This window comes from Pseudomonas sp. Soil_N_39 (assembly GCF_057655955.1).
In genome coordinates this window covers 57,672-110,075 of record NZ_JBDGLI010000020.1, presented here as the reverse complement: position 1 = coordinate 110,075, position 52,404 = coordinate 57,672, and the positions used below count along the sequence as shown (strand labels likewise).

Here is a 52,404-nt window from a genome sequence, read left to right as displayed (position 1 = left end):
CTGGGTATCGCCCTCGGCGGATTCTGGAGCATGGCGGCAGCGGTGGCGATGCGCTTGGTACCGGGGGCGTTGTTGCCCCGAGCGCTCTCGATTATTTTCAGCGGCATTGCCGTCGGGACGGTGGTTGCGGTCCCGCTGGGCAGTTACCTGGGCGGCTTATATGGCTGGCGCAGCGCGTTCTTTGCAGCGGCGGCGGTCGGTGTGGTGACCCTGGCTTTCCAGTCGTTCACGCTGCCGCGCCTTGCGCCGCGCACGCCGGCACGCCTGCGCACCGTACTCGAAGTGTTGCGACGCCCGGGCATCGCCATGGGTATGTTCGGTTGTGTGCTGGTGCACAGCGGCCATTTCGCGATGTTCACCTACGTTCGGCCATTTCTCGAGGGCACTACCGGCATCGGCCCGCAAGGGCTGTCACTGATGCTGCTGGGTTTCGGTGTGGCGAACTTCGGCGGCACGCTGTTGGCCGGGTGGCTGCTTGAGCGTCACCCACTGGCCACCTTGGTGTTGATGCCCGCGCTGGTGGGCGTTGCCGCACTGGCGTTGGTTCTGTTGCCGGCCTCGGTGCCGGGGCAAGTGGTACTGCTGGCGGTCTGGGGACTGGCCTTTGGTGGTGTGCCGGTGGCGTGGTCGAACTGGGTCGCCAGCGCAATACCTGACCAGGCGGAAAGCGCCGGGGGGATGGTGGTGGCCTCTGTGCAGTCGGCCATCGCAACAGGCGCCGCCGCTGGCGGTGCGGTGTTCAGCCTCGGTGGCAGCGCAGGCGTATTCGTAGCGGCGGCCGTGCTGATGCTGCTGGCCGCGTTGCTGATTGCGTGGCGTGTCCGGGTTCCTTCTGCTGGTGGCGGTGCCCAGGTCAGGCCGGCGCTGCACATTTGATCCGGCTTTGTATATTCAGTAACGATTAGCTTTCCTTCAATCGGTGAATTGAATCGAAGATGCCATTCGGCGATATCTGAACACATCACACCTGAAGGGATACGAGGACGGATGTCTTCTGCGGCTTTATTGCCTGAAATAGGTCGCCAGCCAGATCCGACAAAGGAACCCTATGAAGAGGGCCTGGTCGCGTATGTTCGAAGCCTCGCAGAGTTATTCCAAAATCCGAAGTCTGAACACAATCAAAAACGGGCGATGGCGGTTTTCAGCCTTATGGCCGGCACGCTTCAAATTGCCAGGGCAGTAGCTGATCCACTGCTAGCTTGCTCCCCTGGCTCTGGTTGCAACGACGCTCGCTCGGTGAGGAGATGTTCCATGCGCTGCTACGACCGTTGATCGATGCGCCATATCCCCTGGTGTACGAACAGTCGGGAGGCGAATGGCAGAGGCGCCTTGTTCGTATTACTGTCTTGGGCGAGCAAATGCTGCGCGGACATATCAACTGGCTCGATTACGCGCCAGCAGAGCGTTGGGTCGGCGGGGTGCGTATTCTTGCTGATCAATCACCTTGGGTGGTGAGCGATGACGGACGGGTGTGGCGTCGCTGAGCAAGCCGGGTGCGTTCGTGTCCAGGCAAACCTTCATGCTTTTGGCCGAAACCGCCGCCTGATCAAACATTCGATCCGCATCTGAATCGATACCATTCACCTCACGATCACACCCCCACACCCATTACGACCAAGGAGCCCCCCAATGCCTACCGTCCATGTCTTCATCGCCACTAGCCTGGATGGCTTCATCGCCCGGCCCGACGGTGACATCGACTGGCTTCTACAGCGCGACGACCCCTCCGAGGACCACGGCTATTCAGCTTTCATTGCCGACAAGGACGTCATCGTGATGGGCCGCGGGAGCTATGAGAAGGTGCGGACTTTCGACACCTGGTTCTACGACCGGCCCGTGGTGGTGCTGTCCGAACAGTTGGCCGAATCGCCGGTGCCCGAGGCGTTGAAGGGCAAGTTGCGTTTTTCCAACCTGGCCCCCAAGGAATTGCTGACGGAGCTGGAGGGCCAAGGCGTGCAGCGTGTCTATGTAGATGGTGGGCGGGTGGTGCAGTCGTTCCTGCGCGAAGGGTTGGTCACCGATATGGTGCTCACTACCATCCCCGTGTTGATTGGCTCAGGGCGGCCATTGTTTGGCGGGCTTGAGCGGGATCTGGATTTGAAACTCGTATCCAGCCGCAGCTTTCCTTCGGGATTGGTGCAATCCACCTACCGAACCACCGGTGGGACTTGACAGCCCTGGGATACTGGACGCGTCGCCGCATCCATCGCGGTACATCCCATCACGACGAAAAGGAAGGTGCTCCATGCGCGATGAAGAACTCAAGGCCTTATTCGACCAGCAGGCAGCCGGCTACGATAAGCAATGGGCGGGGATGGCACCCATTCGTGACGCCCTGTACACCTTGCTTGATGCTCTCTTCGCTGAGTTACCGGAAAATGCCCGGATTCTCTGTGTCGGCGTGGGCACCGGTGCGGAACTGGCCCACCTGGCCAAGCGCTGCCCCGGTTGGCATTTCACTGCCGTCGACCCCTCGGGCACCATGCTCGATATCTGCCGGCAGAAAGCGGTACAAGGAGGCTTCCTTTCGCGTTGCAGCTTTCACCAAGGTTACCTCGACTCGCTGCCTGCCGAGCCTGGCCATGACGGTGCTACCTGCTTTCTGGTGTCTCAGTTTTTGCTCGAGCCACAAGCACGCATCGCGTTCTTCCACGAGATCGCCCGTCGGCTTAAGCCGGGCGGAGTACTGGCATCCGTCGATCTCGCCGCTGACATCGATTCACCGGCGTATGAGGCGTTGTTACGCAACTGGATGACATTGATGTCCTCTGCAGGCGTCGAGCCGCAAATGCTGGAGAGAGCCCGTGCTGCCTACGCCCGAGACGTGGCTATACTGCCGCCACAGCAGGTCACCGCCCTCATCGAGACGGCCGGGTTCGAGGCTCCGGTGCAGTTCTTCCAGGCGGGGCTGATGCATGGGTGGTTTTGCCCGCGCAAGGCAGACATGGTCTTGAGTTAGCCGTGACCTTCCGGCACAGCGGCCCAGCCCCTGCTTTTTTTTGGCTGGTGCAGTCCACCTGACTTTCAACGCACGCGATCACGGCTTTGCGCAGCCAAATCCAGGGCCTTTTGCATGTCCAGTCGCGCCGAGCGGCCGACGTCTTTGTCGTTGAGTTGGTAACGACGTTCCGACGGCAGGATGGGCGCGGTGAGGTCTTCGGCGTCCATCTGTTCGAAATCGTGGTTATCGCCGATGGTCATGGCGCTGCGGCGTAGCAGCATGCGCAACTGCTCGGGTTGCAGTTGCGGGTTGATGGACAGCATCGCCGCCAACAGGCCCGCGACCATGGGCGTGGCGTAGGACGTGCCGCAATGCACGGCGCTGTCCTGGCCGGCGTTGGTCGTCGAGGCGTGGGTGCACGCGGCGGCGGTGATGTCGACGCGCATGTCGATGTTCGAGGAGCTACGTTTGACCGCATAGGCCGGGTCGTCGACGGAGACGCCGGTGTGATCGCTGCGCTGGTGTCCGCCGACCACCAGCAATTGTTCGGTAATGAAGGAGGAGGGCAGGCGGTATTCATCGCTGCCCGAGAACGAAGATCCATTGCCGGCGGAATTCACCACTATGACGTCGGGATGTTCCTTGCGCAGCCAAAGGAAAAACTCTTCCAGCAGTTCTTCGTAGCCACCCATGGCGAGGCCCGAGCGTAGCAACGAGTCGACGTCATCGCCTTTGATATCCTTGGCGCCGACGCGGTGGATGCCCCAGCTCCAATTGAGCACGCGTACGCCATCTTCCACGAGGTTGACCGAGGCGGCGATGTTGGCGGTGATCCCGGCATCGGAATTGCGCTCGACGATGACCTCGAAGCCACCGCTGGCCTTGTCCAGGCCACGGAGAAAGCCGGTGTTGCCGCTGTCGTCCCAGCGTGCGGCAAGGATGCCGGCGACAGTCGTGCCGTGGTTGTCCGGTTTGCTTGCATCACGGGCGTAGACGCAGGTGCGCGGTGGCGAGCAGGCACCGAGGTAGTCCGCGAAATCCGTCGTGTCGAAATCCACATCGCGCTCGATCAGGCCGATGCGCACCGGTTGTGGCTGGATGGGCGGCTGTCGTCCGGGGATGCGTCGTTGGTAATAGTTCACCGCATCGAGAAAGCGGTTGGCCGCCCATTCGTCGGAGTCCAGGGCCGGTTTCTTCGGTTCTTCAGGCTGAGCAGGGGCCTGTTCGGTTTCTTCGGCCGAGGACTCCTCGGTGACCACGGCATCCACGCTGGTCTCGCTGCCCAAACGCAGCACCAAGGCGTCACGCTGCACCAGATCCTTGGCCGGCAAGCGAAGTTGGTACAGGTTCAGGGGCGCGATGCTGCCGACCACTTTCGCGCCGTACTTGTGGGCCAGGCGCTCGGCTTCCTGACGGCCATCTCGGTCTTCCTCGATCAGCACGCTGACCAGGTCGACGTAGGTGGTCAGGCCGTCCATGTTCTTCGCCACTTCGTCCGGCCCGGCGGCCAGCACGTGACTGTTGCGCAGGGTCAGCCAGGCGGCATTGCTGGTGCGTGGACCGTCCTCCAGCCAAAGCGGGCCGCTTTGGTAATCGGCGGTGTCCAGGCGCACGCGCAGGTTTTCCCCTTCGCGCTGGACCGTGTCTGCGGGTATCGCCTTTGCCCCTAGCTTCAGTTGCGGCGCTCCATCGCCCATTCCGCGCGCTGTCAGGCACCAGTCCTGGTGCTGGCTTTGCAGCAGGTCGCCGCAGCGTTTCAGACTTTCCAGGCGCAGCGGTTCCGGCGCCGCGGTCGCCGTGCCGACAGCCAAGGTGAACAACGCAGCGAGGGCAGTGGATCGTAGGAGCATGGCCAGGTTTCTTTGCCGAGGGTCTTGTTGCTCCGACTGTTACGTGGCTCGCTTCGTTCAGCGGGATAACGCTACTCAGCGAAGACCCGTTCCGGTTCAGAAGCTCTCGAGGCGCACTTCAACACCTGCCTGGCGTGCGAGTTCGATCATGGCTTCGACCTGGTCGGCATCGGCGATGAACCCGACGTATTCATCGCCACCGGAGTCCAGGTGCAGGTAGCGTTTGTCGAATGCCGCCAGCCATTGGTCGAAACTCGCCAGCGTCTCCGACATCGACAGAGTGCCCTCATAGCGGTAGGGATAAACTTCTTTTACCCCGCTGGCGCTGACCAGATAGGGCACCAGATACTCGAAACCATCAAAGCCTCTCCAGTCGACACCTAGCAAAGCCAGGTGTTCGAGCTTCTGGCCCCGGTCTGCATCCAGCAATCCTTCCACCAGCGCAGTAGCCGGCTCTTGGCCCGAACCGTATAGGCGCATCACACGCCTGACCAGCCTGGCGCGTTCGCCTTCTGGCATGCGGGCCAGCATGGTTTGAACAAGTGTCTTGAGTTCGGCGCGATAGGGATGCAGCTCCCGCATGATCGCCGCGTCGCTGACAGTTGTTTCCTCCGGTGGCGGCAGGGTAAAGCGGCCGCCGAACAAGCGATCAAGAATGCCCATTTCCTTTCCTTGGTTTGTCCATTTCCTTCAGCCTACCGTTATACGCATTCCACGTGAACGCGATACCTGATATCCCGATCAAAAGGATCTTCCGGGTTTTCGTAAGCTTCCAGTGTTTCCAAGAATCCCGTCCGCTCAAGGCTCACCAGATCCTCAAGGGTCCAATCAAAGGGGAAGTCGCTTGAAAAGCTTTCACCCTGGTATTCAATCCAATGAAAAACCGGGAAGGGCAGATAACCGAGCCACTCTGATCGATAGGTGATCTCGTCGGATTCGTTACTCGTCACCACGGCGCGGATCTTGTTCTTGATGGCTGCTTGGCGTTCATCCATGGTGTTTCGATCCCGGTTGATGATTGATTGCGTATCCTGTGTAGAATCCGTTTTTCCAGATTTCAAAGGATTGAGCCTGTGATCACTTGCCATGTCCGGTACGTTATTGACCCTTACCAGATCCCTGCTTTCGAAAGCTACTCGCGCCAATGGATTGAAGTGGTGACTCGAATGGGGGGAAACCATCATGGCTACTTTCTCCCCGCCGAGGGCGCCAACAATATCGCCTATTGCCTGTTCAGCTTTTCCAGCTTGGCCGAATATGAAAAATATCGACGGGAAGCTGAATTGGATCCGGCGTGCGTCGAATTGGTTCGCCAGGCGACGGAACAGCGATTCATTCTGAGCTATGAGCGTAGTTTCCTGCGCCCTGTCCTTGAGTGAGCGGTTGACGCTTGAGTTTCGCATCACCCTAAACGGACATCACAACGACAAGGAGTGTCACACCATGAAAACCATTGATCGTGCTTTGCTAGGCTGCGGAATATTGATTCCCTTCTGGCTGTTTTTGGGTGTCGCACTGACCGCGCGGGCCTACCCAGGCTATAGCCATCTGGATCAAGCCATGAGCCAACTAGGCGCTGTTGGAGCCCCAACCCACAGCTTCTCTGCCTGGGTGAACAATTTTCCACTGGGTGCGATGTTCGTGCTTTTCGCAATAGGCGTGGCGAGACGGTTCAAGGCTTCGCGGATGGCCTTGCTTAGCGCAGCCCTGATTTTCGTCCATGGGTTGGCAAGCTTCACGGCCGGCTATTTTCCCTGCGATCAAGGCTGTGCGCCGATTGAACCGTCGGTCTCGCAACAGAGCCACAACCTTGCGGGGCTGGTGATGTTCATCTCGCTTACCCTGGCGGGTGCGCTGTGGATGCGCCTGGGCAAGTCGCTGCTGTCGTCGTCCAAGTTTGCCATGTTCTCGGCGAGCTGCGTCATCCTGGCCATCGTGACGGTTATGCTGATGGTGACGGCACTGGCCGACGGTCATCTGTTCGGCTTGTACCAGCGGTTCAATTACGGGGTTTCGGTGGTCTGGATTGGGTCCTTGGCCGTCGTTGCCCTAAAGGATAAGGCTGATATGAAGGCCGCGCGCGTCCGATAAAGCATAAGGGAAATGTATATTCGTATTTCCATATTTATCGAGAACCGCAACTGGCTGACCATGCAAAATTCTGCCGATGGAAATCGTTATTCCTTATGGGAATGCCGGGCATAAAATTAATGAATTTTTATTATTCCCAAGCGAGGCGTAGCTTGATTCCAGAACACGGAGAACTGCGCTTTGAAATCATCCTCGTTTAATTCAGCGGAAAAATTTGATACTTCACGGGCTAATGAGTACGCCCGGCAGAGCCGCATTGCGCTCGCTGGGTACGACGCCTGTCAGGACCTGGCGGCGTGCATGCTGGCGGCGACCCTTGGAAACGTGAGCTCGGCGAAAATACTGGTGGTGGGTGCCGGCGGTACGGCGCAGGAGATCATTGCAATGGCCAAGCTTGAACCGGGCTGGCATTTCACTGCCGTCGATCCGTCCGGGCCTATGCTGGAGGCCGCGAAGCAGCAGTTAGTCGCAAACAACTTGCTTGAAAGAACCGCCATGCATCTTGGGCATGTGGAAGACTTGGTAGCAAACGGGTCGTACGATGCTGCTACCTTGATCGGTGTACTCCATCATCTCGATGGGGATGAAGCTAAGCTGAAAATATTACGGTCCATCCAGGTACATCTGAAGCCGGGCGCGCCGCTGATTGTCGCCGCAAACCAATATGCGTATGCCAGCCAGCCGTTACTCCTCGCGGCCTGGGGGCAACGGTGGCGACAGCATGGCGCCAGCCCGGAAGAAGTGACGGTCAAGCTTGGGAAAATTCTTCAAGGTGCCGATCCTCCACATTCCGAGGCCGCAGTTCAAAAACTGTTGAGTGATGCAGGATTCGGCAGTGCTACCCGGTTCTTCAGCAGTCTTTTCTGGAGCGCCTGGTTAACGTGTAAAACGGCCTGAGGATGGAGCTTAAGCGACGTGGATCAGCTTTCCGGGAGCGTGATGGGCGCGTCACTGGTTTCAGCCGCCAGTTTCAGTCGGTCGGCTTTACTGATGTACTGATTCTTGCTTTTGGGTGCCAGCTTGGCACTGGCCTTTTTGGCGTTAGCCTTCAATAACTGGTTTATTTTCTTGCGGCGATTCATGTCGTTCTGCTCAGCGTGTCAATGTTTGGATGGTATCAGCTTTCGGTTTTCTCAGGATTTTTCCTGATGTTGGCAACGGGCTTCACCCGGCGCTCGATGATGATCGAGTCATTTGGAATCTCCAACCGGATCGCCGTTTCTTCGGTGCGCATTTCAATGAGCGTCGAGTTGCCCACGCCTCGGAAAATCACCGTCGCATTTTCAAAGCGTTTGTAGTTTTCCAGCGGGGAATCCTTAGGGGCTGGCAACAGGTTGGCGTAAGGCGGTTTCACCAGAATCGTGGCCCTTTCTATGCGTATTTGCGCGAAGCGCATGGCCGCTTGCAGCAAGTCCGAGGTCACGCCACCCATGAGCAGGGGCGTCAGGAGGATGACACAGACAATCATCGCCCTGGTTTTTTTCAAGGGTTTCATTTCTGCGTGGGGCTTGTGCTCATGATGTTCCGAACCGCCGACCTCAAGCGCTGCTTTTATTTTCTTGTTCTGCTCCAGATAGGCTGAGTAAACGATGTACTGAAAAACGGGCAGAAGGATAAGCGGGATGTGTTCCAAGGGGCTTCTGCGGGTAAGGAGATAAATGGTCACTGCGCCGCATATTCCAAAAAACACCGAGAGGAATGTAATTTTCGGTCGTTTGAATTCCAGTATGGTTTTTTTACGGGTGACTTTTCCATGTAGCCAGGCGAAGCCTCTAAGCGCGGGAATGAAGAACGGGGAAAGCAACACCCCGGCCGCGGTGACGGAGACTGAAAAATAAACACACACCAGCCCAAAGCAAAACGCCGCGACCAGAAATAACATACTGTCTCCAATGGAGACGCCCTGTGGGTAATGGCCGTTGCCCAAGAGATAACTGACAATGCACGTGCCGCCAATCAGTAATCCGATTTTGGCGCAGAGGGAGAGCAGTTTTGTTGCAACATCGATCTGCTTTTCGAGTCCAGTGGTTGCTTCCTGCATCATCCCGTCTCCTTGATAGAACGCATCGGCTGGTCGTTCCTGACTCATCGCCCTGATGGGTAGCATAGTGATGATTTGGCGCCTTGTGGCGTGACGGCAGTCGAGGCTTGTTGTGGGAATGGATCAGTGGACTGGCCCCTGTTCTTCGGCCGCGCTATCCCACGTAATACTTATCCCAGAGCTTGTTCCGGAATCGCTTCTGCGGATCGAACCGTGCTTTGAGTGCGAACAATCGTTGTGCGCCGGGATAGGCCCGGGAGAACTGTTCTCGTGTTGCATGCAACTGATAGGGCAGGTAGTAGGTGCCCCCAAACGCCAGGGCAATATCGATCAGTTCGCGTGTCCATACGCCGACCTTCTCGCGGTCAGCCACGCCAACGTGTTGCCAGTAATAAAGTACGAATGAAAAAACTTCCTCCCGTGCCCAGGACAGGCACGAGTCAGGGGCAGGTGGCGCATGCCGGATGGAGACGTTGATGGCATCGACGTCATGGGCCTTGAGTAGATCGGCCATTTGTATGACAAATGCGTTGAGGTGAGCCACCGGTACAAAATATTCCTGCAACGCGTAGGTGCTGTTGCGTGTAGCGATCGGTCCAAGTGAGGCGACGTCCCGACTAGCCTCGTAATTACGGCGTACCACCGGGTGGCTGAGGTAGCGCAATGGATCGACCACATCCTTGCGAATCAACGGGCCGCCGGGGAGTCTGGCCACGCCCCACAGGATGGTTTGATCGAATGTGTACGATTGCCCTGGTGCAACCAGTCGATCTTCGACGGTCAGCGCTTTTTCCGTGGTGCACCAGGTGATGGCGGTGGCTTGGTCAAAATAGGGCGGCGCCAGATCGGCGTTGTGCAGGATTGCCTGGTCGTTTCCGCGGATCTGGTCATTGAAGAACTTGGGGTAATCGGCAACCGGCATGTGGTGTACCTGGCGCTCCATCGTGACGTTGGATGCCAGGTCCAATTCGATTTCGGTGATGACGCCCATCGCGCCATAGCCACCGATGGCTGCGTGAAACAGGTCGGTATTTGTGCTGCGAGAGGTTTCCACGACTGAACCGTCGGCGAGCACCAGTTGCAGGGCGCGTACCGAGTTGCTCATCGGGCCGGCACCGACGTAACGCCCATGAGCGTTGACTGACAACGCCCCACCGACGGTGAAGTTGGCATAGCTCTGCATGATCTTTACCGAAAGATCGTCCGGGTCGATGACGGTCTGAAGGTGGCGCCAGCGCATCCCTGACTGTACGCGTATGACCTTGTGCTCAGGCGAATAGCGGATGACTTGATTGAACTGACGCATATCGAGGTGCAGGCTGTCTTCGGTGGCAATCTGCTGCTGGTGGCGGTGTGTGCGCTGAATCACTGGTCACTGGAAGACATGGTGTCTGCCTACTGCGTGTCAAAAGCCGAGTGCATCAAGCATTTGTTGGTGTTGGAGCGGATGGGCCTGGCCGACCTGAAGCCGGGAAATCGCATCAGGTTGCTGGTCGCGCGGGATTTCGATTGGCTACCGGACGGCCCTATCCGAGGGTTCTTCCTGCGCCAGGGTTTGCCGGATTTCATGGCGAGCCGATTCGACGCCCCCGATGAAACCCTGCACTTTGCCCATGGCATGCTGACCAAGCCCGCTTACGCCCAGTTGCAGGTCGAAATCCACAAGTTGCGCAGCAAACTGGCGGCGCTTCACAACGAATCGTTGAGCGCGCCGCTGTCAGAGAAACGTGGGACTGCGTTGTTGCTGGCGATGCGAGTTTGGGAGCCGCAGGTGTTCAGGAAGCTTAAGCGAGGGTAGATGGATAGGTCATTTCGGCGTGGGTATTCTGGTCAGGATGTGTTGCTTTGTGGCGAGGCGGAAGTTCTTTTTTCTTGGCGATCCATGGGCTGGTAAGAACTGCTGCTGCGTTGAAACCGGGCGCTCAAATACCTCTAAAGAAACGTTACGGCTTGGGGCAAGCCGTAACGTTTAGTAACTCACATGCTAGCCTTTATGAGAACCTCGATATCCACCAAGTTATATAGGTTTCAAGGTAATTGTTTGACCATGATATGTATTTCAATCCTTGGTGGTTGGTCAGGTGTTTTACAGTCAGTGCCTCGGATTTACTTGCTGGATGCCTTTCGAATACGGCGTCTGATGCTTTCGGAAAGTAGGAGATGGCAAATAATCGTCCATTTATAAAGCTGAATTGCGCAGGGCCGGTGCTGTTATCTATTTTGTAGTTGGGTACTTCAAATATTTTTAAAGAGAATTTTTTTCGCAGAAGACCACTGTTTTCTTCTGAGTTTTCTAGAATTACAGGCTTGTAGCCTTCCGTTTCAAGGAGGCTCAAAGTCTGATCAACAAAGCTGCAGCTATTGAAGTTGTTTATTAGCAGGGGTGGAGAGTCCGCGCAAGCCCGTTCAATGTTCACGGGTTCTTGGTATCTGAGTCCAATGGTAGCAAAAACCACAGTCACCAGAGCAATCAGTGCTGCTGATGTTTTCGAGAGTTTAAGAAAGGTATTAATAGTATGCACCTTCAGAGCTTGCCTCTGTCCTTAAGATTCCATTGTTAAGAAATGTCATGCAGTTTTGGGGGCAGTTTTCAGGAGAGTTGTTGCCCTTGGCTGCGCATATGCCCGCTTGGTTGTTAAAGTCATCCATGGCTCTTTCGCTGGGATTTTGCCCGAAATTTGATATTTCATTTGCCCAGCCTGCTAGCTGACTTACCGTTTCTCCCCAGTTCGATGAGGCAATCATGCAGGATGCAACACAATGTCTATATGCATCTTGAGGCCCATTGTGCATGCCAGGCAATTTACTATTTTGCGCTTCGGTTTCAGCTTTTGCGGACCACTCAAAAATAGATTCCAAACCTAACGGGTCAACGTATTTCAGCGGGTTGCCATTTACATAACTGTAGGTGTTAAGCCCACCCGCCAAACCAATCGGATCGCTCTGCATGTAGCGTCCAGTTTTCGGGTTGTAATCACGAAAATAGTTATAGTGGAGTCCAGTCTCGACGTCGTAGTACTGACCGGGAAAGCGCAGGTTGATTTCCAGTTGTCCGCTGGCTTCCTTTGTACCAAATGCATCGGAAACCCACTCCCATATCTTTGTTCGCGCCGCGTTCGTTGCGATTCGCGGTGTGTTGAGGTGGTCGCTATGGAGGTAGAACGCGGCGCTGTTTGCTGGCGCGCCCGTTGCACCGTAGCTCACACTGATCCCGCCCAAGGGCACCCCTTCGAGCCAGATATAAAACTGACTGCTCAGCTTCTTGCCTTGGTTATCGAATACGTGCGCGCCAAGAAGTTCACCACTCAACCCGTAGATAAATGTTGTAGTGCCTTGGGAGGTGATTTTTTTGGTTCGTTGGCCGAAAGCGTTGTAGCGGAACCGAGCCTTGACAGCACCCTTGATTTTCACTTTGCTCAGGCGATTCTGCTCGTCGTAGGAAAACTGACGATTGGCGCGGTCTGCGGTCAGGTTGCCTGCCGCGTCGAAGTCTACCGAGTGGGTGCCTGCCTGCGTCAACCGATTGTTGCTCGCCCCATATTGATAAGACGTGCCAGCGGTGACACGCAACTCGCCGTCAATCAACGTGCTGAGCGCTTTTCGGGTGCGGTTACCCGCGGGATCATAAACGTAAGTCATCCGGTTGAAAGCAGTAGATTCTCCTATCAGGCGATCCAGCGGGTCATAGCTGTAGCCATGGTTGTCGACTGAGTCGCGTTGCATTTGAGTCATGTTTCCCTGGCCGTCGTAGGTATAGGCGTTGCTCTGGCCTGCAACGGTTTGAGCGGTCAGCCGGTGGTCCAGATCGTAGGTACGTTGAAGCGTAGTCCCGTTGGCCCAGGTCAGGTTTTTAAGCGGACCGAAAGGTTGATACGTGATGTTGCTGGCGAACGCGGCCGGCTGCCCCGTGCCCTGCCGAATTTGTACTTGGCTGATTTGTCCTGTGGTGTTGCGCGAGTAGACGATGCTGAAACCTGTTGGATAATCGATCCTGCTCAACCGATTGGCGACATCGTATCCATAGCCGATTTGTTCTGGCTGAGTCGCTGTGTTTGCGGGCGCTGTTTGCCGCTGGGCTGTAACGTTGCCTTGGGCGTCGTAGGTGTAATTCAGTACCCCGTTGACGTCCTCCACGGCTGTCAGTCGGCCGATGCCTTTGTTACCGGCGGCAATCGAATCGTAGTGGAACTGAACGTCCAGTGCCGGGTTCGTCGGATAGCGGCGGGCGGTCAGGCGATTGAGCGCATCGTAGGTAAAAGTCGTGACCACACCACGCGCGTCCACCTGTTGCGTCACGTTGCCTGCGGCATCGTGCTGGTAGTGAGTGGCGCCGCTGTCAGGGCTGTTCACCCGCGTCAGGTTTCCCAGGCCGTCGTATTGATATTGAGTGGTTACACCACGTGGGTCGCGGACTTGCGTGAGGTTATCTTGAACGTCGTACTCAAGTTGAGTGATGCCATTAAGCGGGTCAGTATTCGTCACCCATCGGTTCAGTGAGTCAAAGGCCCGTTGATGGCTGTGATTGCGAGGATTGGTCAGCGCGATCGGATTATCGTTGAGGTCGTACTGTGTCCGGCTTGTGTGGCCGGCAGCACCCACTGAACGCAGCAAGCGCCCCAGTTCGTCATACACCCATTGATGTTGTCTGGTCAGATGACCGGCCTTGTCCTTGATCCGTACCGCAGTCCGGTTCCCCATCGGGTCGAGATCAAATTCGATCTGTTCCCCTGCGTTATTGGTCACTCGAATGAGCCGCCTTGCGTCGTCCCAGGTGTAAGTCGACCAGCTATTGTCTGCGCGAATGATCTTGGTGATGTCGCCCACGGCATTGTGTTCAAGGCGAACAGTGCCGGTAGCGGTACTCAGCGACCTCACCCAGCCTTGTGGTGCATAGGTCAGGTTTGTAATAACACCATTGGAATCGACAACTGTCTTAGGGTTGCCGGCGGCGTCAAAGTTGGAAAATGTGGTGGTATGCCCGAGCGCGTTGATAATGCGTGCCAGATGTCCTTTGGCATCGTATTCATAGCGGGTAATGTCACTTACATCTGTTCGGGGCCCATCTGACGACCCCAGCTGCCCCTGGGTATTATAGGTGAACGACCAACCACGTTCGGCAGCTTGGCAAAGAGGAAGGGTGGTAATGGTTCCGCCCAAAGCGAGAGCGAACAGAGCAACCTTGCCTGTCAATGTATTCATATTCAGATCCTTCTGAATTAACGTGAAATGATTGTTTTACTGAGCTGGCGCCCTTGAGTGTCATAGGTGTATTGAATGGAGCGATCCGCTTCGTTGATGCGCACTGGGGAATACAGCGTCGGGTGCCATTCGGTGGTGATCGTTCTTGCTTGAGAAGTGCCGCTCGCTTCCGTGCGAGAGATCTCCAGGCCTCGGTCGTTATAGAGATAGGTGGTTATATTGCCATTGTTGTCTGTTTTTGTTGTCAGCCGACCGCGGGTGTCGTAGGTGAAAGTTGAGTTGCTATCGGGACAGTTGGCCGATGGAAGACCTGCAATAGATTTTATGCGTTTGACACCTTGAATCAATTCGAATTGATATCGTGTTTCTTTACCCAGTGCGTTGATTACCGTCGATGACCCGTCAGGGTTGTAGCCGACAGAGATTTTTTCTATACCCGTCGCGTGTTCACTCGTAATGGCGCGCCCTTGAGCATCATAAGTCCATGTGGCATAACGTACCCCGCGCTCATCAATAATGCCGGTCAGCAGTCTGCTATCTTTCGGGTCCTCGTAGAGGTATTGTTTATTCTCCGTATGGGTCGGATAGGTTTTGGTCATGGAGGTTAGCTGTTTGTAATTGTTGTAGGTATAGCTAATGCTTACGTCGCCCGCAGTAACGATAAGAGGTTGTTTTAACGTGTCCTCGGTAAATTTTAAGGTTTTGCCGAAGCCATCAGTGACGGTCGCAATGTTGTCTAAATAGGCAATGCTCAGCTCGCTACCTGATTTAATAAGCGCAATTAACCTTCCGTTACTATCAAATTCAAGTGAGCGATTATTGGGGGCGTGATAGCTCCAACGGTCCGACTGATAGACGAGCGTTCCTGTTTCGGGTGGCCTAGCCTCATAAGACGTTCCCTTTTTTTCAAAAAAGGATCGACTTCCATCAAGATTAATAAGCGTGATCAAGTTTTCTTCGAGGCTGAGCCTAGACGAATAACTATGCCGCCATACTCCATCAACGCTTCTGTAGAATCTTGAAAAATCGAGTGGATTTGCGCTTGGGTGTGAATGCACAGTTGAGTAATCGTTTTCTGTTTGTATTTTGTAGCCTGTCGCGAAATTTATTGGGTTTCCCGCCAGGCTCAAGGGGCAGCCACTGTCGACGCCTTGAGCCTCGCATTGGCCTGAGGTCTTATTGAATTGTTGGTTTTCGCTACATGTGTTGCCGCTGCGGAGAATGGCTACTGCGCCATAAGAGTCGTTTAACGGATCCTTGCCATATATCATGTGGCAATGCCAGATGTGATCGTCCTCCGTGGCTACCGCAGGTGTGTAATTCCAGATTTCTTCATACTCTTCATGTAACCATCTACAAGCCAATTCGGGTGAGGGCTGTCGCTCTTGGAGGTGTTCCGGGATTTGCTGAATCGTCCAATAGTATTCTTCTGCCAAGGTATGGAAGTTTGCTGTAAGTGATAAGAGCAGTAATGAGTACGTTAAAAGCTGCTTGCGTAGCATTCCAGGATTCCTTCTGGTGTCAGGTTGTTGTCCTCCTGAATCATGGCGAGATTGATCGCTGTAAAACGATACATATATATAGTGTTGTAACCTTATGTTGTGATCCAGCAAAGCACTCGCCACGCTGGCAGTCAGGAAAACGGCCAATAGCCACCGATCGCTGCGCGTCGCCTACAATCACTTGTGTATTTCACCTCCCGCGGACACAGAACAACTTTTTACGCCTAGTCGCTTTCAGAACACGTTTCGTCGTCCATGTGCAATCGCCAACCCCCGGGAGTGGCAAGCTGTGAGGATGCCCCGGACCAAGTGCGCCAAGACACTGGCCGGAGAGCGAGAATGGCGATCGGATGTGCCACGCTACCGTGACGTGGGCCGGACGCCGCAGCCAAGACTCCGGACGGCTGCCGCTATGCGGCGGTGGCGTTCGAGATGCCGAGGTACTTTATGCCCGATGAGACGCTTCACCTGCCTTTGATCCATAGCGTGCTAGCGCGCGAAAAGGACACCCCCGGTGCCTTGCTGCCTATTCTCCATGCCATCCAGGCAGGCTGCGGGTATGTCCCCGACAGCGCGGTCCCGGAGATCGCCCACGCCCTGAACCTCAGCCTGGCTGAAGTGCGCGGGGTCATCAGTTTCTACCACGATTTTCGCACTACGCCGCCGGCGCGCCATACCCTGCGCCTGTGCCGGGCCGAATCCTGCAAGAGCATGGGCGCCGAAGCCCTGGCTGCGCAGTTGCGCGAGCAATTGGCGCTGGACGACCATGGCACCAGCGCCGATGGGAGCATCAGCCTGCGGCCGGTCTATTGCCTGGGCGCCTGCGTCTGCTCGCCGGCCCTGGAACTGGACGGGGAGTTGCATGCCCGGATCACGCCCGAGCGTCTGCGTCAGTTGGTGAATGACTGCATGGAGGAGGGCGCATGCTGACGCTCTGTATCCCCCGCGATTCGGTGGCCCGTGCCGTGGGCGCGGACAAGGTGGCTGATGCATTGGTCCGTGAGGCTGAACGTCGCCAACTGCCGCTGACGGTGTTGCGCACCAGTTCCCGTGGCCTCTATTGGCTGGAGCCGCTGGTGGAGCTGGATAACGCCGGCGTCCGGCTGGGCTTCGGCCCTGTCACGCCGGCCGATGTGCCGGGCCTGCTGGATGCGCTGGCAGGCGATCCCGGCAGCCATCCGCTGGCCCTGGGGCCGGTGGAGGAAATTCCTTATCTCAAGAGCCAACAGCGCCTGTTGTTCGCTCGCGCCGGCATTACGCAACCACTGTCCCTGGACGACTACCGTGCCCGGGGTGGCTTCTTGGGCCTGGCCCGGTCCATCCAGATGGATGGCGCGGATGTCGTCGCCAGCGTGCTGGATTCTGGCCTGCGCGGCCGGGGTGGCGCGGCGTTCCCGGCGGGCATCAAGTGGCGCACTGTGCGCGATGCTCAGGGGCCGCAGAAGTACGTGGTCTGCAACGCCGACGAAGGCGACTCCGGCACGTTTGCCGACCGCATGCTGATGGAAGGCGACCCTTTCCTGCTGATCGAAGGCATGATCATCGCTGGCATCGCCGTAGGCGCGACGATGGGCTATATCTATGTACGCTCGGAGTACCCGGACGCGGTCAGTACGCTGAACGACGCGCTGCACATCGCCCGTGAGGCCGGTTACCTGGGGGCGAACGTCGGCGGCAGTGGTCACACCTTCGAGCTGGACGTGCGGGTCGGCGCCGGTGCCTATATCTGTGGCGAAGAGACGGCGCTGCTGGAATCCCTCGAGGGCAAGCGCGGCACAGTGCGCGCCAAGCCGCCGCTGCCGGCGCTGCAAGGCCTGTTCGGGTTGCCGACGCTGGTGCATAACGTGCTGACCCTGACTTCGGTGCCGATCATCCTGGAGAAGGGCGCGCAGTTCTATCGCGACTTTGGCATGGGCCGCTCCCTGGGCACGATGCCGTTCCAACTGGCCGGCAACGTCCGTCACGGCGGCCTGGTGGAACGCGCCTTCGGCCTGAGCCTGCGAGAGTTGGTGGAAGGTTACGGCGGTGGAACCGCCAGCGGTCGGCCGCTGAAGGCCGCGCAAGTGGGCGGGCCGTTGGGCGCCTGGGTGCCACCTTCGCAATTCGATACGCCGCTGGACTACGAAGCGTTCGCCGCCATGGGCGCGATGCTCGGCCACGGCGGCGTGGTGGTTGCCGACGACAGCCTGGACATGGCCCGGATGGCCCGGTTCGCCTTGCAGTTCTGCGCCGAGGAATCCTGCGGCAAGTGCACGCCGTGCCGGATCGGCTCCACCCGTGGGGTGGAAGTGGTGGATCGCCTGATCGCCAGCACCGAAGCCGGTGCCCGCCAGGAACAGGCCCTGCTGTTGCAGGACCTGTGCGACACCCTGCAATACGGTTCGCTCTGTGCCCTCGGTGGGATGACGTCCTACCCTGTCGCCAGCGCCCTCAAGCATTTCCCCGCCGACTTCGGTCTGGCGACCACGGAGGCCGACCAATGATCACCATCTTCGATCCCAGCACCGATATCGACCTGGGCACCCCGGCGCGTGAAAGCGACGTGCAGGTCAGCCTGACCATCGACGGGCGCGAAATCAGCGTCGCCTCCGGCACCTCGGTCATGCGTGCCGCAGCCTTGCTCGGCACCACCATTCCCAAGCTCTGCGCCACCGACAGCCTGGAAGCCTTCGGCTCCTGCCGCATGTGCCTGGTGGAAATCGACGGCATGCGCGGTTATCCCGCGTCCTGCACCACGCCGGTGACCGAGGGCATGGTGGTGCGCACGCAAACCTCCAAGCTCGCCACACTGCGCCGCAACGTGATGGAGCTGTACATTTCCGACCACCCGCTGGACTGCCTGACCTGCTCGGCCAATGGCAACTGCGAATTGCAGACCGTGGCGGGGCAGGTGGGCCTGCGTGAAGTGCGCTATGGCTACGAAGGTGCCAACCACCTGGACGAGACCAAGGACGTTTCCAACCCGTATTTCGATTACGACCCGAGCAAGTGCATCGTCTGCAGCCGCTGCGTGCGTGCCTGTGAGGAAATCCAGGGCACCTTCGCCCTGACGATCACCGGGCGCGGCTTCGATTCCCGGGTGGAAGCGGCCGGCGGTGACAACTTCCTCGATTCCGAATGCGTATCCTGCGGCGCCTGCGTGCAGGCGTGCCCGACGGCGACCCTGATCGACAAGAGCGTCGTCGAGATCGGCCAGCCGGAGCGTAGCGTCATCACCACGTGCGCCTACTGTGGCGTGGGTTGCTCGTTCCGTGCCGAGATGAAAGGCGAACAACTGGTGCGTATGGTCCCGGACAAGAACGGCCAGGCCAACCACGGCCACTCCTGCGTCAAGGGCCGCTTCGCCTGGGGCTACGCCACGCACCCGGACCGCATCACCAAACCGATGATCCGCAAGCACATCAATGATCCGTGGCAGGAAGTCAGCTGGGACGAGGCGGTCACCTACGCCGCCAGCGAACTGCGCCGGATCCAGCTCAAGTACGGGCGCGACTCCATCGGCGGCATCACCTCCAGCCGCTGCACCAACGAAGAAACCTACCTGGTGCAGAAACTGGTGCGCACCGCGTTCGGCAACAACAACGTCGACACCTGTGCCCGTGTCTGCCATTCGCCGACCGGTTACGGCCTCAAGCAGACCCTGGGCGAGTCCGCCGGGACCCAGAATTTCGACTCGGTGATGAAGGCCGACGTGATCATGGTGATGGGCGCCAACCCCACCGACGCGCACCCGGTGTTCGGCTCCCAGCTCAAGCGGCGCCTGCGCCAGGGCGCGCGACTGATTGTCATCGACCCACGGCGCATCGACCTGGTGGATTCGCCTCACGCCCGCGCCGAGCTGCACTTGCAACTACGCCCCGGCACCAACGTGGCGATGCTCAACGCGCTGGCCCATGTCATTGCCACCGAAGGCCTGATTGACCAGCCGTTTGTCGAGGCCCGCTGCGAGGCGACGGACTTCGCCCGCTGGCGCGATTTCGTCAGCCTGCCGGAAAACTCGCCCGAGGTCCTGGGCCCGGTTTGCGGTGTGCCTGCCGAGCAGATCCGCGCCGCCGCACGGCTCTACGCAACCGGCGGCAACGCAGCCATCTACTACGGCCTCGGCGTCACCGAGCACAGCCAAGGCAGCACCTCGGTCATGGGCATCGCCAACCTGGCCATGGCCACCGGCAACATCGGTCGCGAAGGTGTCGGGGTGAACCCGTTGCGTGGGCAGAACAACGTCCAAGGCTCCTGCGACATGGGCTCGTTTCCCCACGAGCTGCCCGGCTACCGGCACGTTTCCAACGACGCGGTCCGCGCCGAGTTCGAGCAGGCCTGGAACGTCACCCTGCAACCCGACCCGGGCCTGCGTATCCCGAACATGTTCGAAGCGGCGCTGGACGGCACCTTCAAGGCGCTTTATTGCCAAGGTGAAGACATCGCCCAGAGCGACCCCAACACCCAGCATGTGACGGCTGCGCTGTCCGCGTTGGAATGCGTGATCGTCCAGGACATCTTCCTCAACGAGACCGCCAAGTTCGCCCACGTGTTCCTGCCGGGCAGCTCGTTCCTTGAGAAGGACGGCACCTTTACCAACGCCGAACGCCGCATCTCCCGTGTTCGCAAGGTGATGGACCCATTGGCTGGCAAGGCCGACTGGGAAGCCACCATCGCCCTGGCCGATGCCCTGGGCTACAAGATGCACTACAACCATCCTTCCGAAATCATGGATGAGATCGCGCGCCTGACACCCACATTCACCCGCGTCAGCTACGCTGAACTGGAGCGCCACGGCAGCCTGCAATGGCCTTGCAACGATGCCGCGCCGGACGGCACGCCGACCATGCACATCGAGCAGTTCGTGCGCGGCAAGGGCCGCTTCATGCTCACCGGCTACGTGCCCACCGAGGAGAAGGTCAACAACCGCTATCCGCTGCTGCTGACCACTGGCCGCATCCTCAGCCAGTACAACGTTGGCGCCCAAACCCGGCGCACCGAAAACGTGGCCTGGCACGAGGAGGACCGCCTGGAAATCCATCCGACCGATGCCGAGAACCGCGGGATCGTCGACGAAGACTGGGTCGGTATCGGCAGCCGTGCCGGGCAGACTGTACTGCGCGCGCGGGTGACCGAGCGGGTGGCACCGGGTGTGGTCTACACCACGTTCCACTTCCCGGAATCGGGCGCCAACGTGATTACCACCGACAACTCCGACTGGGCCACCAACTGCCCGGAATACAAGGTGACAGCGGTGGAGATCGTGCGGGTCAGCCAGCCTTCGGAATGGCAGAAGCGTTACCAGGCCTTCAGTGATGAACAAGGCCGCCTGCTGCGCGAGCGTCGTCAAGCCGAGAAAGCCGAGGTACGCCGATGAGTTCTGACAGCTTGATCAAGATGGCCAACCAGATCGCGCAGTACTTCTCCAGCGAACCGGACCATGCGCTGGCGGTGAATGGCGTGCGCCAGCATATGAAAAACTTCTGGACGCCGGGCATGCGCCGGGAGCTGGGGGGATGGCAGGAGAAACATCCGGAGGCTGTCCTGCACCCCCTGGTACTGGCTGCGTTGGTGGAGCCGGAGGGGACGAGCTAGCGCAATTTACTGGCGCCAAGTTATCTGCGTTGCGCTTATCAGGTGGCTGTCCTACTCTCCGAGACAAGGCATTGTGCCAGTAACGACTAGGGGAAAGGGATGTTCACCGAAAACGCACCGGTTCAGGTTGCCAAGGCATTGTGCTCAGCCGTCAGCGCTCGATTCGCATTGGTATGCGGGCTTTCACTCTTCATCGCGGGTTGCGCCGTTCCAACAGGGACGGCGCATCTTTTTAAGGTTCAGCCCACTCGTCCTGAGACGGGCATTGATAAGTTTGAGGCCGCGGTAAAACTTAAGGGCGAATGGCAAAGCGCCCAGGCCCAGGCCGACGTTGTGAAAGAGAAGCAAGGGGTGGCAGCCGCTGAAATTGATGCCGCCAATACACACACGCTGCAAGCCAGAAAAAAATTCGAAGACGCTATCCGCGATTGGAAAGCCGAGCGCCTGCGCCTTGATGGTGACATTTTCAGCGCCGATAAAGCCGGTGCCATTAATAAACCCGACAGCAACGGCAACGGTGGCGACGTGTTCGCTATCTATTTGACGGATGCTTATTTCAAGTACCTCAAGGATGTCGGTGGGGTGAACGAAGTCGTGATCGTTGCCGAGTTCACTGAAGTGGGTGGCGAGAACAAAAGCGAAACGGTGACCAAAGTACTCGGGCCTTACCTCGGGGTTGCCGATAACTCCAAGCCGCAACTACTGGGCAAATTGTTGTACGGGCCAAAAAAACTTGAGTCCGATCACCTGTCAATGAAATTGACCGTACTGGAATACGACCAGGGCGAGAACGAAGACTCCGCGGCATTCCTCGACTTTATCGGATCGGCCAGCAAGACATTGTCCTTGGCCAACCCGATAACAGCGGCTGAACAGGTATTTGCCAAAGAAGTCGCCAAAAGCCTGCTTGCCCTCAATAAAGACGATGTTGTGTTGCAGATCGACGTGGATATGGTCGCAGGCCCTGACGATGAGGCACTGGACGATAACGGTTCGATACTGGCGCTCAGACCTGGGAACTACGTGCTGATCAATCAGGAGCGCTGTGCACCCACCAATTGCTATTTCTATTTGACGAATCGTGGCAATAAAGAGAACCCGCTGGCTTGGCTGGGGGATACGCTGATGCTGGTGCCCACCGCCATGCGTCGCGGTTGGACTGACACGCCCGACGGTGCGTCTTTGGAAGATATCAAGGCTGGCGAGATCGGGTACGGCAATCACAGCCTGCAAAAGACCGGCACAAACGAGACGTTTGCAGACAAGACCTGGTTGTCATTTGCGATTCGCAAGGGTGGCGATGATGTGCTCTGGGGGCGGCGACGTGCGTTGATCGAGGCAGAAAAAGCCGTCCAGTACATCAACAGGCAAGAGACGAGTGCGCTGTTGAAGAGTGCCGACTATGAGCGTGCCAGGACGGCACTGGATGCTGCCCAGCAGGCCGAGCAGGAGAGCCGGAGTGGGATAACCTTTGTTTCACCGTTGGATGCCAAGGGACGATTCGCGCCTTCAGTCCAGAGTGATTCATTTTGCCTTACGCACGCTAAGCCGGTCAGCACCCCCAAATACTCGCTCTATCGATTAAACGAGGCTGCTGCACCCACGCCGATCGATAGCGTGGCTATTGTTCCTGACAAGTCCACATCCAGCGTATCGTGCTTCAGCTATACCGCAAACGAATTGAAGTCTGGCAAGTATCAATTGGTCGTGACCACGCCCGGGGAAATGATCCCGGTGACCCAGACTGCGGTATTTGAGATGTTGCCATGAGTGAGGGGGAGTGAAACCGGTTCGATAGGCAACCCTGACCGGCATCGTCATGGCGAATAGCGAGCCGGCCAGGGTTGTTTACAACTCAGCGGACAGTCAATTGACCGTGATGTACGGGTCCCACGTGTTGGTCGGGCCAATCTGGTTCAGGTCACGATCCAGCAGGACGAAGTAGATTTGGTACCAGAGCTTTCCTGGGCTCAGCGCCGTTGATTGCCACATGGTGTACATCACATCAGTTTTGGAAATACCGCCGGGGGCAGCCTTGTTCAGATAGGGCACCACGCCGGGGATGTTGAAAGAATTAGGTTTCGAAATGGTGCCCTTGTAATCACCTCCCTGGTGGGGGTCGCCGATCTCGACGTCCTTGATCAATGCGATGCGGTCGAAGTTGCGCGACAGCGTGGTGGCGCGCCAGCGAATGATGTCACCGGGATTTACGTCGAACCACAACTCGTTGCCGCCTTCGCCTTCGCCGGTATTGATGTTGGCATGGCTGTCGACGGCACTGCGGGTCACCAGCATGGCAATCGCGCCGCCTACGTCGTTGGGGTGGGCGAGCAGGTAATCGGCGTCAACGTTGACGAGCACATCAATGGTTTGGGTCGCTCCAGACATTTTGTTGCTCCTTGAGGGAAATGACATTGACGACCGCGCCTGCAAAGGCGTCCGGGCCACCCGGTCCCTGGGTGCGGTCTCGAGAGGAACGATAGGTGATGGCTTTGTAGTGTCAAATTTCGAATTCTTGACGCTGGTGAAGCCGAGCGAAGCGCAACACAACCAAGGCTTTGATTTACCTGTGGCGTGGTCAATCACTCAATGGGTTTTGTCTGGTTTGCGGGTGGTATCAGTAGCCAAAGGCGCACGGACGTTGTCGGCGATTGCTCCCGATCTCGCCGAAGACTAGGATGGTGGCCAGGGGGTAGATGCCCTTGCCAGCGAAGCAGGAAAAATCAGTTCGGGGCTTGATCGGCCGCCCACTGCTTCCATTTCTTCGGCAATGAAGTGGTTCACCAGGGCGCTGTACATCTTTTCGATGGCATCCGGGCTCCAGGCCCTCGGCCACGGCCCATTCCCGCCATGTCGCGAGCATGGCCTTGAAACGCTCCGGCGCCCGTACCGACGTGGCCGAGCAAGGCTTGGCTGACACAGCAAGTCTGATGGAGATGGAGTTTATTCAGCATGGATAGCGGTGTTTTTGGCGGGCTTATGGTCATGTTGTGCTGGGGGATTTCAGACTTTATTCAAAGCCTGATGATTCGCCAGTTAGGTACCGCAAAAACAATGCTGGTGCGCAATATATTCACCTTTGTGGTGGCCTCCCTCTTGGGGGCCTATTTGATCATTTCAGACCAGCTCAGGTTCGACACCCACGCCGTGTTGATCATCACCTGCAGCTCTGCCGCCTACGTATCAGGGTATTATTTCTACATGCGAGGGTGCGAAGTCGGCAACTTATCCCTGGTTTCTCCGATTGCTTCTACCTACAGCTTGGTCACTATCCTTTTTTCCATCATTTTCCTACAAGAAAGATTGGCCCCGGTTGCCTGGATTGCCGTATCTATTATTTTTATTGGTATTGTCATGACCTCCGGCAATATCTTCCGGTCACTGCGTGGTGGCTCGCAAGGCTTCCTTCAGGCTATCTTGGCCATGGTTGGCTTTGGCGTGGCTTTTTTTATTCTTGGTTTTTCCGCTAAAGCACTTGATGTCACGAATGCTTTCTTTTACTCGGCATTAACCCAGGCTGTTCTTTTTACTTCATTGGCGCTGACCAGGAACGGCAAGCTGGAGAATGGGGACGTGACTCAGCGTCGCGGATGGATTTTCTTCGCGCACTCTTTGTTGGTCAATGCAGGCTGGGTGTTTTATATATTCGCATCCAAGATGGGTGACCTGTCGTTAGTGACGCCTATCAGTTCGGTGTACTCCGGTGTGACTGTGTTGTTAGCTATCGCGATCTACAGAGAAATAACGACAGTAGTACAGAAGGTTGGGATAGGTACTGTTCTTGTTGGCGTATTTCTACTAAGTTACAAGTAATCGAAAATTATCCAGTAGGCACTCCTTGCTTTAAGGGATGGCTAATATTGTTGTGTTGAATGCATCAGTTGGTCATTTAGTACTGCATGCATAGCCCGTTTAAGTTTTATGTACCGATCACAGTAGAGGGATGCGGTGTGTTTGGCGAAGCGGGTGGCCGGTTTGGGGCTGCCTTGCAACCCCACGTGGCGGTGCGACGTTTTGCTAAATCCTCTCGACCCCCAGAGAGGTGACGATCAGGTGTCGGATTGCCGGGCCGTCCAGTGTTTCATCTCTTCGGCAATGAAATGATTCACGAGGTCGCTGTACATCTTTTCGATGGCATCCGGGCTCAGGCCCTCGGCCTCGGCCCATTCTCGTCGTGTCGTCAGCATGGCCTTGAAACGCTCTGGCGCCCGTACCGAGGTGGCCGAGGTCTTGAACTTCGAGGCCGCGAGTACGTATTGAAAACGCTTGCCCAGCAGTTTGATGACCGCTTGGTCGAGGGCATCGATTTCGCCTCGGATGTCCTCCATGTTGACGCACTCCGAGGGTTGTAGCCGATTGCAGACTTCCATGTAGATCACTCCATTGGTTTGAGCGGGATCGGCCCAGCCTGGGCCGATGTGTTGATGGGGGTTAAAAATGCCAATCCTCGGCGCGAACGACCCGGCAAAAGGGGCCGGCCAGCGTTGCGTTGTGATGGGCGATGATCACTGGCGCCTTCACGTCCGGCGTGTCGGCGCACGTATGACCATCGGCGATCAGCACGGCATCGAAGCCCAGGTCCCGGGCGGCGCGGCACGTGCTGTCGACACAATACTGGGTTTTCATGCCCGCGATAACCACGCCCTCGGCGCCACAGGTCTTCAATTGCTCGACCAGATCCGTCATGGCAAACGCATTGGGGCGGTTTTTTTCGAAGATTACCTCATCGCCTGTTAGCCGCAGTTCCGGCAGCAGTTGTACCAATGGACTTCCCGGTTCGATAGGCGAGCCAGGCGGACCGACATGGCGAGCCAGGAAGATAGGGGCACCGGCGCTACGAGCCTTGGTCAACAGGTTATTTAACCTATCCAGCAGTGCTTCACCTGCCCAGGGTTTATCCGGGCCGTGAAACAACCCAACTTGCATATCGAGAATCAACAGTGCGTGCATCGTGCTTTCCTTGCGTGTGGGCCAGCGACGCAAGGGCAAAAGAAAAGGCCCTTACCATCACTGGCGGGCCTTTGAGATTCGTGGGTTTATGCGCTCACGACACCTCACGACCCGCCTGGGCGGTCGTGGTTGTGGTGGTCGAGGTGATCATTGGGCGATTCATGGTGCTGACAATATCGGCACTCCATCGGGTTTGGCAAGTGTGGGAGCTTGCTTGTGAAAGCGGTCGTTCAGCTTGCAGAGAGGTTGGCTGTGCTGCCGCCATCGCGAGCAAGCTCGCTCCCACAGGTGGCTTGGGCTGGCCCGCAAATCGAGCCGCGCCACCGATCAAACTGTGGGAGCGAGCTTGCTCGCGATGGCATTCGACCAGTCAACCAAAATCTCAAAACCGCAGGTCTAGTCGTCCATATCTTCCGGCTCCAGCGCTTGCAGCCAGCGGTTCTCCGAACGGCTCAGATGCTGGCGCATCGAGGTTTGGGCGCCGAGTACATCCTTTTGGGCTACAGCGCGCAGAATCGCCTCATGTTCGACGACCGCGGCTTCCCACGTCAGGGCGTTCTCCGAGTGTTTGCTCAGGTGAGCCGAAATCGGGTTGTGTCGTTCATCGAACAGGGCAGTGATGATCCGCACCAGGGCGCAGTTGCCGCTCATCTTGGCCAGGCGCTGATGGAATTTACGGTCATCCTCCAGCGGAGGCAGGCCGTTGGCGATGCTCGCGCGCATGGCATCGATGCAGTCCTGCAGGTAGCGGTAGTCGCTTTTCTTGCCGTGCAGACACGCCAGGATCACCGACTCGCCTTCGATCAGCGCACGCGCCTGCATCAGTTCCGAAGGGCTCTCGCCCAAAGTCATGCTCGGGGTTTTTCCGTCCTTGGACCGGGCTCGCACATACACGCCGGAGCCCATCTTGATCTCGATGTCGCCGTCTATTTCCAGGGCGATCAGGGCCTCGCGAAGCGACGGCCTGGAAACCCCCAACAGTTGGGTCAAGTCGCGCTCGGGAGGAAGCCTGGAGCCTGCTTTGAAATCCCCCTGGGCGATGTAGTTGCGCAGTTGATCGGCGATTTTCTGGTAGGGCTTGCGTTCAGCTGCGTTGATCGGTGAGACCATGGGTGGAAGTCCATCGGAGAGTGCGCAAAGGCTACCATAGCGGCTGAGGTGGGAGCGGGCTTGCTCGCGAAAGCGGCGGTACATTCAGCATTGATGCAAGTTGACCCACTGCCTTCGCGAGCAAGCCCGCTCCCACAGAGAACGGCGCAATGACTTCGCCATTCACATGACCGCGCCGATCTGCCAAGGTAGGAACTCGTTATCGCCCAAGCCGTTTTCCTCGCTGCAGGTGCGATGCCCGGATGCGGTCGCGAGCATCAGTCGGAATAGCCGCTCACCCGCTTGGGCCACCGATTCCAGGCCGTCGACAATGCCGCCGGCGTTGAAGTCCATGTCCAGCTCCATGCGTTGAAACAGCCGGGTATTGGTGGCGATTTTCAACGAGGGCGTGGGCTTGCACCCGTAGGTCGAGCCGCGGCCCGTGGTGAAGCAGATCAGGTTCGCGCCACCCGCCACCTGGCCGGTGGCCGACACCGGGTCGTAGCCGGGGGTGTCCATGAACACCAGGCCCCGGGCATCGACCGCTTCAGCGTATTGGTAAACGCCCATCAGCCCGGTCGCACCGGCTTTCGCCACGGCGCCCAGGGATTTTTCCAGTATGGTGGTGATGCCCCCGGCCTTGTTGCCCGGCGAAGGGTTGTTGTTCATGTCACCGTCGTTGTGGCGGACGTAGGCTTCCCACCAGTGGATGCGCGCCATCAATTTTGCTGCGATGTCAGTAGACGCGGCGCGGGCCGTCAGCAAGTGTTCGGCCCCATAGATTTCCGGGGTTTCCGAAAGGATCGCCGTGCCGCCCTGTTGCACCAGCAGGTCCACGGCCGCGCCGAGTGCCGGATTGGCCGTGATGCCGGAGTAGCCATCCGAGCCGCCGCATTGCAAACCGACGCATAAGTGACTGGCGGCAACGGTCGTCCGCTGGCATTGGTTGATGAGGGGCAGCATCGCTTCTATGTGGGCGATGCCACGTCGCACGGCGTCGCGAGTGCCGCCTTCGTCCTGAATGACCAGGCTGGCCTTGAGCGCCGCAGGGCGATCCCCCAGTTCATTCATCAACGGGGTGAGTTGATTGACCTCGCACCCCAGGCCGATCAACAGCACACCGGCGAAATTGGCGTGATCGGCATAGCCGCGCAGGGTTCGCTTGAGGATGTCGATGCCTTCACCCTGGGCGCCCATGCCACAGCCGCTGCCATGGGTGATCGCAACGACGCCGTCGACGTTGGGGAAGTCTTTCAAGCGCTCGGCGGAAAAGGCGTTGGCGATCTGCTTGCAGACGGTTGCCGAGCAGTTGACGCTGGAAATGACCCCGATGTAATTGCGTGTGCCGACGCGTCCATCGTCGCGGACGTAACCTTCGAAGGTCGCGGGCTGCTTGCTCAACGACGTTGGGACATAAACGTTCCGTACGCGGTGTTCAGCCGTGCTGGTTGGCATGTCCAGGTTGTGCACGTGGACGTGATCGCCAGGCTCGATGGCCTGGGTTGCCTGGCCGATGGTCTGCCCGTACTTGAGCACCGGCTGGCCGGCCAACACCGGGCGCAGGGCGATCTTGTGGCCGGACGGAACCGCCTGCCGGGCGATCAGGCTGATGCCGTCGGCACTCACTGGCTGACCTTCGGCGATATCGCCTCGGGCCACTGCGACGTCATCGCCGGGTGTTAGAACAAGCAAAGAAGAAGGCGGGTTCATGGGGCGTCCTCTGATGCCTAGCACTCGATGATTGCCTTGACGACACCTTGCTTGGGGTCGAGCAAGGTGGCGAACGAATGGGGCACGTCGACCAGTGTCAGTCGGTGGGTGTTCAGGGCTGCATCCGGAATCAAGCCGTCGCGCAAACATTGCTCGACGTGCCGGAAGTCTTCCTGGGTGGCGTTGCGGCTGCCCATCAACGTGGCTTCGCGCTTGTGGAATTCAGGGTCGGAGAAGGTGATGGAGTCCCGAACCACCGAGATCATCACATAGGTGCCGCCGTGGGCGATGAACTCGAACCCACGCTCCATGGCCCGGGCATTACCGGTGGCGTCGAACACCACGTCGAAAAAATCTCCTTCGGTCAGTTCGGCCAGGGCTTGCTTGTCGCCTTCGCCGATGTGCACCGCCGCGTGGATATCCAGGTGTGCCTTGCAGAACGACAGGCGATCCTCGCGGGTATCCAGGACGGTGACTTTCGCACCGCGCAGGCTGGCGAAGATCGCCGCCGCCATGCCGATTGGGCCGGTGCCGACCACCAGGGCGTGTTTCTGCGCCTGGATGTTCGAGCGCCGCACCGCGTGAGCACCGATCGAGAGGAATTCGATCATCGCGGCCTGGTCCAGGGAAATCCCCACGGCTTTGTGCACGAACGCATGGGGAATGCTCAGGTATTGGGTGAAAGCGCCGTCGCAGTGAACCCCCAATACCTGGATACGGGTGCAGCAGTTGGTCTTGCCCTGACGGCAGGCGATACAAGTCCCGCAGGACAGGTACGGCATCACATAGACGACATCGCCGACAGCCAGGTCGCTGGCCTCGTCGGTGTCCTCCACGACGCCGGAGAACTCGTGGCCCATGACCCGCGGATATTCGAGGTACGGTTGATTGCCGGTGAAGATATGCAGGTCGGTGCCGCAGACCCCGACGCGCTTGACCCGGATAAGGATCTCTCCCGGTTTCCTGAGGGGGTGTTCACGTTCGATGGCGGTGAGCGAGCCGGGTTCGTTACAGATGACTGTCAGCATGGCGATGCTCCTTGGCTGGCCTACGGACAGTGGCTGCCTGCAGGCGGGAGGAGGGTTGTGAGCGTGCGGCTGCCGGGACCGGGGCTCTCTTTTTTGTTGTAGGCGAGCGGTGACCTGCACCCATGACCTGGGTCCGAAACTACAGGCCAAGAAAAATATTGGCAAGACCAATTAATAAAAAATAAAGATTGGACTGACCAGTGTGTGGCCTGGGCGCCGCCCGGCACTGCATCATTTAGTGAACCCAGGTCCATCCCGACGGGTCACTCGTTTGTCAGGAACGAAAAACAGGATGGATCCTCTGATGCGACCTATCGATCTCGCCAGCCTCTCCTTTGCCACGCTGCTGTGCGTGGCGTGCTCAAGCCAACCGCCCGCGACATGGAGCTACGCCGACGCCCAAGGGCGAGCCAATCTCCCCCCCGACCAGGCCTACCCCGAGCTCTTTGAAGCGGTGCAGCGTGGGCAAATGTTCACCGACCAGAAGCATTTCGTGGACGCATTGCCCAACCGTGATCCGGCGCAGATCCGCGCCGATTACCTGGTCCAACGTGGCCGCGACGGTTTCGATATCAAGGCCTTCGTGAAAGGCAATTTCATTGAATCCGGCGAAGCCGAAAGCCCGGCACCCAAGCCCGGTGCTCCGATCAAGGAACACATCGACAGCCTCTGGCCGGTACTGAGTCGGTCCTACAGCCAGGTGCCGGCCTACAGCAGTTTGCTGCCCTTGCCACAGCCTTATGTGGTGCCCGGCGGACGCTTTCGCGAGATGTACTACTGGGATTCGTATTTCACCATGCTGGGGCTTGAGCAGAGCGGCGATAAGGCCCAGGTCCGCCAGATGACCGATAACTTTGCCTACATGATCGATACCTACGGCCACATTCCCAACGGTAATCGAACCTACTACCTGAGCCGGTCGCAGCCACCGTTCTTTGCCCATATGGTGGAGTTGCAGGCGCGCATCGAAGGTGACCAGGCGTATGGGCGATACCTGCCACAGTTGCAAAAGGAGTATGCCTATTGGATGGAGGGCGCCCAGGCACTCAAGCCCGGTGCGGCCGATCGGCACGTGGTCAAACTCGCCGATGGCAGTGTGCTCAACCGCTACTGGGATGCCAGCCCGACGCCGCGGCAGGAATCCTGGCTGCAAGATGTCAGCACCGCCGAACAGGCGCCGGAGCGGCCCAAGGAGGAGGTCTGGCGTGACCTGCGAGCCGGCGCCGAAAGCGGTTGGGACTTCAGCTCGCGCTGGCTGGACGATGGCCAGCACCTGGCGAGCATTCGCACCACGGCCATCGTGCCCGTGGACCTCAATAGCCTGATCTATCATCTGGAACACACCATCGCCAAAGCCTGCGAGACGGTGCAGAACAGCCCCTGCGTCCAGGCTTACGGCCAGCGCGCCGAACGGCGCCAGCGGGCCATCGAGCAGCATTTGTGGAATGCCGACAAAGGTTTCTATGTGGACTACGACTGGCAGCGCAACCAGCAACGCCAACAGCTCACGGCCGCGACGCTTTTCCCGCTGTACACCGGCCTAGCCACCACCGAGCATGCCAATCGCACCGCCGATGCGGTCCGTGACGGCCTGTTGCGTGCCGGCGGTCTCGCCACCACCCAGGTCAGCAATGGCCAGCAGTGGGACGAACCCAACGGCTGGGCACCGCTGCAATGGATCGCGGTGGAAGGGCTGGCCCGCTACCGGCACACCGCATTGGCGCAGCAGATAGGCAGTCGCTTCCTGCAGCAAGTCGAGAACCTTTACCGCAAGGAAAACAAGCTGGTGGAGAAATACGACCTGTCCGGACGCGGCGACGGCGGGGGAGGTGGCGAATACGAATTGCAGGACGGCTTCGGTTGGACGAATGGGGTGACGCTCAAACTGTTGGATAAATATGGCGGAACGTCCCCAGCCCTTGTGAGTGAGTGAGTGAATGCAACATACATCCCCTGTGGCAGCGAGCTTGCTCGCGATGGCGGCGTGTCAGTCGCCCTCAATGCTGCTGAACCGCCGCTATCGCGAGCAAGCTCGCTCCCACAGGATTTGGGGTTTGCATTCAATCTCGCCATCACCCGAATGGAGAGCTCTTTGATCGTTCCCACGCAGGATGCGTGGGAACGATCGAACTCCACCCACCACTAGGCCTTAGACTGAAACCGTGGCGAGGGAGCTTGCTCCCGCCGGGCTGCTCAGCAGCCCATGAGCTCCCTTCACCACAATGAACCCGCCCAGTCTCAAGTAAGCGCCATCGCACCATTCGGAACATCACCCTCCGGCAACACCACGTGCGGGCTGCCTGGCGTCAAAATGACCTTCCTGCAATCCTCCTGCTTCTTGTCGAAAAGCTTGTAGCCCTCGGCGGCCTGCTCCAGCGACATCCGGTGGCTGATGATCACCTCAGGGGACAAGCGACCGGTCTCGATATGGCCAAGCAGTTCGGGCAGATAACGCTGTACGTGAGTCTGGCCCATCTTGAAGGTCAGGCCTTTGTCGAACGCATCGCCGAACAGGAAGCCGTGGATGAAGCCGGCATACACCCCCGGCACGCTCACCACACCGCCGCGCCTGACTGCCGCAATGCATTGGCGCAGCGCCTTGCCGCTGCTGCCTTCGAGCTTGAGCGTGGCCAGCACCGTTTCGGTGGTGCTGCCCTTGGCCTCGAAACCCACCGCATCGACCACACCGTCCACGCCGCGCATGCCTCTGGTCTGACGAATGATCGTGTCTGCAGGGTCGTCGTCTTCATCGAAGTTGATTGGTATCACGCCGTAGGTTTGCTGCGCGTAGGCCAGGCGATAGGGATGATGATCGACCATGAAGATCTGGTCGGCGCCCAACATCCGCGCGCAAGCGGCACTCAACAGACCGACGGGCCCTGCGCCGTAGATCGCGATACTCGAACCCTTGCCGATCCCGGTGTTGGTGACCGCTTGAAACGCGGTCGGCAAGATGTCCGAGAGGAACAGTACCTTTTCGTCCGACAGGGTTCCCGGCACCTTGAACGGCCCGGTGTTGGCCTTTGGAACACGTACGTACTCGGCTTGGCCGCCCGGTATGCCGCCGTACAGGTGGCTGAAACCGAAAAGCGCCGCGCCCGGTGGGATGGCCTTCTTGTTCAGGATCGCGCCACGCCCGGTGTTGGTGGTTTCACAGGCGGCAAACAGATCCATCTGGCAGAAAAAACAGCTGCCGCAGGCGATCACGAACGGAATCACCACACGATCGCCGGGTTGCACTGCGGTCACCGCTGAACCCGTTTCCTCGACGATCCCCATGAACTCATGTCCGAAGATATCGCCGTGCTCGACGGCGGGGATTTTCCCGCGATAGAGGTGCAGGTCGGAACCGCAAATCGCCGTTGCCGTAACGCGCAGAATGATGTCGTCGCTGTCCACCAGGACGGGGTCGGCGACCGTATCGACTTTCACACTGTGGGCACCGTGATAGGTGAGTGCTCTCATGACGTCCTGCCTCTCTTGATAGTGGGTAAAGGGCAGAGGGGCAATTCTGGACGGAAGTTCAGAGAGATGATGGGGTGTGGGACTAGCGGTCGTTCTGTGTCGCGAGGGTACTCTTGGACGGGGTCCGGTAGCGCTGCCTGTGTCCTATCGTCGGCTTGTCCAATACCGGACGACAGCTCCCTCGCGCCCCTGCACCGGATCCCTCTCGGGAAATGGCAGGGTGGCGATCTTCGCCAGTTGGGCTTCGTTCGGTGCTTCGCGGCAGATGTCGGCTTGTTGACCGGGAGGGTAGGCGCCGACTACCAGGAAATTCTCGCTGGCGTGCAGGTTGCAGTGGCCTGTACCGGCGGGGAGCAGCAATACGTCACCGGCTTTCACCTCGAGGACATGTCCCTGCGGCCCGCCAATCATCAAGCGCGCCTGGCCACTGGCGACGCCCAGTACCTCATGACCTTCGGTATGGTAGTGGTGGTAGCTGTAAATCCCATAGCGCCATTGCGGGGGCCAACCATTGGCGCGAAAAGTCTCTTCGATCAACGCCGCCGCATCGCCGTCTCGAACGGCGATGGCGCCGGGGTAGACGAGCACGGGCAGGCGCGGGTTGTTGGGTACCCAGTCGTTGCGCTCCAATATCAGAGCCTGCACGGAATCCGATCTTGCGTTAAATGTGCTCATCGAACAATCTCCGCAGGCTAAACCTGCTCGTACACCGTCACCCGATTGCGCCCGGTCTTCTTCGACGTATACAGCGCCTGGTCGGCCCTGGCGATCAGGTCGGCGTGGTCGTTCGAGGGCTGGCTCAGGTCGGCCACGCCCAGGCTGACGGTGAAGCGGATAGTCTGGTCGTTGAACTGCACTTGCAGCGCTTCGACAGCCTTGCGCAGGCGCTCGGCGAAAATCTGTGCGCCGGCCTTGTCGGTGTCCGAGAGCACCACGCCGAACTCTTCACCGCCATAACGCCCGGCCACGTCGGACTCGCGCACATGCTCGTGCAGCAGCCTGGCGACGTGCTCGATGACCTTGTCGCCGGCCTGGTGACCGTAGGTGTCGTTGACCCGCTTGAAATGGTCGATATCGAGCATCACCAGGCTCAACGCATGACCGTAGCGCTGGTGCCGGGCGTAGGCGGCTTTCAGGTTGCTCTCCCAATGACCGCGGTTGTACAGCCCCGTCAGCCGATCGGTGCTGGAGAGTTGCTGCAGCTGTGCGTTGGCGGCCTGGAGCTGATGCCGGTTGGTGGCGACGTCGGTGACGTCATAGATCACCAGGCAGATGTGCTTGATGGTGTTGTCGGGCGAGCGCAGCGGCAGCAGCGTGGTGTTCTGGTACATGAACGCCTCCTGGCCGGTGATCGGCTGGTAACTCTTGAAGCGCATCAAGTACGGGCGCTGCTCCCAGACCGTGAACGCGGGCGTGCCCAGGGTCGCGACGCTTTCCACCTTGCGGCTGAACCATTGGTGATCGATTTCAGGGAACAGGCTGAAAAAATGCTGGTTGTGGGCGTCCTTGGGTTGCACCCCGGAGCGGTTCTCCATGAAGGTGTTCCAGACTTGCACGCGGTACTCGCGGTCGAGCACCACCACGCCGACGTCGATGCTTTGAACGATGGCCAGCAACCAGTGGAATTCGTTCAGATCGATGGATTCACTCATGGCTCAGTTCATCAGGTAGGCGAGTTTGTGGGTCAACCGTTCGATGGAGTCCTCCGTGAACAGCAGCAACAGGTCGAAACGAATATCGTGCCCTTCCAGGCTGTAGCTGATTTCCACCGCCAAGGTCTTTTTCCAGTGCTTGCTGTTGTCCCGGATCAGTTCCTCGATAGCCGCGTGCTGGCCGAGAATCTGCGGGTGGCCCTGGGAAAACACCACGTCGATCTGTTCGGCAATGCTGCTCAGGCACGCGCCGATCAAGACGCTGGAAAGGTCCAGCAACATCTCCAGGTCCGAATAGTCGGCGCTCTGGCGCTGCATCAATTGCGCGATGTCGGCGACTTCCGAGTCGTGAAAGATCAGCAGGGCTTCGCCAGCGATGCCGCTGCCGATAAAGCCCTGGCAAATTGCGGTGAGTTGCTGGGAGCTGCCGACGTCGTTCAGTGCCATGTGCAACTCACCGACCTCAAGGAGGTTCACGTTCGGCACCGGCAACTGCACAAAGACCCCCAAGACCTTGGCAATCAGCGCCGCCGCCCGACCGATGGCCACGTTGACCGTCTCGCGGAACACATCGTGAAAACCGATGGCCGTGTTCGTGGTCGAACGATTCTGGACCGGCACCTGACCGGGCCGGGCCAGTAGCCCCAGCCGCGCCAGTGTCTGGCGCAAATCGTTTTCGTCGAACGGTTTTTTCAGGAACGCCAGCGCGCCCAGCTCAAGCACGCGGCGCACCGCCTCATCCTGGACGTCACCGGAAATCACGATGACCTGCGCCTTCAACCCCTCGTCGCGCAAGGCGCTCAACACCTGGTAGCCATCCATTTCCGGCATGGTCAGGTCCAGCAACACCACATGCCCCAGGCCCTGGCGTATGGCGTCCATGGCCTGGCGTCCGTTGACCGCCTCGGTGACCGAGACCGGCCAGTCTGCCGGCAGGGCCCGCAACACCTGTTTGCGCGCCATGTTGGAGTCGTCACATACCACCAGAGGAATCAACGACACAGGGATGTCCATCGACATTCAACGGCAGGGGAGGAGGCGCTACTGCGTACGTCATTCATAGGCTTGCAAGGACCCTTTGATTAACAACCGGGTTTATCAAGCTTAGCGTCCTGTCCGAGAATTGCAGGGCACGGTTGTATTAAAAACTGGACCAATAAGTCAGGGCCGTCAACTGCACTTCGTCACTCACACCCCACGCAAAGCCACGGTCGGCGTGCGATTGGCGTGGCAGGCACGGTTTGTGGTCTATAGTTTTCAGCAGACCCGGAATCCTTCCGTGCCGGCGATCAGGGACGACGCACGCCCGCGCCGTAGCTGCATCGGATACCCGCAGGCCGTCAGCAGTGGACAATGCAGGGAGCAGACCATGGCGATCCAACGGGCGAGTGTAATGACGTCGACCCCGGGTATCGTTCATCGTGAAAACGCCCTGGCCGATGGGACGAACAATTTGCTTGGGCGCGGCTTCGACCAGGCCAGGGAAGCCTACATCCTGTTTCCGCTGCTGGCCGTTCTGCTGTTGCTGGTCATCTGGGCTGGCACCTTGTACCTGATCAAGGTCGAACAGATCCGCGCGCAGCAGGAGATCGCTGAGGCGAGCCTGGAAATCGGCGCCACCTACGAAGCGCAGATCCTGCGGGCGATGCGTGAAATCGATCAGACCCTCAAGCTGGTCAAATACGCCTACGAGTCCGAGCGCGAGCCCAACCCTCTGCCCAAGCTCAAGGCACGCGCCTTGCTGCCTTCGCCTTACTTGTTTGACGTCAGCGTGGTAGACGCCAGCGGCCGGGTCGTCGCCAGTACCCAGCCGAACGAAGCCGGAAGCCAAATGGCCAAGGATGAGCTGCAGACACTAGGGCCGGACACGGCGCTGTCGATCAGTCGCCCGTGGAAAAGCCCGGTGACGGGGGAGTGGAAGTTGCGGTTCAGCCGACGGCTCGATGGGGGCGATGGCGCGTCCGCCGGGATCGCCATGGTCGAGGTCGATGCGGCCTATTTCGTCAGCAGTTATGACGCCTCGAAACTCGGCAATCACGGCTTGCTCGGCCTGTTGGGAGTTGACGGCATCTTCCGGGCACGGCGCAGCGGGGAGGACGTATCGGCCGGTGACTCGATCGATTACGCCACCGTGGTACCGGACACGGAAAACACCGAAGCCGTACGCGCGATCGATGCAGGGGACGGTGTGCGGCGCTACACCAGTGCCCGCCAGCTCTACGACTTTCCAATGGCGGTGATCGTCGGGTTGTCCGAGGAGGAGCAACTGGCCGCGGTGAACCAGCAAGCGCGTACCTACCTCTGGCGCGCCGCGGGCGGCAGCCTGGTGCTGGTGTTGCTGGCGGGGTTGCTCGCCCGGATGAGCTGGCAACTGGCGCAAAGCCGCTTGCGTGCCGGCGCAGCGAAAATTGCCTACGCGCAAAGTGTCGAGTACCTGGCCTATCACGACGGCCTGACGGCGTTGCCCAATCGCAGCCTGTTCAGCAAGTTGTTGAGCCAGAGTATCAGCGAGGCCAGCCGTTACGATCGGCAACTGGCGGTGCTGTTCCTTGACCTCGACCGCTTCAAGCAAGTCAACGATACGCTGGGGCACGATGCTGGCGATCAACTGCTCAAGGAGGTGGCGCTGCGCCTTGAGGCGTGTCTGCGCGGCAGCGATACGGTGGCCCGATTGGGCGGCGACGAATTCGTGATCTTGCTGCCGGAGTTGTCGCAGGACAACGACGTGGCGACCACTGCGCAGAAAATCCTGACCTCCATTGCCCGGCCTTTCAACCTCCAGGGCCAGGAGTTCCGGGTGACCGCCAGCGTCGGCATCAGCGTGTTTCCACAGGATGGCCTGGACGAGCAGACACTCACGAAAAACGCCGATATCGCGATGTACCAGGCCAAGCAACGTGGCAAGAACAACTTCCAGTTTTACTCCGCGAAGCTGAACGCGGACTCACTGGAACGGCTGACGCTGGAACTGAGCTTGCGCCACGCCCTGGAGCGCCACGAGTTCCAGTTGCATTACCAGGCCAAGCGGGACATTCGCAGTGGCCAGATCACCGGCACGGAAGCGCTCCTGCGCTGGAATCATCCCGACCTGGGGATTGTGGCACCCATGCAATTCATCCCGGTGGCGGAAGAGACCGGTTTGATCGTGCCGATCGGCAAGTGGGTGCTCAAGACTGCCTGCCAGCAAAACGTTGTCTGGCAACGACAAGGGCTGCCGCACCTGGGCGTCGCCGTGAACCTCACGGCACGGCAGTTTGCCGATGAGAACCTGCTGACGGACTTGGCCGAGATACTGGCCGAAACCGGCATGGATGCGCGCCTGTTGGAACTGGAGATCGCCGAGAGCCTGCTCATGCAGGACGTAAAAAGGGCGTTGAGTGTGTTGACCGGGCTCAAGCGCTTGCAGGTCCGCATCGCCATCGATGATTTCGGGATCGGTTATTCGTCGCTCTCCGCGCTAGAGCAGTTTCCGCTGGATGTCATCAAGATCGACCGCTCGTGTATCTGCGATACCAGCAGCGTGTCGGAAGACAAAGCCCTGACCGAGGCCATCATCGCGATGGGCCGGACCCTCAGCCTGACCGTGGTGGCCCAAGGCGTGGAAACCAAGGAGCAGGCCGATTTCCTGCGGGACAACGCCTGTGATGAGTTCCAGGGTTTCTACTTCAACAAACCGGTGCCCGCCGATCAGTTCAAGCTGTTGCTGCAAGCCCAGGCGGCTGACACGGGGCTCGGCACGTAAAGTAAAGCCCCGTTGATACGTAAAGCCTCGTACTCACTGCGACTCAAGCGGCAGTGCCCTGACGCTGCCGTCCAGCTCCCGTGCCTCGATATAGCCGATGGTGTCGGGGTTCTCTGCAATACGTTTCTTGACCTCCGCCCCGCTTGAAACCGCCTGCGGCGGCTGGCCCCGGCCGGTGAAGATGATCTTCGACCAATGCGCCTTGAGCTGGGCTGCGGACTTGCCCGTGAACGTTGTGTAGAACTCATCACGGGTCGGTGAATCTTCTGTCTGGTCAATGGGAATCGCCTGTCCGCCGCCGGGAAAACGACTGGCCTTGCCCAGGAAAATATCCGCCACCTGATTGCGCGCGAGTGTCTTCACCGGGCTGGACGTGGCGACGACCACCACCACCTCGGCCTTGACGGCAACGCTGGTGGTGCTCAGGGCGAGCCCAGCCATCGCGAATCCGATGAGTCTCACAACCCACATGACCTGCTCCATCAGAAGACAAAATCCACAGCCAGGCTGATGACGTTGAGCGAGCCCCCCGACCTGAAGTCCGGTTGGGGATTGATCAACGGACCGACCGAGTTGCCCTTGAAACGTGTGTGATCGAATTGCACTTTGGCGTCCATGTTCTTGGTGAAATCCCAGCGCATGCCAAGGGAAAGGGTCTGCTGGCCTTCGTTCGAGCCCAGGACGCTGTTGAGCGCACCGTTGAGTTCGGCGGCCGTGCCCGCCAGGGCCGGAGGCAAGGCCGCTATCGTCAGGCCCGGGCTGGAGACTTCTGTTTCGGTCCTGGAGCGCGCGTAGGTGACATAGGGGGTGAACGCTTCGATGCGGTACCCGCCGCTGATGTACCAGGCGCTGGTCCTGCCCAGGCCGGAACGGCTGTCGAGACGGCCCCATTCACTCATGACGAACCAGTCACCCGGATCGTAGCTGGCGCCCACGCCGATGAAGTCGACGGGGGTGTCATCGGAGTCGTAACGATCGGCGATGGCGATGCCCTCCGGACCGAACGCCCTGAACGTGTCGAAGAGTGAGTTGAACTGTTCCAGGGTCAGGTCGGCTTTCATGTAGGTGATTCGTGTGGTGAGAACGTCGAACTCGGTGGTGTTGGTGACACCCCAGAGATTTCTCGTCAAAACCTTGCCTGCACCGTCGGGTTGACGGGTGTCGTTCTGGCCGTAGTGCGCCTGCACGGTGTTGGTGATTGCATCGACACGAAACCGGTAGCTGCCATCGATGCCGTCGCTGCTGGAAATCGGCATCAGGCTGTAGACCTCCATGGGCGCGCGCACCCAGGGCAGTGTGTAGCCCACTTTGCGGGTGTCGGAGACCAGGAACGTCGGCAACACGGTACGGCCAATACGGGCGTTTAAATCCGGGGTGAACTGGTACTTGATGTTGGCCCACTCGACGAAGGGCCGGTAACTGTTGTCGTAGCGCTGTTCGGAAATGACCTGCACCACGGCTGAAAGCTGTGGGGTGAAGGTGGCGGTCAGTTGCGCGCCTATCAGGCTGTCGACGTCGGCGCTCCAGTTGCGCGAATGCCCGGCGCCGTTGGGCTTGAAGATACTGGAGGTGAAGTCGGCTTTCTTCTCGCTGGAATGGACAATCCCCACCGTGCCGAAACTGCTTAGCGAGAACATGTCGGCCGCGTCAGCATTGGCGCCGCCGGCGTACAGCGTCACGACTACCAGGGCCAAGGTCTTGGGCTTTTTCACCATGGGGTCAAGGTAACCTCGTTGCGTGGATCGCCATTCGTCTGTTCCTTGTAACGTTGGCTGAAGCTGCGCGTTTACCACGCACTCTAGATTGCCAGTTTGAGCGTAAAGGTCGCGCCCGTTCCCGGGCCGTCGCTGTGGGCCTCCAGCGAGCCGCCCATCTCCATGGCCGCCAGGACGCAGCTGTGCAGGCCAAAACCATGGCCGTCCTTGCGCGTGGTAAAGCCGTGGGCAAAGATCCGCGTCAGGTTCTCGGGCGCTATGCCTTCGCCGTTGTCGATGACCTTGATAACCAGGGTGTCTGCTTGGGGGATCTCGCTCTGAAGGATGATCTGGGGGGTAAGCTCCGGCCGATCACCCATCGCCCTGCTGGCGTTTTTTATCAGGTTGATCAGGATCAGCAGCACCCGGTGCTTGTCCAGTTGCAGCAAGGGCGTTTCGGCCAGGTCCCGCACCACGGTGATCCGATGCGCCGCGATGATGCCAGCGTTCATGCGTAGGGCATCCTCGATCAATTCCTTGACCTGCACGGTTTCGGCAAGGCTGGATGGGCCTGCGTAAGATTGCTGGGCGGCGACGATTTCCTTGATGTGATCGACGCTTTTGCTCAGTTGGCCGAGTTCTTCGGTCATGCTCTGTTGCTCGACCGCAAGCGCGTCCACCAGCTGGTTCAGGTAGCCGGGCAGCAGCTTGCCTTTCTCGTCGTGGGCGATGAAGTCGCCGAGGTCATCGGCGTGCTCGTTCATCATTTGCACCGCCTTGCCGAGCCCCAAGGCCTTGCTGGTGCGCAGTTTGCGGGTGACCAGGTCGGCGGAGATATTCACGCTGTTAAGCACATTGCCCACGTTGTGCAGGACGTTGGTGGCGATTTCGGCCATGCCGGCCTGGCGAGCGGCGGCGGCCAGTTGGGCCTGGGCTTCGGCGGCGCGCAAACGGCTTTGCGCCAGTTGCCAGCTCATCCGGGCGAGCACGCCCACCAGCAACACCAGCAGCAGGCTGCCGCCCGCGGCGCGCCAGAGGTAGGTACGCGCTTGCTGGTTCACCGCGGCCAGTTGCTCCTCCTCGGACAACCCGACGATCACCGCCAGTGGAAAGTCGTAGAGCTGGCGGGCACTGGTGTAGCGCCGCACACCATCCCATGCATTGACCGAGAGCACCGCCGCGGTGTTTTCAGCGTCCGGCACCACGGCCGTGTACTCGACCGTATCGCCGGCCAGTACCGTTTCTCCGGTGCGCCGTACGCGGAAGAGGCCGTCCGTGCCCAGCAGTCCGAGCGCCCCCTGTTCGCCGAGTTTCGAGGCGTCGTAGCTGCTGACGAAATAGGCCGCATCGACCTCGACCCTGGCGATCCCGGAAAGCCTGCCATCCACAGCGTCGAGTCGTCGGCTGAAGCGCAAGCGCCATTCTCCGGTGACCGGGCTCTTCCACGGGTGACTGATGGACAACGAGTCGCTGCGCCGCAGCGTTTGCTGCTCATCCAGGTCAGCGATGTTCTCCCGGTCGTTGACCCGCGTACTCGCCACGAGCCGGCCGTCCGGATTGACCACACTGACGTCAAACACCAAGGCCGGCGGCAACAAGGCCCGCTCCTGGAGCCGGCGCAGGGGATTGGGTTCGCCCTCGGTCTCGTAGGTGTATTTGACCAGCTTAAGGGTCTGATCGATTTCATGGATGGCACGCAACATTTGCGCTTCGTAGGTGGCGCCCATTTCCAGGCTGGCCCTCGCGGCGCTCTGCTGCGCGCGAAGGTGTTCGACCTTGATCAGGTAGAGGGTAGCGCTCCAGATGGCCAGCAACAGCAGAGCGGCCAGCAGCGGGAACAGGATGTAGGCTTCCTTGGCCTGGCCGAAGGCGCGCCGAAGCACGCCGGCTTCGGTGGCGCCATCGGCCTCTGCACAATGAGCAGTGCCAGGGGCCAACCTCAATGTCTCAGGCCGCTGGATCGGCATGGTGTGCTCCCTGCATGGTTCGACCGAAGGCTGGTGGGCATCCGACACGGTACGGCTCGAGGGGGTGTAGCTCCTGAGGGCTCGAGCGAAAGATCCTGGGATCTGTCAGGAACTATAGACCACAAACTCTGTATGCCAATGAACGAATGGCGCCCCGATTGATGGGAGCACGGGAGACTTTTGTGGCGAGGGGATTTTGTGGGAGCAAGGCTTGCCCGCGATGCCCGCGACGCGACTTCAGGAGGACCGCGTCGCATTCATCGCGGGCAAGCCTTGCTCCCACAACTCCCTCGCCACAGGTTATTCAGTGTTTGCGTTATCGGGGCTCACACCGCTTGCTTGACCTTGCGCTGCACCCACTGCGCCTCGTCCTTCAGCTCAAGGACTTGCCAGTGGAAGTGCTCCAGGGAGGCGCTGTGGCCGACGCTGATCAGGATCGTGTCCGGCAGCGTTTGCCTGAGCAGCTGATAGCAGCGCGCTTCGTTTGCCGCATCCAGCGCCGAGCTGCTCTCATCGAGGAACAGCACCGTGGGCCGGGCCAGCAAGGCCCTGACGAACGCACAGCGTTGCTGTTCGCCGACGCTGAGGGTCTGCGCCCAGTCCCGCTCCTGCTCCAACTGATTGGCCAGGTGTTGCAGGCCGACTTGCTCCATCACCTGGCGCAGCGCGGCATCCTCTTCGGGACGGGCTGGGTTGGGGTACCAGAGCGCTTCGCGCAGGCTGCCCAGCGGCAGGTAGGGTTTTTGCGACAGTGTCAGGGCGTGCTCACGGTCATAGCTGCTCGAACCGCGCGAGTGATGCCAAAGCCCGGTAATCGTGCGGATCAGCGTCGACTTGCCGTAGCCGGATGGCGCGCTGATCATCAGGCTGTCACCGGGCTTGAGTGAGAGGTTGAAGCCTTTGAACAACGGCCGGCCGTTGGGCAGCCAGATGTCCAGGTCCTTGATGTCAAGGCCGTGGGCCTGCTGCTGGTGGCGGACCTGGGACGTGACCTCGACATTGTCCAGGCGCTCCTGGAAACCAACCAAACGGTCGATCACCGACTTCCATTCCGACAGTTCCGGAAACACGCTCACCAGGTAGGCGATGGCCGCGTGCACTTCGCCGAAGGCCGCGCTTATCTGTGTCAGGCGGCCGAGGGGAAAGGCGCCGGCAAAAAACTGTGGCGCCATGATGAACATCGGGATGACCGTTGCGCTGCGCAAATAGAAGGTCGAGTAACCCATGATCAACTTCTGTTTTTTCACCAGCGCCCAGAAGTTCTCCAGCGCTGCGTCGAGCCGATGGTTGAAGCGTTCGTTCTCCACGACTTCGCCGCGGTATTGAGCCACTGAGTCAGCGTTCTCCCGCAGACGGATAAGCGAGAAACGAAAATCCGCTTCACGCCGCTGTTGCATGAAATTGAGGCTGGGCAGTGCTCGTCCCAGCCAGAAGGCCAGGCCGGTGCCCAGGAGCGCATACACCAGGGCGACCCACACCAGCAGCCCAGGAATGACGATCGACTCCTCGTTGAACGGCACGCTGACGAGGCTGGAGGCCTGCCAGAGGATATGCAGGAAGGAAAACAGCGACACCACTGACGTCAACAGGCCCAGGCTCAACTTCAGCGACTTGACGATAAACAGGTCGATGTCCTCGGCGATCCGCTGATCAGGATTGTCGACGTCGGTTTCGGTCAGTTTCAGCTTCTGGTAGCGCTGGCTGTCCAGCCACTGATCGAGCATGTTGCGGGTCGCCCAGCGCCGCCAACGGATGGTCAGCTTTTGCTGGAAGTGAAACGCACCCACGGTAAAGGCGGCCGTGCCGATCTGCAGCAGGATGAACTGCAGGCTGCCGATCAGGAAACCGTGGTAGTCCAAGGCCTGCAAGGCGTTATAGAAGTGCAGGTTCCAGAAATTGGTGAGGATGTTGACACCGACCAGGCACAGGGTCATCAGCACGGTGGCCAACAGCAGCAACAAGGCCGGGTACTTTTCTTCGGAAGCCCAGAAGGGCCGCGCGAGACGCCAGAAATTGCGAAGTGTGTGCATGGGGTCTTGGTGAGCCTGGTCGCTAACGACGTTGAGTTTGCAGGGGAGGGAGGATAGGATCAGCCAATGCTAATCGTTTGCATTAATTAGGGAAAGCCACGGGAGCCCCGTTATCGAATTTCCAGAATGGCTTAACCAGGCCTGGCCGCCGATACAGCGGGTCATCCGGCAGGCACTTGGCGACCAGCCTTCCATCGCGTTGAGCCAGCTTGCCGATCCTGCCGCGCTGCAACCCTTGCTGGCCCGATTCGCCCTGCGTTACCCGGGGGTGAACCGCGCCGCCGTGGTGTCGCAGTGGTCGATGAACTACATGAGTATTGTCCTGCCGGCCACCCTGGCCTGCGTGTTGACGCGTCATTGCGCCATCGAGTTCTGGGGCGAGGACGCGCTGCTGTTGCACGACGACGGCCAACCGTCGGCGTTGGGCCTGGCCGCCGGGCTGTCGGCCTTGGATGCGGATGACCGCGGGGCCTATTGGTCGCGGCTGGTCCACGAGCACTTGGCGCCCCTGTTCGGCACATTGGCCGCCGCCGGTGGCCTGGCCCCGAAAATACTGTGGGGCAATTTCGTCGCCATTTGGGACGGTGCCTTCGCCAGGATGGACCCGGACCTGTCCAGGGACGGCTTCGCCGAGGCGCACCAGTGGCTGGAGCCGGTCACCGTGAACAACGGCCGCTTGAAGCTGCGGGGCCTGCAACGCATGGTCGAGTCACCGGCGCCGCAGATTTGCCCCTGCTTGCCTTTGCGTCGGCATTGCTGCCTGCATTATCAACTGCACGAGCCGGTCGAAGGTCAACCGCCGGTGCTCTGCGAATCCTGCCCCAAGCTGCACCGCCTGCCGGTGGCGGAGCAGGTGAGCTATCTGCATTACATCTATGAGTAGGCTTGGGCGCGGGTAGGGCCTTTTCTGGCAACAGCCAGTCCCCGTGGGAGCGAGCTTGCTCGCGATAGCTGTGGCTCAGCTTGCATCAATGCTGAATGTGTCGACGCTATCGCGAGCAAGCTCGCTCCCACAATGGGGCTGGGGTTGCCCTGGCATTATGGGCGTATTCTCAAGTGGACAGCATTTCAGCCACGGGCATCGCATCAGCCTGCGGGGCGACTTCGCTGAGCTTGCCCTGTTCGATGCGGATCAACCGGTCGGCCAGGCCGAAGTAGGCATCGTCATGGGAGATGACGATCAGCAATTTGCCGCGCTCGCGCAGGTCCGGCAGGATCCGAGTGTAGAAAAAGTGCTTGAACACCGGGTCCTGGTCGGCGGCCCATTCATCGAACAGGTAGCAGGGACGATCATCCAGATAGGCACTGAGCAGCGCCAGGCGCTTGCGTTGCCCGGTGGACAGCGCCAGCGTGGTCAGCTTGCCTTCCTCGATTTGCACCTTATGGTCCAGTTGCAGGTGGACCAGGTAGTCCTGCGCCTGCTTCACCAAGTGCGGATCGTCGCCATCGAACAGGTTCTCGAACAGGCAGAAGTCGGTGAAGATCGCCGAGAAGTGCTGCCGGTAATGGTGGTTGTCGTTGCTCGAGGACACCTGCTCGTCAAGCATGATCTCACCGCTTTCCGGCCGGTACAGGCCGGTCAGCAACAAGGCCAGGGTGGTCTTGCCGCTGCCGTTGCCGCCGGTGATGAACACCACTTCGCCGGCATTGAGGGTGAGGTCGATGGGGCCCAGGGTGAAATGCCCGTCCTCGCGCTCGCGGTAGTAGGTGTGGGTGACATGGCGGCACACCAGGCTGCGCACCTGGGTCGGCGAAATGGTGTCGCGGGTCTCGTCGGCGGTTTGCATCTCGCCTTCCAGGGCGCGGATCTTGTTCAGGGCCACACTGGCCCGGCCGAGGGTCGGCAAGGCGTGCATCAGCTCCGACAACGGCGTGATCATGTAGAGGATCGCCAGGATATAGCCGGTGACCAGGCTCGCGCTCAGGTCGATGAAATGCGGCGCGGCGAACAGCACCACACCGATCAGCATGTAGAACACAGCATTGCCCCAGTTCAATACCAGGGCGTAGATGCTCATGCCCCGTACAAAATCGCGGCGGTATTGCTGGCTCACCGGTATCAGCAGGCGGGTGAAGAAGTGCTGTCGGCGGGGATGGTTGAGTTGCAGCTCCTTGCTGCCATCGGTGAGCAGGCGGTATTGATTGAACAACTGGTCCTTGAGCTCGCGAGCGCGGGAGATCGAGGTCAGTGCCCGGCGTTGCGGCCAGTGGAAGCTCAGGCTGCCCAAGGCGATCAGCAGCAGCGTCAGGCCCAGCAGTGGCAGGCTGAGCCAGCCCAGGTAAGCGAGGCATGCGGTGATGATCCCGACGTTGACCAGCAGGATCGGCACCAACTCTACCGCCTGGCTGATGGTCTGCGTATCGTCGGTGAGCATCGCGAGCAGGCGATGCTTGCCCAGGCGCTGCAATTGCGCGTAGGGCGTGTCGATCAGCTTGGCGCTCAGGTGCAGGCGCATGTCGTTGACCGCGGCCTGGCCCAGGCGCAGCAGGCTGATGTCGGAGATGATCCGCGACACCGCGACCAACACCACCAGGCCGGCGAAGAGCAGGCCATCCACCGGGCGCAGCTTATCGAACACCTCCAGGCTGTGGTTGATGTTGGCGATCAGGCCGGCCGCCGCGAGGCCGCAGGTCAGACCCGTGAGGGTCGCCACCAGCAGTGCCCGCCAGGAGCGTTTAGCCATGAGTAACAACAGATCCATTTCAAACCGCTCCGTGTGTAGCAGTGGCTGTGAGGCGCGCCGCCAATTGTTCGTGCAAGGCGTGTTGCTCAAGGATGGTCAGGTGTTGCGCCGAGATGACCTCGCGGGTCAACGGCCCACTGCTCAGGTCTTCCCAATGCGGGTCGGCGAACTCAGCCTGGGCCAGGGTATCGCTGGCCCACCAGACATGCACCGGGCAGTTCAACCGTACGGGCTTGAACGTGGCCAGCAGATGTTGCGTATGCTGCTGGTAGTTTAGCCGCGTCTGCAGGTGCTCCCAACTGTCGCCATCGAGTTGCAGGCCTTGTTGCCGTGCCCACTGGACCAGTTCCGGCAGGCGTGCCGCCGGGGGCAGGGCGCCCAGTTGCTCCAGCAACGCGGCCATGATCGGCGGCGGCAACTGGCGCAACACGGCCTGGCTGTCCGGTGTCAACGCTTGGGACGCCGACTCCAGCAGCGCCTCGACACTGTCTTCCGGCGCCTGATGCTGGTATTGCGAATCGATGATACCGAGAAACGCTACTTCTTCGCCCTGGCTTTCCAGGCGCGCGGCCGCGGCAATCGCGAGCAGGCCGCCGAGGGAGAAGCCCAGCAGGTGATAAGGCCCCTGTGGTTGCTGTTGGCGCAGGTGCTCGACATAGCATACGGCGAGACTCTCGATATCGCCGCCCAGGGTCGTGCTATCGTCGGTCAGGTACGCCGCCTGCAAGCCCCACAGATGCCAGCCCGCAAGCGGCGCCAGCAGCGTGCGGTAATCCTGCACGTGGCCGGTGGAGGGGTGGAAGCAGAACAGATTGGCGGTTTGTACGGCATCGACGGTGGGCGCCGACAATCGCACCAGCGGCGAGAGCTTGAGCTCGGCCTGCACCAACGCTGCAAACGCCGAGACGCTCGGGGCGTTGAACACCGCATTGACTGTTACCGGTGCCGACAGCGCGGTTTGCAAGCGACTGGCAAGCGTCACCGCCGCCAGGGAGTGGCCGCCCAGCTCGAAGAAGTCATCGTCGATGCCCACCCGCTCCAGGCCCAGCACCTGTGCCCAGACCTCGGCGAGCAGGGCTTCCAGAGGCGTGCGCGGCAAGGCGCTGCCGACCGTGTCGAGGACTTTGTCGGCCCATTGCTGCAAGGTCTTGCGGTCGAGCTTGCCATTGCCCATCAGCGGCAATGCCTCGACGATCCGCAGGGTGGGCAGCATGTAGTCCGGCAAGCAATCCTGGGCCTGGCCATGCAGCCGGGCGACCGTGGTCGAATGCCCGGGCGCCAGGGTCATGAAGGCGAACAGTTGCTGGCCGAGCTCGCCCCGGGGAATGCATTCCACCGCAGCCTGGGCCACGCCGGGAAGGCCGGTCAGCTGCGCCTGGATCTCGTCGAGTTCCACGCGGAAACCGCGGATTTTTACCTGGCGATCCGCACGCCCGGTGATCTCCAGGCTGCCGTCATGGCGATAGCGGGCCATGTCGCCGGTGCGATAGAGACGTTCACCTGGCCGTTGTGCCAGCTCGATAAACCGCCCGGTATTTTGCTGTGCGTCCAAGTAACCGCGGGCCAGTTGGGGGCCGGCGATATACAGCTCGGCGCTTTGCCCGGGAGCGGCCGGCGCTTGCTGCTCGTCGAGCAGGTACAGGCGCATGCCGTCGAGGCGGTCGCTCAGGGGCAGGCGGCGATAGTCCATGGTTGGTTCGGCTTTGTGCATCACCACCCCCACCGTGGTTTCGGTCGGGCCGTAATGGTTGAAGACCGTGAGCGCCGGCGCGAGGCTGCGAATGCTTTGCAGCAGGCGCCGCGAGCAGCTTTCGCCGCCGAGGATCAATTGCTTGCGCGGCAACACGGCAGCGCTTTGGGCGTGGATCAACCAAGCGTCGAGCAACGACGGCACGACCTTCAGGTGGTCGATCGGGTACTGCGCCTGCCAGGCTGCCCAGGCTTGGGCGTCCATGGCTGTTTCCTTGTCCAGCAGGTGCAATTCGCCGCCGCTGAGCAGCGCCGGGAACAGCAGCGTGTAGCCCAGGTCGGCCGCCAGGGAAGTGACCACCGCGCTGCGCTCACCCAGCCCCAGCGTCAGGCGTCGGGACACGCTGGCGACATAACTGGCGAGCTGCCGATGCTCGACGATGACACCTTTGGGTGTGCCGGTGCTGCCGGAGGTGAACAGCACATAGGCCGCGTCCTGCCCTTGGATCTCGACGTCGGTTGCCGTGGCAGGTGCTTGCTGCCAAGTCGCTTCATCACGCAGGTCGAGGCTGCCGATGCCGGGCAAAGCGGGGGCGCTGCCGGCCGAACCACTGAGGACGAAGACCGGCTGGGCCTGTTGCAGGATGGCCAGGGAACGTTGCGCCGGTTGATGCACATCCAGGGGGACGAATGCCGCGCCGCTCTTGAGCACGGCGAGCATGGCCAGGACCATCTGCGCGGAGCGATCCAGGTACAACGCCACGCGATCTTCGCAGCCCACACCCTGGGCGCGCAGGTAATGCGCCAATTGGTTACTGCGGGTCTGCAATTGGCCGTAGCTCAGCGGTCCGTGGTGGTCGCGCAGGGCCAAGTGTTCGGGGAACTGCGCGGCGCAGGCATCGAAACCGGCCGGCACGCTGGCAAACGGCGGCACTGGGACGTCGTCCTGCAGGGCGGCCAGCGTCGCGGTGAAGCTCGGCGCTTGCAAGGACAGCTCGGCCAGGGGGTTGCCTGGGTTGGCGAGGGCATCGAGCAGCAGCGATTGGAGCTGCTCCAGCAGGACCCGCGCGGCTTGTTCGCTGTAGCGGCCTGGCAAATGACAGAGGTTCAGGCGATAGCCGCCAGCGGTGGTTTCGGCCACCAGCAGCAGCTCCATGCCCGCGGGAATGGCTTGTGCATCCAGCACGGTGAGCGTCGACGCCATGCTGCCCAAGGTGTCGAGCCGATCGGGCAACTGCCCGCCCCACTGGAAGCCGTACTGCAAAGTGTCGGCCGGCAGTGCAGCGCTGACGCCGCAGTACTCCTGCCATTCGGTGGCTTGCTCGCAGAGCACCTGCAGGTTTGCCAGCGCCTGGGCAAAATGGCTGTCCGCCGTCGGTTGCCAGCGCAGGGGCAGGGGCTTGGCGAATAATCCCCAGCAGTCGGCGAGCTCTTCATAGTCGTCGCGGCAATCGTGGACCCAGTTCAAGGTCAATGCCGGGTTGTCGCCGGTACTCAGGCGCTGCAACAGTACGCCCCAGGCTGCCATCAGGACCTGCTCGGGCGAGGCGTCGTGACGTTGGCAAAAAGCCTCAAGGGCCATGCTCAACTGTGGCGTGGCGCTCAGGCGAGTGGTGACCGGGGCGTCGGGGCGGTCGCTGCGTACCTGGCGGTAGAGCAGCTCGCTGACGGCCGGCTCGTCCAGGGCCTGGCTGGCCCAGAAGCGCCGGCCATCCTCGGCGTCTTCATCGGCCTGCAATTCGTAGAGCCAGGCGCTGTACTGGGTATAGGTCATGGCCTCGTCATCCGCCATCGGCGCATCCGTCGAGGCCAAAGCCTGCGCCAGGCGCAGCAAGGTCCCGCGATCGGCGCTCAGCGCCGGCAGTTGCAGCGTCACCCGGTGCCGATCGTCACCGACCGCTTGTACCTCAATGCTGATGGCGTCCGCGGCCATGACCGTGGGTTCCACCATCTGCAACGGCATCAGCAGGCCCGGCTCAGGCCGCACCCGCAGGCGCAGGGCCTCGTGACATGCGCTTAGGGCGACGAGCCGCTGCTGCAGGCGCTCCATGACCAACGGGCCTTTTATTTCCAGTTCCAGGCGCACCGCGGGCAACCCTGCCAACCACTGACTGCGTTGTTGGGGCGAGAGGGCGAAGGCTTCTTCACGTTTCTCGAAAGCGCTCATGCCTGCACCTCCGCAACCGGCGCCGGCGGTGCTTCGGGCAGGCAGCCGGTCAGTTGTTCGCGGCGCATCATCTGGCCCATGGCGACACAGATCTTGCGCTCACCCTCGAAGGGATCGCGGGCGTGGGCCACCAACATATTGTCCAGCATTACCATGTCACCCTTTTGCCAACTGAAACGTACCGCGCAGTCTTCATAGGCCTCGCCAATGACGTGCATTACCGCGTCTTCGATCACGCTGCCGTCGCCGTAGTAGACGTTGCGGGGCAGGTGCCCGGGGCCGAACAGGCTGATCAGGTTGCTGCGCACTTCCGGCTCCAGGCAGGCGGTGTGGTGCAGTTGCACCTGGTTGAAGAACGACAACTCACCGGTCTCGGGATGCGCGACGATGGCCGGGCAGTGCTGGGCGATCCGCAGGTTGTCGGGGCCCAGCCATTCCCAGCGCATACCCGACGCCAGGCATTGGCGCTCGACTTCCTCGCGCTGTTCGGTCTTGAAGAAGTCCTGCCAGCGCACATCCAGCTTGTCGGTGAAGTGCCGCACGTAAAGCAGCCCCAGGGCCTGGAAGCGAGCGACGATGTCCTCGGGCAAGCGCGCCAACACCTGCCGGCAATCGACGATGGGCGTGCAGCCGCCACGTGGTGCCGGTGTTTCGCAGTAGAACCACTGCTTGCGTGGCCACTGCGGCAGATGGGAGCTCTCGTTGTGGAAGAGAATCATGTGCTGTTCCGGGTACGGCGTGGAGTGGTAGATGTTCTTGCCCGAGGTGTTTTTCGGCAGGTCGCCGTAGGTCCCGTAGAGGTCGGGCTCGATGGCCTGGGCGAACTGTTCGAAGGCGGCGGCATCCGGCAGGTTGAAGCCCCGGAACAGCAGGCCGCCGTGGGTCAGCAGCTGTGCATTGATCCATTCCCTGGCTTGCAGCGCCCAGTGCACCGGGTCCAGGTCGCCGAGCAACGGCTCGATCACCAACGGCAAGGCTTGCCCGACGTTGAGGGTGCGGGTACGGACCTGCTCGTGGGCCACCTGGCTTACGGCGGTTGCACGAGTCTGCTTGAGCTTGCTCAGTTTCGACTGCTTGCGCGCGCTGCGGGCCGTGGCCTCGTCGAGCGACGAGTCAGGCTGTGGCGCGGCGTCGGCGGCGGTGCCCTCAAGGCGCCACGACCAGTTGTCCAGCGCCTGCGCCGGGGCTGAGACGATCTGCTCCAGCAGGTGCTCGAAGCCTTGTTCGAGGCGCTGGATGGTCTGCGCCTGCAACACGCTGGTGCGATACACCCAGCGTACGTTCAGGCCTTGTTCCTCGTCCTCTTCGACGAACACGGCGAGGTCGAACTTGCTGCTCT

The 52,404-nt window shown here is 60.0% G+C and carries 42 protein-coding genes and 1 pseudogene (1 of these 43 cut by a window edge); 16 read left to right on the top strand and 27 right to left on the bottom strand.

The features are described from left to right. The 3 genes from AC3A5O_RS24290 to AC3A5O_RS24280 all read left to right on the top strand — a co-directional run. Positions 1–876: MFS transporter (locus AC3A5O_RS24290; RefSeq protein ID WP_487753841.1), on the top strand; the 876-nt coding region annotated here is incomplete at its 5' end. A gap of 753 nt (positions 877–1,629) precedes the next feature. Further along, a complete protein-coding gene (locus AC3A5O_RS24285; protein WP_122565714.1) occupies positions 1,630–2,172 on the top strand; it encodes a dihydrofolate reductase family protein in 543 nt (180 codons plus the stop codon). Between the two features lie 73 nt (positions 2,173–2,245). Next, the gene (locus AC3A5O_RS24280; RefSeq protein ID WP_487753840.1) at positions 2,246–2,959 is read left to right on the top strand and encodes a class I SAM-dependent methyltransferase; all 714 of its coding nucleotides are present in this window, start codon (positions 2,246–2,248) and stop codon (positions 2,957–2,959) included. A 65-nt stretch (positions 2,960–3,024) separates the two neighbouring features. Here the strand turns inward: AC3A5O_RS24280 and AC3A5O_RS24275 are convergent, their stop codons facing one another. From AC3A5O_RS24275 to AC3A5O_RS24265, 3 genes are all read right to left on the bottom strand, one after another. Next, complete coding sequence (locus AC3A5O_RS24275) at positions 3,025–4,791, bottom strand: S8/S53 family peptidase (protein WP_487753839.1); 1,767 nt, start codon at positions 4,789–4,791, stop codon at positions 3,025–3,027. A gap of 96 nt (positions 4,792–4,887) precedes the next feature. Continuing rightward, positions 4,888–5,454 (bottom strand): DUF6630 family protein, encoded by a 567-nt coding sequence (locus AC3A5O_RS24270; RefSeq protein ID WP_487753838.1) that lies wholly within the window; start codon positions 5,452–5,454, stop codon positions 4,888–4,890. 38 nt (positions 5,455–5,492) lie between these two features. Next, entirely contained in the window at positions 5,493–5,786 is a 294-nt protein-coding gene (locus AC3A5O_RS24265) for a hypothetical protein (RefSeq protein ID WP_122565710.1), read from the bottom strand. 78 nt (positions 5,787–5,864) lie between these two features. On the opposite strand from AC3A5O_RS24265, the gene AC3A5O_RS24260 reads away from it, so the two are divergent. From AC3A5O_RS24260 to AC3A5O_RS24250, 3 genes are all read left to right on the top strand, one after another. Beyond that, positions 5,865–6,170, top strand: coding sequence for an NIPSNAP family protein (locus AC3A5O_RS24260; protein ID WP_122565709.1), 306 nt, complete (start codon positions 5,865–5,867; stop codon positions 6,168–6,170). A 64-nt stretch (positions 6,171–6,234) separates the two neighbouring features. Then, entirely contained in the window at positions 6,235–6,882 is a 648-nt protein-coding gene (locus AC3A5O_RS24255; protein ID WP_305481734.1) for a DUF998 domain-containing protein, read from the top strand. Positions 6,883–7,062: 180 nt separating this feature from the next. Next, entirely contained in the window at positions 7,063–7,779 is a 717-nt protein-coding gene (locus tag AC3A5O_RS24250; RefSeq protein WP_305481733.1) for a class I SAM-dependent methyltransferase, read from the top strand. 23 nt (positions 7,780–7,802) lie between these two features. On the opposite strand, the gene AC3A5O_RS24245 is transcribed toward AC3A5O_RS24250, so the two are convergent. The 3 genes from AC3A5O_RS24245 to AC3A5O_RS24235 form a co-directional block, all read right to left on the bottom strand. Further along, positions 7,803–7,964, bottom strand: coding sequence for a DUF2986 domain-containing protein (locus AC3A5O_RS24245; RefSeq protein WP_122565706.1), 162 nt, complete (start codon positions 7,962–7,964; stop codon positions 7,803–7,805). Positions 7,965–7,999: 35 nt separating this feature from the next. Further along, positions 8,000–8,926, bottom strand: coding sequence for a hypothetical protein (locus AC3A5O_RS24240; RefSeq protein WP_122565705.1), 927 nt, complete (start codon positions 8,924–8,926; stop codon positions 8,000–8,002). Between the two features lie 151 nt (positions 8,927–9,077). Then, positions 9,078–10,229 (bottom strand): FAD-binding oxidoreductase, encoded by a 1,152-nt coding sequence (locus AC3A5O_RS24235; RefSeq protein WP_487753837.1) that lies wholly within the window; start codon positions 10,227–10,229, stop codon positions 9,078–9,080. Between AC3A5O_RS24235 and AC3A5O_RS24230 the strand changes: the two genes are divergently transcribed. Further along, on the top strand, positions 10,212–10,721 hold the full coding sequence (locus AC3A5O_RS24230; protein ID WP_487753836.1) for a hypothetical protein: 510 nt from the start codon (positions 10,212–10,214) through the stop codon (positions 10,719–10,721). The two genes, AC3A5O_RS24235 and AC3A5O_RS24230, sit on opposite strands and share 18 nt — an antisense overlap. Before the next feature lie 193 nt (positions 10,722–10,914). Here AC3A5O_RS24230 and AC3A5O_RS24225 read toward each other — a convergent pair whose 3' ends face one another. The 3 genes from AC3A5O_RS24225 to AC3A5O_RS24215 are packed head-to-tail and all read right to left on the bottom strand — an operon-like array spanning position 10,915 to position 15,624. Next, on the bottom strand, positions 10,915–11,445 hold the full coding sequence (locus AC3A5O_RS24225; RefSeq protein ID WP_487753835.1) for a hypothetical protein: 531 nt from the start codon (positions 11,443–11,445) through the stop codon (positions 10,915–10,917). Next, positions 11,432–14,122 (bottom strand): RHS repeat-associated core domain-containing protein, encoded by a 2,691-nt coding sequence (locus AC3A5O_RS24220; RefSeq protein WP_305481728.1) that lies wholly within the window; start codon positions 14,120–14,122, stop codon positions 11,432–11,434. The genes AC3A5O_RS24225 and AC3A5O_RS24220 overlap by 14 nt, the downstream gene beginning before the upstream one ends. A 17-nt stretch (positions 14,123–14,139) precedes the next feature. Continuing rightward, a complete protein-coding gene (locus tag AC3A5O_RS24215) occupies positions 14,140–15,624 on the bottom strand; it encodes a DUF6531 domain-containing protein (protein ID WP_305481727.1) in 1,485 nt (494 codons plus the stop codon). A 447-nt stretch (positions 15,625–16,071) separates the two neighbouring features. Between AC3A5O_RS24215 and AC3A5O_RS24210 the strand changes: the two genes are divergently transcribed. The 5 genes from AC3A5O_RS24210 (at position 16,072) to AC3A5O_RS24190 (ending at position 22,968) form a co-directional block, all read left to right on the top strand. After that, a complete protein-coding gene (locus AC3A5O_RS24210) occupies positions 16,072–16,554 on the top strand; it encodes a formate dehydrogenase subunit gamma (protein ID WP_060741915.1) in 483 nt (160 codons plus the stop codon). Then, positions 16,548–18,107 carry a formate dehydrogenase beta subunit gene (locus AC3A5O_RS24205; RefSeq protein ID WP_305481726.1) on the top strand — a complete coding sequence of 520 codons (1,560 nt, stop codon included), beginning with the start codon at positions 16,548–16,550 and terminating at the stop codon, positions 18,105–18,107. The genes AC3A5O_RS24210 and AC3A5O_RS24205 overlap by 7 nt, the downstream gene beginning before the upstream one ends. Next, positions 18,104–20,980 (top strand): formate dehydrogenase subunit alpha, encoded by a 2,877-nt coding sequence (gene fdhF / locus AC3A5O_RS24200; RefSeq protein ID WP_487753834.1) that lies wholly within the window; start codon positions 18,104–18,106, stop codon positions 20,978–20,980. The genes AC3A5O_RS24205 and fdhF overlap by 4 nt, the downstream gene beginning before the upstream one ends. Beyond that, positions 20,977–21,198: a formate dehydrogenase subunit delta gene (locus AC3A5O_RS24195; RefSeq protein ID WP_122565699.1), complete on the top strand. Its 222-nt coding sequence runs from the start codon at positions 20,977–20,979 to the stop codon at positions 21,196–21,198. Before fdhF ends, AC3A5O_RS24195 begins: the two co-directional genes overlap by 4 nt. A gap of 99 nt (positions 21,199–21,297) precedes the next feature. Beyond that, a complete protein-coding gene (locus tag AC3A5O_RS24190) occupies positions 21,298–22,968 on the top strand; it encodes a hypothetical protein (RefSeq protein ID WP_487753833.1) in 1,671 nt (556 codons plus the stop codon). Between the two features lie 96 nt (positions 22,969–23,064). Here the strand turns inward: AC3A5O_RS24190 and AC3A5O_RS24185 are convergent, their stop codons facing one another. Both AC3A5O_RS24185 and AC3A5O_RS24180 read right to left on the bottom strand, forming a co-directional pair. Next, positions 23,065–23,586, bottom strand: coding sequence for an AidA/PixA family protein (locus AC3A5O_RS24185; protein ID WP_122565697.1), 522 nt, complete (start codon positions 23,584–23,586; stop codon positions 23,065–23,067). Positions 23,587–23,921: 335 nt separating this feature from the next. Beyond that, positions 23,922–24,124 (bottom strand): annotated as a pseudogene (locus AC3A5O_RS24180) (chorismate mutase); the annotation flags it as partial. 26 nt (positions 24,125–24,150) lie between these two features. Between AC3A5O_RS24180 and AC3A5O_RS24175 the strand changes: the two are divergent. Continuing rightward, positions 24,151–25,011, top strand: coding sequence for a DMT family transporter (locus AC3A5O_RS24175; protein WP_487753832.1), 861 nt, complete (start codon positions 24,151–24,153; stop codon positions 25,009–25,011). 236 nt (positions 25,012–25,247) lie between these two features. On the opposite strand, the gene AC3A5O_RS24170 is transcribed toward AC3A5O_RS24175, so the two are convergent. From AC3A5O_RS24170 to AC3A5O_RS24150, 5 genes are all read right to left on the bottom strand, one after another. After that, the gene (locus AC3A5O_RS24170; RefSeq protein WP_122565694.1) at positions 25,248–25,568 is read right to left on the bottom strand and encodes an isochorismate lyase; all 321 of its coding nucleotides are present in this window, start codon (positions 25,566–25,568) and stop codon (positions 25,248–25,250) included. Between the two features lie 61 nt (positions 25,569–25,629). Then, positions 25,630–26,148, bottom strand: coding sequence for a cysteine hydrolase family protein (locus AC3A5O_RS24165; protein ID WP_487753831.1), 519 nt, complete (start codon positions 26,146–26,148; stop codon positions 25,630–25,632). A gap of 396 nt (positions 26,149–26,544) precedes the next feature. Continuing rightward, positions 26,545–27,258, bottom strand: a complete 714-nt coding sequence (locus AC3A5O_RS24160; RefSeq protein WP_122565692.1) for a FadR/GntR family transcriptional regulator — start codon at positions 27,256–27,258, stop codon at positions 26,545–26,547. 162 nt (positions 27,259–27,420) lie between these two features. Further along, positions 27,421–28,947, bottom strand: coding sequence for a UxaA family hydrolase (locus AC3A5O_RS24155; RefSeq protein ID WP_487753830.1), 1,527 nt, complete (start codon positions 28,945–28,947; stop codon positions 27,421–27,423). Positions 28,948–28,964: 17 nt separating this feature from the next. Next, positions 28,965–29,975, bottom strand: coding sequence for a zinc-binding alcohol dehydrogenase family protein (locus AC3A5O_RS24150; RefSeq protein ID WP_122565690.1), 1,011 nt, complete (start codon positions 29,973–29,975; stop codon positions 28,965–28,967). Between the two features lie 304 nt (positions 29,976–30,279). Here AC3A5O_RS24150 and treA point away from each other — a divergent pair, with 304 nt between their 5' ends. Continuing rightward, complete coding sequence (treA, locus tag AC3A5O_RS24145) at positions 30,280–31,908, top strand: alpha,alpha-trehalase TreA (protein ID WP_305481723.1); 1,629 nt, start codon at positions 30,280–30,282, stop codon at positions 31,906–31,908. 305 nt (positions 31,909–32,213) lie between these two features. Here treA and AC3A5O_RS24140 read toward each other — a convergent pair whose 3' ends face one another. The 4 genes from AC3A5O_RS24140 to AC3A5O_RS24125 form a co-directional block, all read right to left on the bottom strand. Continuing rightward, positions 32,214–33,440 carry a zinc-dependent alcohol dehydrogenase gene (locus tag AC3A5O_RS24140; RefSeq protein ID WP_122565688.1) on the bottom strand — a complete coding sequence of 409 codons (1,227 nt, stop codon included), beginning with the start codon at positions 33,438–33,440 and terminating at the stop codon, positions 32,214–32,216. 144 nt (positions 33,441–33,584) lie between these two features. Next, positions 33,585–34,115, bottom strand: coding sequence for a cupin domain-containing protein (locus AC3A5O_RS24135; RefSeq protein ID WP_122565687.1), 531 nt, complete (start codon positions 34,113–34,115; stop codon positions 33,585–33,587). A gap of 17 nt (positions 34,116–34,132) precedes the next feature. Then, the gene (locus AC3A5O_RS24130; protein WP_305467318.1) at positions 34,133–35,092 is read right to left on the bottom strand and encodes a sensor domain-containing diguanylate cyclase; all 960 of its coding nucleotides are present in this window, start codon (positions 35,090–35,092) and stop codon (positions 34,133–34,135) included. Between the two features lie 3 nt (positions 35,093–35,095). Beyond that, positions 35,096–36,106 (bottom strand): response regulator, encoded by a 1,011-nt coding sequence (locus AC3A5O_RS24125; protein WP_487753829.1) that lies wholly within the window; start codon positions 36,104–36,106, stop codon positions 35,096–35,098. Between the two features lie 379 nt (positions 36,107–36,485). Between AC3A5O_RS24125 and AC3A5O_RS24120 the strand changes: the two genes are divergently transcribed. Next, positions 36,486–38,834: a bifunctional diguanylate cyclase/phosphodiesterase gene (locus tag AC3A5O_RS24120; protein WP_487753828.1), complete on the top strand. Its 2,349-nt coding sequence runs from the start codon at positions 36,486–36,488 to the stop codon at positions 38,832–38,834. Positions 38,835–38,867: 33 nt separating this feature from the next. Here the strand turns inward: AC3A5O_RS24120 and AC3A5O_RS24115 are convergent, their stop codons facing one another. The 4 genes from AC3A5O_RS24115 to AC3A5O_RS24100 all read right to left on the bottom strand — a co-directional run bounded on the left by AC3A5O_RS24115 (position 38,868) and on the right by AC3A5O_RS24100 (position 44,525). Then, the gene (locus tag AC3A5O_RS24115) at positions 38,868–39,317 is read right to left on the bottom strand and encodes a phosphate ABC transporter substrate-binding protein (protein WP_240998424.1); all 450 of its coding nucleotides are present in this window, start codon (positions 39,315–39,317) and stop codon (positions 38,868–38,870) included. After that, the gene (locus tag AC3A5O_RS24110) at positions 39,317–40,549 is read right to left on the bottom strand and encodes a porin (protein WP_305467313.1); all 1,233 of its coding nucleotides are present in this window, start codon (positions 40,547–40,549) and stop codon (positions 39,317–39,319) included. Before AC3A5O_RS24110 ends, AC3A5O_RS24115 begins: the two co-directional genes overlap by 1 nt. Before the next feature lie 83 nt (positions 40,550–40,632). Beyond that, entirely contained in the window at positions 40,633–42,495 is a 1,863-nt protein-coding gene (locus AC3A5O_RS24105; RefSeq protein WP_305467312.1) for an ATP-binding protein, read from the bottom strand. Between the two features lie 326 nt (positions 42,496–42,821). Then, on the bottom strand, positions 42,822–44,525 hold the full coding sequence (locus AC3A5O_RS24100; protein WP_487753827.1) for an ABC transporter ATP-binding protein/permease: 1,704 nt from the start codon (positions 44,523–44,525) through the stop codon (positions 42,822–42,824). A 199-nt stretch (positions 44,526–44,724) separates the two neighbouring features. On the opposite strand from AC3A5O_RS24100, the gene fhuF reads away from it, so the two are divergent. Then, entirely contained in the window at positions 44,725–45,408 is a 684-nt protein-coding gene (gene fhuF / locus AC3A5O_RS24095; protein WP_305467308.1) for a siderophore-iron reductase FhuF, read from the top strand. A gap of 169 nt (positions 45,409–45,577) precedes the next feature. On the opposite strand, the gene AC3A5O_RS24090 is transcribed toward fhuF, so the two are convergent. The 3 genes in view from AC3A5O_RS24090 to AC3A5O_RS24080 are tightly spaced (at most 1 nt apart) and all read right to left on the bottom strand, a layout consistent with a single transcriptional unit that may run on beyond the window. Then, on the bottom strand, positions 45,578–47,227 hold the full coding sequence (locus AC3A5O_RS24090) for a cyclic peptide export ABC transporter (RefSeq protein ID WP_122565678.1): 1,650 nt from the start codon (positions 47,225–47,227) through the stop codon (positions 45,578–45,580). Position 47,228: 1 nt separating this feature from the next. Next, a complete protein-coding gene (locus AC3A5O_RS24085) occupies positions 47,229–51,065 on the bottom strand; it encodes a non-ribosomal peptide synthetase (RefSeq protein WP_487753826.1) in 3,837 nt (1,278 codons plus the stop codon). Further along, positions 51,062–52,404 carry the final stretch of a non-ribosomal peptide synthetase gene (locus AC3A5O_RS24080; protein WP_487753825.1) on the bottom strand. Its footprint extends 8,863 nt past the window's final position, so the window shows 1,343 of its 10,206 coding nt (coding positions 8,864–10,206); the start codon falls outside the window, past its right edge; it ends in the stop codon at positions 51,062–51,064. The genes AC3A5O_RS24085 and AC3A5O_RS24080 overlap by 4 nt, the downstream gene beginning before the upstream one ends.

Bases quoted from the DNA above. Each gene is read 5' to 3' on its own strand.
- AC3A5O_RS24285 (WP_122565714.1), top strand. From the start codon at position 1,630: ATGCCTACCGTCCATGTCTTCATCGCCACTAGCCTGGATGGCTTCATC.
- AC3A5O_RS24280 (WP_487753840.1), top strand. From the start codon at position 2,246: ATGCGCGATGAAGAACTCAAGGCCTTATTCGACCAGCAGGCAGCCGGC.
- AC3A5O_RS24275 (WP_487753839.1), bottom strand. From the start codon at position 4,791: ATGCTCCTACGATCCACTGCCCTCGCTGCGTTGTTCACCTTGGCTGTC.
- AC3A5O_RS24270 (WP_487753838.1), bottom strand. From the start codon at position 5,454: ATGGGCATTCTTGATCGCTTGTTCGGCGGCCGCTTTACCCTGCCGCCA.
- AC3A5O_RS24265 (WP_122565710.1), bottom strand. From the start codon at position 5,786: ATGGATGAACGCCAAGCAGCCATCAAGAACAAGATCCGCGCCGTGGTG.
- AC3A5O_RS24255 (WP_305481734.1), top strand. From the start codon at position 6,235: ATGAAAACCATTGATCGTGCTTTGCTAGGCTGCGGAATATTGATTCCC.
- AC3A5O_RS24245 (WP_122565706.1), bottom strand. From the start codon at position 7,964: ATGAATCGCCGCAAGAAAATAAACCAGTTATTGAAGGCTAACGCCAAA.
- AC3A5O_RS24240 (WP_122565705.1), bottom strand. From the start codon at position 8,926: ATGATGCAGGAAGCAACCACTGGACTCGAAAAGCAGATCGATGTTGCA.
- AC3A5O_RS24235 (WP_487753837.1), bottom strand. From the start codon at position 10,229: ATGCGTCAGTTCAATCAAGTCATCCGCTATTCGCCTGAGCACAAGGTC.
- AC3A5O_RS24220 (WP_305481728.1), bottom strand. From the start codon at position 14,122: ATGAATACATTGACAGGCAAGGTTGCTCTGTTCGCTCTCGCTTTGGGC.
- AC3A5O_RS24215 (WP_305481727.1), bottom strand. From the start codon at position 15,624: ATGCTACGCAAGCAGCTTTTAACGTACTCATTACTGCTCTTATCACTT.
- AC3A5O_RS24210 (WP_060741915.1), top strand. From the start codon at position 16,072: ATGCCCGATGAGACGCTTCACCTGCCTTTGATCCATAGCGTGCTAGCG.
- AC3A5O_RS24205 (WP_305481726.1), top strand. From the start codon at position 16,548: ATGCTGACGCTCTGTATCCCCCGCGATTCGGTGGCCCGTGCCGTGGGC.
- fdhF (WP_487753834.1), top strand. From the start codon at position 18,104: ATGATCACCATCTTCGATCCCAGCACCGATATCGACCTGGGCACCCCG.
- AC3A5O_RS24195 (WP_122565699.1), top strand. From the start codon at position 20,977: ATGAGTTCTGACAGCTTGATCAAGATGGCCAACCAGATCGCGCAGTAC.
- AC3A5O_RS24190 (WP_487753833.1), top strand. From the start codon at position 21,298: ATGTTCACCGAAAACGCACCGGTTCAGGTTGCCAAGGCATTGTGCTCA.
- AC3A5O_RS24185 (WP_122565697.1), bottom strand. From the start codon at position 23,586: ATGTCTGGAGCGACCCAAACCATTGATGTGCTCGTCAACGTTGACGCC.
- AC3A5O_RS24175 (WP_487753832.1), top strand. From the start codon at position 24,151: ATGGATAGCGGTGTTTTTGGCGGGCTTATGGTCATGTTGTGCTGGGGG.
- AC3A5O_RS24170 (WP_122565694.1), bottom strand. From the start codon at position 25,568: ATGGAAGTCTGCAATCGGCTACAACCCTCGGAGTGCGTCAACATGGAG.
- AC3A5O_RS24165 (WP_487753831.1), bottom strand. From the start codon at position 26,148: ATGCACGCACTGTTGATTCTCGATATGCAAGTTGGGTTGTTTCACGGC.
- AC3A5O_RS24160 (WP_122565692.1), bottom strand. From the start codon at position 27,258: ATGGTCTCACCGATCAACGCAGCTGAACGCAAGCCCTACCAGAAAATC.
- AC3A5O_RS24155 (WP_487753830.1), bottom strand. From the start codon at position 28,947: ATGAACCCGCCTTCTTCTTTGCTTGTTCTAACACCCGGCGATGACGTC.
- AC3A5O_RS24150 (WP_122565690.1), bottom strand. From the start codon at position 29,975: ATGCTGACAGTCATCTGTAACGAACCCGGCTCGCTCACCGCCATCGAA.
- treA (WP_305481723.1), top strand. From the start codon at position 30,280: ATGCGACCTATCGATCTCGCCAGCCTCTCCTTTGCCACGCTGCTGTGC.
- AC3A5O_RS24140 (WP_122565688.1), bottom strand. From the start codon at position 33,440: ATGAGAGCACTCACCTATCACGGTGCCCACAGTGTGAAAGTCGATACG.
- AC3A5O_RS24135 (WP_122565687.1), bottom strand. From the start codon at position 34,115: ATGAGCACATTTAACGCAAGATCGGATTCCGTGCAGGCTCTGATATTG.
- AC3A5O_RS24130 (WP_305467318.1), bottom strand. From the start codon at position 35,092: ATGAGTGAATCCATCGATCTGAACGAATTCCACTGGTTGCTGGCCATC.
- AC3A5O_RS24125 (WP_487753829.1), bottom strand. From the start codon at position 36,106: ATGGACATCCCTGTGTCGTTGATTCCTCTGGTGGTATGTGACGACTCC.
- AC3A5O_RS24120 (WP_487753828.1), top strand. From the start codon at position 36,486: ATGACGTCGACCCCGGGTATCGTTCATCGTGAAAACGCCCTGGCCGAT.
- AC3A5O_RS24115 (WP_240998424.1), bottom strand. From the start codon at position 39,317: ATGGAGCAGGTCATGTGGGTTGTGAGACTCATCGGATTCGCGATGGCT.
- AC3A5O_RS24110 (WP_305467313.1), bottom strand. From the start codon at position 40,549: ATGGTGAAAAAGCCCAAGACCTTGGCCCTGGTAGTCGTGACGCTGTAC.
- AC3A5O_RS24105 (WP_305467312.1), bottom strand. From the start codon at position 42,495: ATGCCGATCCAGCGGCCTGAGACATTGAGGTTGGCCCCTGGCACTGCT.
- AC3A5O_RS24100 (WP_487753827.1), bottom strand. From the start codon at position 44,525: ATGCACACACTTCGCAATTTCTGGCGTCTCGCGCGGCCCTTCTGGGCT.
- AC3A5O_RS24090 (WP_122565678.1), bottom strand. From the start codon at position 47,227: ATGGATCTGTTGTTACTCATGGCTAAACGCTCCTGGCGGGCACTGCTG.
- AC3A5O_RS24085 (WP_487753826.1), bottom strand. From the start codon at position 51,065: ATGAGCGCTTTCGAGAAACGTGAAGAAGCCTTCGCCCTCTCGCCCCAA.